We start from the raw sequence: 57,671 nt of genomic DNA on the forward strand, positions 1-57,671 counted from the left end.
GCCTAAAAAAGCTTGTCGGTCGCGCATGCACCCCCATAAATATCATCGGTTGTCGGCAGCAAGGGCAAGGCCGTATGGCTTGAGTTTTAGTGGTGTTTTCGAGCGGCGCAAACACGGTGCCAGCTACGGCTAGCATCAAGCGTATTCGTTGCCGCAGCTTGGCTGCACCTCCTCTGAGTAATCCACTCTCATTGTTAAGAGTCTCTCACTCGCCGTAAGCCTTTCGGCAGCACATGTTGTAGTACCAACCATAGAAATTCGACAGTGGGTAAAGTACGTATTTCAGTGGCTTTGGTTTGGCTATTTTGCCCCTGGTTTTCAAGATAGGCAAAGCTCACTTGGCCATCGATATCACGGTGCTCCACGAATGTAAGGCAATCAAACTGGCAAATTAGCGCTTCAAATCATCGGTTGAAAGGTTATCAGGAAATGCATCGAAATAAGCACTAATGCGGCTGACAGCGCAGCTTCGTTCAACAAGATCATTAATGATAAATCACAATCAATACGAATTATCGTACAGCTTATAATCTGCATATTAGTTCTGAACTGTAATCTCATCACATTTTATATAGGTAATACCAATATAAAAACTGGTAATAACCAATTGCAAATTTAGGATACAACTGAGTCACTGACTGACTTTGTTCTGTTATTTGGTAATGTTCTGATATCCATTGGTAGTGAATATAAAAACCATTCAACAATAACAGCTCGATTTTTACATAAGTTATTGTTTATTCTATTTTTTTAATTATATAAAAATGTATAAAGCCAATGCGTTAGTCTTTTTTACATCCTTGTTACTACCAATTTTGGTTTTTTGGTAATGCTTGCGACACTATTTTCGGTTGACAATGATGTGTTGTGGTGGTTATATTTTGTTTAACACAGGGTTACAGGTGTGAGCAGGTTGTTAAATATGTAGGTGGGTTGTGTGTGATTCTGTGCGTAACAATTAATCATAGCTATTTGATCATATACAACAAAGAGTTCTGCTTCTTTTTACAACGAAATTAGATAATTTTTGGTGTTAATAGAAGCAAAGTCTTACCTATTTTTATTACGTTTTTCAGGGTTAGTTAAGTTCATGTGTAGGTGCGCCACTATATGCTGCGCATATAGGTATTTTAAGTAAGCTTTGAAAATAGTTAAGCCGAACAATACACGAACATATTCAACAAAGAGATCGTAAATTATAAAGGATTCCAATATCAACACATATAAATCTTACCGACATCTTCAAAAGAAAATCTGTTACGTTTTCGCTGTGCTAGTTTTTGCTTTAGCTGTTTTTAGCGCATCACTCAATGCTCAGGAAATTGAGGAGAATACGCTTATTCCTAAGTCACACGCTAGTCTTGCTGAAGGTGTTTTACTGGGGGATTTGTCAAAACTCGATCCGCTTAAAAAGCCAGGTGAAAATTTTGACTTACTCGATTGGTCGTTAACGTTGCCAACCGATCTCAACAAAGATAAAAAAGCTGATACCGTCTATGAGAAATCATTAAGTAAAGGCTTTGACTTAAAGCCATTTTTTTATACAGCAGATGATGGTGGCTTGGTATTCGCTTGCCCGAACGTAGGTGCCAAGACTTCAAAAAATACAAAATATGCGAGAACCGAACTACGCGAAATGCTCCGTAGAGGTAATGTTCGAATTAAAACTCGTGGCCTGACTAAAAACAACTGGGTTTTCAGCAATGCGCATGGTTCGGCGAAAGCTAAGTCTGGGGGTGTTGAAGGCAGTTTGGAAGGGACTTTGGCAATAAACCGAGTATCTACCACAGGTGATAAAAAAAAGGTTGGACGCGTGGTCATCGGGCAAATTCACGCGACGGATGACGAACCTATTCGTTTATATTACCGAAAATTACCAGCCAACTCGAAAGGGGCTATTTATTTTGCCCATGAAATAAATGATGGTGATGATATTTGGATAAATATGATTGGCTCACGTTCACATACTTTGTCAGACCCTGATGACGGAATCGCCTTAAACGAAAAATTCTCTTATAAAATTTCCGTCGAAGATGAAGTGTTGTTCGTCACTATAATCAGGGAAGGTAAGCCTAATATTACTAAGTACTACGATATGAAAGATAGTGGTTATAGTGCTAGTAACCAGTATATGTACTTTAAAGCGGGTGTTTATAATCAAAACAATGACGGCGCTGATGGTGATTATGTGCAAGCCACTTTCTATCATATCCATAACATGCATAAAGGGTATAAATTTTAGCGCAGCTAACACATTAATTTAAAATTCGTAACTCGTAACTCATAACTACAATTATTGGTTATATTTTATTTAAATTAATAGGTTAAAACTTTTGTTTGGGTTTCGTCTGTTGAAATTAATATAACTCTAATTTAAATATAAGAATTTAATGGCAGTAACCTGCTTGCAATAATAAAAATAAGAATTTAATGGCAGTAACCTGCTTGCAATAATCAATATATCAATAAATGGCATTCACAAGCTTATTAAAATACTAAGGGGAAGTAAGGTATGTCGACGAAAATAAGTAAAAAAACAAAACCCATCCATAAAATAGGGAAGTTCAAGCTTTCACCTATAGCAAAATTGATGAAGCTTGCTGTATTTACTTCTGTAACCAGTTCTTTTGCATTTTCGGCAATAGCACAAGAACCCGAAACTGAAAATCTAGATAAAGTTGAGAATGATATCGAGGTTGTTGCAATTGTTGGTACACGTAGAACAATTCAAGAACAAATTGCAATAAAGCGTGAATCTACCACGGTTGTTGACGGTTTATCTGCTTCAGATATTGGTGATTTACCTGCACTTTCAATTGGTGAGGCGCTAGAAACATTAACGGGTGCATCATCTCACCGTGAAAATGGTGGTGCTACTGAAATCAGTATTCGTGGTTTAGGCCCATTCTTAAGTGCCACTAACATCAATGGCCGTGAAGCGACTAATGGTAGTGGTGACCGTTCAGTTAACTTTTCTCAGTTCCCATCAGAGTTGATGCAGAAAGTAGCTATTTATAAAACACAAGACGCTTCCATGATTGAAGGTGGGGTTGCCGGTGTTATTACCCTGGAGACACTTAAGCCTTTAGATTTTGGTAATCAACGTTTTCAGGCTGAAGTAAAAGGTAACTACAACCCAGACCAAGCAAACGTTGACAATTCACTTCAAGGTGATTTGGGCTACCGTGGAACACTAAGTTATGTTGATCAATTTGAGTTTAGTAACGATCAAGCTATAGGTGTGAGCGTAGGTTTTCAACGTCAAGATATTAGCCAGCCAGAAGCTGAATATAGAAGCTCAAGCCCAACGGATTCATCTTTGTGGGCATGTTTGAATGATCCAACCGATACCAATACCGGTTTTTTCCGAAGCTCAGCGGGCGATTGTGAAGATGGCGTGAATGGTTCGAGTAACGCGGGTTATAATAATAAGATTGATCCAAAAACAGGTCTTGCAGTAGATGATGGCAGAGAATACGCATGGACTGGCTCAAGCCGAAGCTTCCGTCAAAATGAAACATCTGATGAAAGAGACGCTTTATTCTTTGCTCTACAATACCAACCCTCAAGTAAATGGGATATCAATTTTGACGCGCAAATTTCAGATCGTACCCAAGCAGAAGCGCGTCACGATTTAATTTTCTTACAAAAGCGCGTTACACCGGGTGTAACGGGACAAAATCTGATCACAAACGATGTTGGCGGTATTCTACATTGGGAAGGTGAAGAATACATCGAATCTGCTGGCGAGCAATATTCGCGTGAAGAAAACTATCGTGGATATGGCTTGAACGTTGAACATTTTTTCTCTGATGATCTAAAGATTAGTGTTGACCTTGGCTATTCTAAAACCAGCCGTGAAGAACTACAAATAACAAACCGAGGAAGAACGAGCTCTCGTCCTTTCTTATCTTGGGATTTAGGTGAATATATTCCTCATTTCACAGTTACTGATTTTGATGTGACTGATATTTCCAATTTTACTGATAGCCTTCGTACTCGTATCGACAGAGAAAATGTCCGCGACAACGAAACTATGGGTGCACGCGTTGATATTGATTATATTCTAGACAGTGAAATTTTTAGTAGCGTTCAAGCTGGCGTTCGCGTTTCTGAGCTAACGTTTGTTCAATATGGCGGCACTAACGGTAATGGCTCAAGAACTGAATTTAATTTAGATGGGTCAGTAACATCAGCTATCGACGTACTGGAAGGTTGTCAAATTGCCTTCCCTGAAACTGATTTTTTATCTAGTGTTTCTGACGGTAATATTATCACCAATGTTGACAGTTCAGGCAATGTGATAGAAAGCGGTACAGGCGCTTCGTGGGCAACTTACAATAACGAGTGTTTCTCTCAAGCAGTAGTAGCATCACAAGGCGGCGAATTCGCATACCCAGAGGTTACATACGAGAATGCGGGTACTATTGACGTAACAGAACAAACTACCTCTGCTTACGCCATGCTTAATTACGACACTGAAATGTTTGGTAAATTTATTCGTGGTAACTTTGGTGTTCGTGTAGTGAATTCTGACGTTACCTCTATTGGCTTTAGAGAAGGTTTCGACGTTGTCACTGATCCGGCGACAGGTATCGTCGAATTAGTAGGAAACGGTAATATTGAAAAGATTGTTGGTGGTGGTGATTACACTGAAGTACTACCAAGCTTTAACTTAGTCGTTGATTATGATGACGATATTCTCCTAAGGGCCGGTATTTACCGTGGTATGTCACGTGCTAATCCATCTGATATGGGTTATAGCCGCACATTCGTAACCGATGACTCGGATGACCCACAATCAGTTGAAGACTTGTTGGTTGGTGTTAATGGTTCAGGTAATCCTGATCTTCAACCATTAATGTCATGGAACTATGATGCGGCTGTTGAATGGTATCCAAGCGATGACTCTATGGTAGCGTTAGGTGTTTACTACAAGCAATTCAATGGCGGTTTCCAACAGCAAACACAGTTAGAGAATTTTATCATTGACGGTGTGGAAGTTTCTTTACCTATTACTAATTCAGTCACTACTGACGAAAGTAGTGACCTTTATGGTTTTGAAGCGTCATTCTCGTATCGTTGGGATTTGGGTATTGGTGTGAAGTTTGGTTATAACTATGCTGATACAAGCTATGAGTTTGAAGATAGTAACTACGGTAACACCTTTACTACTGGTTTAGATGGTGTTGCTACTCAGGAGACCGTAGGTATTGTACCTCCTGCCTCAGTTCCTGGATTTTCTGAGCATGTATTCAATGGACAGCTTTACTACCAAATAGGTGATTTTGATGCTGCTCTTATCTACAAGTATCGTAGTGAATACTTCCAACCATACACTACTAACCCCACAAGACTGCGTTATGTTGATGAGGCTGGTATTTGGGAAGCTCGTGCTGCTTACAAAATCAATCAATACATTCGTATTAAAGTTGAAGCAATTAACTTGTTCAGTGAGCCTCGCAGTGATGACTTCTATACTCAAGGTAACTTGGGTCAAGTAAGTGATTACGGTCCTCGCCTGTTCGCAGGTGTCAGCTTTAAGTACTAGCCAAGCCTAGTACTTAAATAAAACAAGCTAAATTTGGAAAAAGAATCTTTTTGGAGTCCTAAAAATGAATAATAAATCCCTTATACCGCTCATCATTGCGACAGGCCTATTCGGTTGTGGCGGTGATGACGGTGCTGAACTAGATGGTAATACTCGCGGGAGCATAGCAATAAACGGAAGCGAATTTATCGCTGGTGCTACTCTTTCAGCAACGGCTACTGATGCTGACGGAATTATAGCTGACACACTGACTTACGTATGGTCAACAGGTGCTATTGGTACATCATACACAATTACTGAAGCTGATGAAGGTTCAGTCATTTCTGTTTCTGCTAATTATACTGATGAGGCAGGTTTTACCGAAGGTGTTGGTGCATCTACACCTGTTATCAACCCAACCTTAAATGTTTCTGCTAGCATTATTAAGGGCCCAATTGATGGTGCAACTTGTGACATATTTGAAGTTGATGATACTGGTGCTGCGGTTCTTCCTGCGCAAGGCACTGCAACCTCTAACACTTCAGGTGGCGTTACATTTAGCAATGTACATTTCGAAGGTGCGGGTTTAATTGCATGTACTGGCGGTACTTATACGGACGAATCAACAGGTTTAACCTTAGATGCTCCTCAACTAAGATCGGTAGTGAATGTAGTTGAAAATATTGTTCAGACTGATGAAGATGGGAATCCCGTTTTAGATGACATGGGTGAGGTAATATTACTACCGCCACCTACCTATGTTGTTTCTCCCTTAACCGAAATGGCCGTTCAAAACGCAGGTAGTGATTTAAACCAGTTTGCTGACGAAGCTGAAATAATTAATGCTCGTTTTGGTATTCGTTTTGATACAACAGAAGTGCTTCCTACTTTAGTTGGTACTGTTGCTCTTGGTGCTGATGGTGCTGAAGATGCTGATAGATATGGTTCTGTGCTAGCGCTACTTTCACAAGTTGATGCAGACAACGCAGACGCAGATTTATCTACCGTTATGCAAGATCTTGCTAGTGACGTCGCTGATGGTTCTTTTTCTGAAGAGTCTTTAGTTATACTTGAGACAGCACAAATTAATTTGCAAACTACTTCACAAGTTGCTGATTCAGTTGATGAAGCGTTACTTGACGTCATTGGTGCGGCTGTGGGTTATAACAATGACCCTGTTGCTGCAATCATCGAAGGAGAATTGGGTGGTACTGTTCAACATACTGCTACGGTTCCATTAACTGGTTCATTAACCATTATTGATCCAAACTTTGAAGAAGATGCTTTTGTTGCGCAAACTGATGTAGCACTTGATTATGGTACATTTAGTATCAGCGCTAATGGTAGCTGGTCGTATACAGTTAATACTGCAAACGAAACTCTGGCTAGCCTTGAATTAGGTAACTCTGTAAGTGATTCAATCACTATCGCTTCTATTGATGGTACCACTGCTAAAATTAATATTCGTGTTGCTTCGCTTACACAGGTTGTAAAAATAAGCGATACAGGCGGCGATACGGGTGAGATTAGATTTACCGTTGATAACCTTCGTCAAGGTAAACTAAGTGCCTCTTTATCTAAAGAAGTTACTCTTGGTAGTGATGGAAATATTAAAGATGCTTATATTACGCTTTATGGTTCTTCTGGTAGTTCTAGTGAATCGTTAATAGATTTACGTATTCAAGGCGAGCAATCTACACTTAACGAAGACGGTTCTGAAACTACAATAGCCCCTCGTTTCTTTGTTCGAAATACTGACAGTGACGCTTACCCTGGCAATATAATCACTGCACCATTTGTTGAAGACCAGTTTTATGATGTAGAAATCACATGGGACTTAGACGCAACAGAACAAATTACCGTGACTATTGATGGTGAAGTGATTGGTGGCGGTTCTTTCTCTACTGCAGCGGTTGTTGACTCTGATTATACAGGCTTAGACCAGTGGTTTGCTGATGGTGTGAAAGCTATCCAATTTAGACTCGGTGATAATGATAGAACGATTCCTTTTGGTTCTTTTTATGTTGATAACATTGAGGTGTTTTCTGATACCGCTGGCACTACAAGTGTATTTTCAGATGACTTTGAAAGTTATGCTGCAGGCGAAACTTTAGATGGTATAGGCAGCAAGTATGGCTTAGCTATTTACGCTGAAGTGTCTGTATTTGATGCTGGCGATGGCACAGTAGAACCTACGCCAGCTGTATTCTTTGATTTAACTGGAAGAATTGCAAGTGATGAGGCAACGGCAACAGGTGCTGTAAGTGTACTTGACCCAGATGATGGCGAAGCTTTTATTGTTCAGAAAACCTTAATGGGTACATACGGTACATTAGTAATTTTAAATGATGGCTCATGGACTTATACCCTTAATACTACTGATCCAACTATTGCTGCACTTGTTGTGGGTGAAAGTGAAATCGATACATTTACTATTGAATCTTTTGATGGCACTACTGCTGAATTAGCAATCACAATCACTGGTACAGTTGTTGTTGCTACTGGAGATAATAATGTTGCCAGAATTGTAGATACAACAACAGACGCTGATGGTGAATTACGTTTAACAACGGACCCACTTGCTGAAGGCTCTATTTCTACAACCCTTAAGCTACAAGCAATTGCTGGCTTTACTGCTACAGATGGTGTTTCTGAAGATAATACTGCTTATATTAGTGTTTACGGAGGCTCCGCTTCTTCAGGTAACTTAACGGGCGAAATTGTCTTTACTAATGATGGTACTGTTAAATACCGTGATGCAAATAAAGATCAGCAAATCATTGATGGCTTAACGTATACAGATGATACTGATATTGATGTAGTGCTTGAATGGACTGCAACAGGTTATTCTGTGTCAATTGATGGTGGCACAACGTTCTACGGCCCTTATGTTGCCATTAATACGGGTACAGCAACACAAACCTATCAAATCCGTATTGGTAGCTCTTCGAAAGTATCAGCAAAAGAATTATTAGCTGATGACATCGTCATTGCTGATGATACAGGTTCGGCAGTTCTGTCTGAAGACTTCGAGATATTTGCTGATGGTGAAGATTTAAGCACGACTTACTCAAGCTCTGCTGAAGCAACCGTTAAGACCATAGCGGGAAGTAGTGTAAATAAAGTTGCCAGAATGGCTGATACAACAATAGACGCTGATGCTGAATTACGCTTAACAACGGACCCACTTGCTGAAGGTTCTATTTCTGCAACCATTAAGCGACAAGCAATTTCTGGCTTCACTGCTACAGAAGGTGTTAGTGAAGATAATGATACTTATATTAGTGTTTACGGAGGCTCTGCTTCTTCAGGTAACTTAACGGGTGAAATTATCATTAAAAATGATGGTGCTGTTAAGTATCGTGATGCCGACAAACAGCAACAAACCATTGATGGCTTAACCTATACAGATGATACTGATATTGATGTAGTGCTTGAATGGACTGCAACAGGTTATTCTGTGTCAATTGATGGTGGCACAACGTTCTACGGCCCTTATGTTGCCATTAATACGGGTACAGCAACACAAACCTATCAAATTCGTATTGGTAGCTCTTCGAAAGAGTCAGCAAAAGAGTTATTAGCTGATGACATCGTGATTGATGATGCAACAGATACGGCGGTTCTATCTGAGGACTTCGAAAGTTATGCTGTGGGTGACGATCTAAGTACGACTTACTCAGGTTCTGCCGAAGCAACAGTGCAATAAGGCTAATCAACTTGAAGTTGTAAATTAATGTTTTAAACAATGTGTGAAAAATGCCGCTTATTGATAGCGGCATTTTTGTTCTTATTTTGTAGACCAAAGTGTGCTATTTGAATGCGACTTTCGCTCTTTTAAAAGGGGTGGCTTAATCTTATGGGCTACAACGGGGAAAGTTACAAACAAATACATGGATAAATTTGAATCCAAAGTAAAAACATAGTCAATCAACAAATTCATCTACTTCGTCTGTCAGTTAGCAGTCAATCATTGTGTTTTTATAAATAAAGAATGCGGCTTGCTAGGTCTCAAAGAGTCATGGAGTGAACATTGAAATTAGTAGTACCGTCAATTCGATATGAATATAGCTATAGACAATACATAGCGGAGCTTGGACATGAAGAGCTTTATCCCTTTCCTTTAGATTTTGAACACTCAAACTTCGAGGCGCTAATTAGCAGACTCAATGACTTTTCCTTGGGTCAGAACATACCTGAGGGCTATGTCCAGAGCTCGACATTGTGGCTAATAAAAGGGGAGGAGATAGTTGGTGTTACCAACATCCGCCACTGCCTAAATGATGCTATCGCATATTGCGGTGGGCATATTGGTTTGGGAATAAGGCCGTCGTCCCGAGGAAAAGGTTATGGGAAATTACTGATGAAGCTTTCAATTGATCTGCTTCAGGGAATGGCGGTCCAGCCGATTCATATTCATTGCCATAAGGGTAACCCTGCGTCCGCCAACACAATCAAGGCATGCGGCGGGGTGCTTGAGTCCGAAATCACAGTTGGGGATGAAGTAGTGCAACGGTATCTTGTATAGGGCAAGCGGGCTGGTTGCCGCGGTCACTTAATTATCTTGGATATTTTGTTAGTATAGCGGGCATTGAAACGATTTATCCTGATGAAACATTTGGGGTATCACAAATTGTTTGGTTTATATGGTTGGGTATATGCTTGCTAACTTAACAACATGCCAACGAATCAATCCAGTCGATCGCTAACGCGCAGGCTGATTGAGGCGTTAGTGCGTCATTCATAGAGATGAGATTTATTATGGCAATCAGTGAATTTGAAATAAAGCGTTGTGAGAAAGAGTTAGATAAGTTTATTGGTGAACATAGGCCACCTGCTCATGTAAGAGACCAGCTTGATATTGGTTATAGAATTGAGAATCAAAGTGTTGTGTTATTTGAAATTCGAGCAAGCTTTAGAAATCCTGCTGAAAAATTAGAAGTTCCAGTTGCGAAAGCGACTTATGTAAAAACGCAAAAAGTGTGGAAAGTATATTGGCAAAAATCGGATTTGAAATGGCATTCGTATGAACCTGTAGCAACAGTCAAATATCTTGAAGAGTTTTTGAATGTTGTCAGTGAAAACCAGTACCATTGCTTTTTCAGTTAAATGCATAATAAGGCGTAATGCCGAAAGAGTCTATCAGATGGCGGTGTCCATTATCGAGTCTCTTCAGGTTGTTTGTGTATAGGTTTTGGAGGGATTCATGCGTTACATTTTAGTGTTAGTTTTTCTTTTGCTAGGTTGTGGTAAAGCCCTTGCGGATGAGTCAGTCACAATTTTTGTCAAGGAAACCAGCTATTCAGTCAACAGTTCGGATGAAGAGCTGAGCTCAGCAGAATTAGAAAGCAAGCTGAAAAAGCTAAAGTTTTCTCTGGTAACGTTAGACGTTGATTATTGTGCGGGCCCAGTTATGGTTGCTGAGGTTTATGTAGCACTTGCAACTGCCAACCCTTCCGTTAAAGACGTGCACCTAAAAGCAAGTGGCAGTCATCAACAAAGTAAATGCAAAAATGTATGATAAATAGCTAAGTTTCGTATCGGCCACAAAATGTGTGGCCTCAACGGGACTGCCTACGCTTTGCTGCAGCAGTCCATTAGCAAAGCGTGTAATTGCACAAAGAGGGAATATCTGTGCCAAAGAAAGTTGTAGAAACAACAATAGCAAATACGCACATCAGGTTTGAAAATACTTGGTTAAGTGGCGCAAAGTTAATTGTAGATGGCAAAATATTAGTACAGGATGATTCATATTTGTCGCTGAATAAAAACTCGCCATTGGTAGCAAAAAAGATTGTAGTAGAAGGTGTTGAGCACCTTATTGAAGTGTTTGTTTATGCCATTTTTACCGTAAAAATCAAAATACATGTCGATGGTCAGTATGTTGCTGGTGATAAGTTCTAAAAATGAACAATAACGTCTGGTGCCAATCTGTAAGTCATTGGTTTTATTCAATTCACCACTCATATTGGCTTAGGCATCAGTTGACATCGCTGAACAACGAAGTCGCTTTCAATGGTTTCAATTTTGTAGAGGTTTTATGTACAAAAAACAACTTAGCTTGCTGATAGAAGAGGGGCACCCTGCATATGAGTGGGCTAAAAAACAGTCGGACTCGGTAAGTGCTTTTGGTCATATAGGAACACATATTGATTGTTATGAGTCTGAGCCAGAACAGGCAAAATATGAAGTGGCCGCGCAAGTTATCGACTGTACGGATAGAATGCCTTTATTGAGTGATTTTGAACACTTAGATATTTCTGGAAAAGCACTGGTAATCTTTACTGGGAATGTTGAGATAAATGGTTATGGCACCCCCGACTATGGCGCAATGGATACCTCACTAAAAACTGAAGTTGTTGATTGTATTCTAGCAAAAGCGCCTGCATTTATCGTGATAGATAGCTATGGAATTGGCTCTCACGGTGACGAACATATTAGGTTTGATAAAAGGTGTGAGTCAAATGGCTGCTTTGTCATCGAGAATGTAAATTTATCTAGGGCCGTTGTGGGTAAAATTAACAAATTGCAAGTTGAGTTTGATAGATCATCACAGTCAACGGGTAAAAGGTGTGAAGTAACCGCATTTTGTATTTGAAGGCTGGGTATCGATGAAGTATGGGATCCGTTATGCGAATAAAAGTGATTGGACTTTAGTAATAGTTGGAAAAGTAAGGCGTTATAAAAGACATTTTCTAAGCCAATTTTTGTTGATAAGAGTGTTTAAAACAGTATTTTAAAAAATTAAGCTTTATCATTGTCCTGTCTAAAACACGCTTGGGAAAACAGCATTAAGCGATAACGATTGAGTTTTGGTATCGAACATGAATTGAAGCAAAAAAGCATATTGTCACGTTTAATCGATGCAATATGCTTTTATATTTGTGCTTTGACACCAGTCATTAACAAGCATTAAAACGGATACTATTAATTGACTTAAGTGAGTGTGTCACCTTAACAATAAACTGACGGTTGAGCTCAAACTACGCGTTTAATGCATCATCAGTTAACATTTTAGGGTTTGGACCATATTCATTGTCTTCTTTACTATCAAAACAGAATACGACTAGTAAGAACAAGGCGCCCAGTAAAGGGATTAAACCAATTAACAACCACCAGCCAGAATGATTGGTGTCGTGTAAGCGTCTCACTGCAACCGCAATACTTGGGATCAGCACTAATAAGGTATAAATACCACTCAGTGCACCCAAACCTGTGACTTCATCAAAACTGCCTATGCCCATATCAACGAGTGATAATACAAAGCTCACAATAAAATTGAATAAAGTGAACATCCAATATTCTTTACGACGTGCTCGTCCACTGAATACAAAATATTGTTTTAATACTTTTACATACCATTCCATTGTTAAATATCCTATTTTTGAGATTTTATTAAGCTAACATTTGGTTCTTTACGACCAAAGTTGCACTACTAGTAGTATCAATTTCATTACTAATTAACAAGCAAAGTCGATAAAAAAATACCGCTAATCTGGATAAATTAACGGTATTGGTGTTTGTTATCATCTATTGCGGGTCTAGGGTTGACCCCTTTAGGATTTGGCTATGGTTTATGCCAATACTAAGGTTGTAGTTTTTGCTCAACAATGGGGTAGTGGTCCCAAACCTGTTCGTCGGTCATGGAGCGAACCAATTTTACATATTCAGCATGGGTCCAGGCCAACGGTGTGGCTGAGTTGGTTCCTTGCCCTAGGGTGTATTGGTAACGTGTTGTGTTACCCACACCATCCCAAGACTGTTCTGGTAACATTAAGCCTTGATTGGCAAAAGTTTCCATACCTTGTACATAGGTATTGATCAGTTGGCTTTTAGTGGCTGGAGTAAGATTGCCTGAGGCTTTAGCCAGTGCTAATTCATAATGCCCCCGCTCACCAGTAAAAAATGGCCACACGCGTCCACGTTGTTGCTCTGTATTGCCTTTTTCGGCATAACTTAAGCCTGTAACAATATCTTCGCCATATCCATCGTTACCATAACGGCGATAACCCGGAATTTTACTGCCATCTTTAGCGGTAAATTCATACTTGATCCTTAAATTATCCTCCAATTCAGTGTTATCCACTAACATGACACTGTTTTGAATAATAGGATCTTGGGCATTTTTAACCCCGTAGCGAACTAATTCTAAAAATCCAGCATCTAAAATTAAACGTTGGTCTATGCCCGTTTTGCCATTGTTGTCGAGTAATTTGTCGGCGGTATTTGGGGTGCCGTTTGGACTAATTCGCAGGTAAAATGGCTTGGTTTCACCGTTATCATTTTTTGCAAATTCGCCAGTATTAGTCACCATAGTGGTAGATAGTTCTGACTCAAGTTTACGGGCTGCGTTTAAGTACACTGCGCTGTTGGGATCTTTTGCAAGGGTAGCGAGTTCACTAGCCGCAACTAAGCCTGCTATTACAGCTGCTGTGGTTGAGGGTGAATATCCTGCTTGCTCTTCCCAGCGTTCTTGCTGAGTACTAGGAGGATTGATTTGAGTTTCATTCCAATCCAGTTTTACCTTACCACCTGTGATTAAAAAATCTGCCGCAGGTTTAAGCATCTGCTGATACCACTTGGTTGCTTCTGCATCGGTCAGTACGCCAGCTTGCCATAATTTCCAGCCAAGCATGATAGGCATTGCGGTTTGATCAAGCTGTACACCCACCCATTCAATTTCACCATCTACATGGGTTTTTTGTAAAAACCATCCAGGGGTGCCTTGATATCCTGGAGTTTGCTCTGTCACTTGCACTTTTTTCAGGTATTCAAATGCCACTTTAGGCGTTTGGGTATCACCCATGGCTAAAAATGCCATCGCGCATTGGTAAAAATCGCGCGGCCAAACGGCTTTATAACCCGTGCTACCCACCTTGGCAGAAACCGAGTCCCCCCAAGGATTAGACAGTGACGCAATTAAGGCGCCGGCATGGGTTTTATCTTCCTGAGCTTTTAACACTAACGCACTGGCGTAAAGTAATTTTCCTCCATCTGTGGTGTTGTTAGCCATAGAGGTAAGCGGAGCAAGTGAGGATAAATAGTCTTTCCAACCAACATGCTTATCATCACCAAGGTATGCGCTTAATACCGCGTCATAGCCCGATGCTAAGGTGGTATTGGCATTGTCTAAACTGGTTTGTTTATCCGCACCAAAACCCAAGGTGAAGTTCACCGTATAGCTGTTGCTATTAAGGGGAGGGTATTGCGCGGTCAACGCGACATTCCCTACAGTGGCTTTATCGGCGGCAGTGGTTTGATAGGTATTGTCTAATTGACCGTTGTCAGCCAAATCAATTAAGCCATCAGATGTGCCAACAAAACCCGCGCTAGCTTTTACAAAATCAACATCTGAGCGGATGGTTAACACCGATGAATCGTCGGCATTGGTGTGGGCAAATAGTGCATTACCTTCTACCTGAGCAATGTCATTGGCGCCACTGTTATCAATATGTGGGTTAGCATAAAGGTAGGGAGTTATCCCATCTTCAAAAGCGGTAAATACCACTTTCATCATTAAACTGTCACGGTTGGGATCGGTAAAAATATGCTTTTCGATCTGGTACTTTCCGTCCTTGTCTTGATTCACTATTTTATAAGCTAAAGACAGTGGTCGGCCTTGCGCATCGGTATGTAAATATTCAATAGTGCTGTTGGTATGGTCTTTTTCAGTGTCAATAAATCCATTACCCACAATCACAAATTGCAACTCTTTTAACTGTGCATTGTGGATCATGCCATACATGGTTTCAGTTAAAATGCCTTGTGCGACAGAAAACCATACTTTGCTGATTGGGTTAGCTTGTGTGCCTTGATATTGTCCATCAGTGTAGGGCTCATACGAGGTGCCGATACCGGTTTTACCAGAAAATGCCCACACAGGGTCAACTCCAGGTGCACCAGGGGCGACAGAATTTACCGCTGTTGTAGCAAGCGTAACGTCGTTAGCCGATTGAATATCTGAGCAGGCGGATAATCCAAGTAACCCAATGGTGATGGCACTGGTTAATGCCGATTTTTTGATAACAGAAGACGCCTTTAACATGAAAAACCCCAAATTTTTATTGTTTATGTTATTAAAATATCAATTGAAAATGTGTTATTGGGTGTGTTTGTTTTGATCAACAAATAACACCGCGATACCTGAAACCATCATAAATATGCCGCCTAATACCACGGCGTAAATCGGCTGACCATCAAAGAATAACTTCAATAACAGTCCAAGAATGCTGGCGGCCAGTAGTTGAGGGATCACGATGAAAAAGTTAAATATTCCCATGTAAACGCCCATTTTTTGCGGTGGTAACACCCCAGATAACATGGCGTAAGGCACTGACAAAATAGATGCCCAGGCAAAACCAACGCCAATCATTGGGATCCATAACTGTGTTGGGTCTTGAATAAAGTAGAAACTGATCAAGCCGATACCACCAAGAAACATGTTGATGGTATGGGTAAGCTTAATGCCAACCGCTTTGGCTAAAAATGGGATAATGATTGCTGCAATTGCTGCAAAGCCATTATATGAGGCGAATAACATACCCACCCAATCGGCACCATCATTGTATGCTTGGCTGACCACATCGGTCGTACCATAATGGTGAGCCGTTACCGCAGCTGTGGTATATATCCACATGGCAAATAATGCAAACCAAGCAAAAAATTGCACCACAGCTAATTGACGCATGGCTTTAGGCATGTGAAATAAATCATCTACCACATTGAACACCAAACCAAGGCTACTGCGGGGTTGTTGCAGCTTATTAGCAAGCTTAATTGAGCAAATTAGTTGTAATGGACCAAAGGAAAAAATGCCTAAGCTTAAAATATACAGTTGTTTATCTAAGTCGTTAACGATAATTGCTGCTGTAAATATTGCACCGATAGCCATCCACACAAATGCGCCATTGCGGTATTGATTGACAGTACGTGTGTTAGCAGGTTGTAAGTGTTGTTGTGCTGACTCCTGTTGATGAAAATGTGCCAGCTCTTGAGGTGAATACTCCTTGGTTGAAATCACGGTCCAGCCAACGGACAAAAACAGTACCGCCCCACCAAAATAAAATGCATAACGGACTGAATCGGCGATTTCGCCAGCTGGCGCTGTGTTAGTCACATCAAAGTAGTTGGTGAGTATATAAGGTAACGCTGAGGCGATGACCGCACCTATACCAATGAAAAAGCTTTGCATGGCATAGCCTTGGGTGCGTTGATTTTGCGGCAAATTATCGCCAACAAAGGCACGAAAAGGTTCCATTGCAATGTTGATTGACGCATCCATAATCCACAGCATACCCGCGGCTATCCAAAGGGTAGGCGAGTGCGGCATTACAAATAAAGACAGGGTAGTTAACACTGCGCCAATGAGAAAGTAGGGACGGCGACGACCTAACACGTTCCAGGTGTTATCACTTAAATAGCCAATGATAGGCTGTACTATTAACCCCGTTAGCGGCGCCGCTATCCATAAAATAGGGATCGCTTCAATATCAGCGCCCAGCGTTTGAAATATTCGGCTGACATTGGCATTTTGCAGGGCGAAACCGAACTGGATCCCTAAGAATCCAAAACACATATTAAATATTTGCCAAAAATTAAGTTGTGGTTGGGTATTAGGTATGGGGCTCAGCGTTTGATTGTTTTGATTATTTGCCGACATGCTTCTTCCTTTATATGGGTAAATTTATGGCTTACCCTTGCTAACTCGTAAGGTAAAAAAATGGCGAATACACATCTCCCTAAGACGGGTATTCGCCAAAGACCTAATATCTTTATTCGGTAAACAAAACACCCAATAAAGTTAATCGAGGTACTCCAAAGCTGATACTTCCCATGGCCTGTTCGGTATCAGAAACGACCTAGCCTTCTTCATCTGCACAAGCACAGGGTGAAATAAGCTGGTTTTATAGTAGCCTCGAGCTCTTGTTTTGCACAACTGAATACATACGTATTCATCTATCTTAAACAACTTATTCGATACATTTTGGTTACACTTTTTTGTGCTAGAACAAAATGCATTTTAAATATAACAAATTGTTATTTAATGATTTTAAATCTAATTGCTGTGCCGCCACTGCTGGCCATTGTTAAGGTTAGTTTATCATTTGCAGTAACTGTTTTTTGCTCAATAACATAATCATAGGGATGAGTTAACCAATTTGCTTGGTCACCATCACGGTATATTTGTGCCAAGTATTTTGTCTTAGGGGCAAGAAAATCTAGGCTAATATTGATACTTCGTGGTTTTTCATCGGTTAACCCGCCTAAAAACCAATCATCGTTTTTACGTGATTTACGTGCAAACACGACATATTCGCCCACTTCACCCGCAAGTGCTTTTGATTCACTCCAGTCTGTTGGCACATCTAAAATGAATTGAAATGCATCTAAACGCTCGACATAGTTACGGGGTAAATCAGCGGCCATTTGGATAGGGCTATATAACACTACATACAAGGCTAATTGCTTCATCAGTGTCGTTTGGACACGATTAACTGCATTTAGTCCCTCAGGGGCTAAATTGAATATCCCCGGGGTAAAGTCCATAGGGCCTGATAACATGCGGGTGTAAGGTAAAATTGCAGTGTGTTCAGGATTATTAGGTGGGGTGCCCCAGGCGTTGAACTCTTGGCCTCTGGCACCTTCGCGGGCGATCCAGTTTGGGTAAGTACGGCGCAGACCAGTATCTTTGATGGGTTCATGGGTATTAATACTGATCCCGCGTTTAGCGGCTTCGGTAACGCTATGTAGATATTCATTAACCATAAACTGTCCATCATGCCATTCATGGCGAGTGATGCCATCATTGTCGACACGTTTGATGTCACCGCCATCAGCCACATAACCGGTTTTGATCTGGGTGACGCCATGTTGTTGATACAAATCGTAAGCGGCAGACATTTGTTTGCGGTAATTTGTCACCGAACCTGAGGTTTCATGATGACCTATCAAACGCACATTTTTAGCTAAACCGTATTGGCTAATAGCCTGAAGATCAAAGTCATCATATGGCTGGGTGAAACTGAACACATCGCCGTTATGAAACCAACTGCCATCCCAGCCTTCATTCCAACCTTCAACCAGTACACCATCAAAACCATATTGGGCGGCAAAGTCCATATAGCGTTTGGTTTCTTCTGTGGTGGCTCCGTGTTTAGCTCCGCTGCCCCATGTTTTTTCATTTACATGCATTGCCCACCAAATACCTATGTATTTGCCAGGTTGAACCCAGGAAACATCACCAAGTTTGTTCGGCTCATTGAGGTTTAAAATTAAATCTGAATTTAATAAACCGATGGCATTGTCACTGATTTGTATTGTGCGCCAGGGGGTATTAAACCCTGGTTGAGTTTTAACACGAATACCATCAGACCAGGGCGTAAGATCAGCGCGTAAAATACCATCACGGCGTTGATCTAAAACCATGGCGGCATAGTCGGTGAGGGCAGCTTCATGGATGCTTAAATGCACGCCATCGACCGTTTTAAATGTCATTGGCGTATGAGCTCGGTCAATGTTATTTAGCGATGTGGTTTGATACAGGTATTCGTAACGGTTCCAACCGCGACCGGGGATCCACCATGCGGTAGTCTGTTGAGGGTTTGGTATGGCAAATTCGGTTAGTTCGTCAGTAATATCCAGTTTGGGTGTGTTTGCTAATCCAGCTTGCTTGGGTACTGTGTAGCGAAAACCGATACCGTCGTTAAATGCTTTAAATTCGATATCAAAGTCGACTTTTCCATTACTGAATGTGGCGATAATACGGTTGTAATGGTCGCGTACATTTTCACGCTCTCCCCAAGGTTGCTGCCAGGTTTGATCAACGCTGTTACTTTTAACGTCTTTAATGGTGAAGTCGACACCAAACTCACCCAACTGCTGGAATACCAGACCCAGTTTACTCGGATTAACCACGACTTTACCGTTAAAATGGACTTGGTATTCAGGGCGGCCATTATCATCAGTCAAACTGACGACAATGTGTTTGTCAGGGGAAACTACATTGATCGTTTCAGCTTGCACAATGTTGGGTATGGTCAAGCTGAACAATGCCAGTGTGCAAGATAAGCTCATAATGCTACGGATAAGGTGTTTATCATTTGCTATCTCAGCAGGTGGCATAGTTACCGCTGAGCGCATTGAACCCATTGAATGAACTGAGCGGCTACATTTCGTTGAGCCGGATAAAAAAGCGAGCGCCATACAAAATCCTTGTTGTTTATTCTTTTTTCAACAAGCAATATATGACGCTTTGTGATTTTACCGCAAAGAATTACATACGTATTCAACGCTGATTGCTAATATCAAATGTAGCCTTAGCTTCACGATGAGCAGCTTAAGTGTGACAAACCGCCGATGTCAAAAAACTCTGATGCCTTGAGTCGATAAAACTGATTGTCAACTTGGGTAGATTGTTCTTCATAAGGGTGTGTCATCACAGCCTGAAGTTCTCGTACCAGCGCATAATTACCCTCACTGGCTTGGGTGTATGCTGGGACTAATAACCATTCACGCAAACTGTATTTGGGGTTGACGAGTTTCATTTGCTGAGATATTTGCTCACGGGTGCGTGACGGGTGTGGTTTGACTAGGGTGTTTGCATCAGCGCGTTTATCTGTACTCACATCAGTATCAAGGTGAACTGAACAATCTAGTAATGAATGCCAAAGGGCTAACCAAGCGGTCCATCGTTGCTCAAGCCCTTGGGGAGCGTGCTCTAGGTCTTGATAGAAACTTTTTTTCAGTGGGTTAATATCCACAGGCAGCGCTGAAAGCTCGCGGAAGAACAGGGTGTAATCAACGGGCGTTTGTATCATCAGAGTTTCAAGCTCATTAAATAACGCCTTATGGAATGTATCTAGCCCCAGTTTTGCAGCCCACATCTGCTCCATTTTTGTTTGCATCTCGGTTGAAAAGCCATTAACTAACTGTTGAAGTTGGTTCAGTTCATCCGCTTTAGTCGCGATCAATGGGCTTAATGCGGTGCAAAACATCAAAAAATTACGCTCTGCTGCTGCACCTTGATTGAAAAATGCAAAGTGCTGACCTCCACCTGTCCAGGGTTGAAATTGGGGATCAAATACATCGCAAAATCCAAACGGACCGTAGTCGAGAGTGAAACCTCCTGCGGCGCAATTGTCGCTATTAAAGTTGCCTTGGCAATAACCCACGCGGATCCAGTTTGCCACCAATGAGGTCAGTCGGTTGCGAAACTCGCGCGCCAGTAATAGTACTTTATCGCTGATGCTCAGTTGCGAGTCGATTACATCAGGGTATTCTCGACTGATTAAGTGAAATACCAGCTGTTCAAGCTCAGCCATTGCGTGTGGATGTTCTTGTTTACGCGCGCGGCGTCCGAAAAGTTCGAGTTGACCGACCCGAATAAAAGATGATGCAACACGCGTTGAAATCGCCACCGCCTCGGTGATCATTCGGTCAGGGTCTTGCGAGCGCGATCCTTCAGAGTACCAAGGACGCATGACAGTCTCGGTTTTGGACACATACAAGCTTAGCGAACGGGATGTTGGCACACCAAGCGCATGCATGTGCTCCTGGGCTAAAAACTCACGTACGCTGGAACGCAACACAGCACGACCGTCTGCTCCGCGACAATAAGGCGTACGACCGCCACCTTTAAGTTGCATTTCCAAGCGTTGACCATTGATGACAGCTTCAAATACTGCCATAGCGCGACCATCACCGTAGCCGTTGCCGGTTTTGAATGGGCATTGTTGGATGTATTCAGTGCCAAAAATAGACAGCGCATAGCCACATGCCCACCCCAGCTTACTCATTGGCGCAGGAACATTAGACAGATCGCCGGAAAATATATTTATAAAGTCTGGGGCTTGCGCCATGCTGTCAGCAAACCCCAAATCGGCAAATAACATGCTGCTATGCGTAACGTATTCGGGGTTTTCGATAGGCGTTGGTTTGACGGTAACATAGTGCCCGGAAAATACTTGGCGCGGAGCATAGTCTATGCCATTTTCTTTGGCGTCAGGATCGCGGTTTAGCGTGTCCATAAATGAGTAGTTTGCTTGTTTAGCCAGATCATCTACAGAATTGATTGTGTCTATTGTCGCCGCGGTGTCTTGGGACATTTTATGTTTCATAGATAGCCTAAGTAATTGAGTTGTAATGCCTTAACCCTAGGGGATAGTACCAAAAATCGTGCTGCCCAATAGACGCTTTCGCAAGCCATAAAGTGACGCTATAAGAATATGTAGGCGCCACAGTGACTCAACATTGGTCCCACAACTATAGCTACTGTCTCATGTCTAACTCGTTGTGAATGAGTACAATGCATTGTGAAGCAAACAGCATTTTAGGGCCTAAATTAATATGTTGGGTACCAAGACGTTTTAAGCTATTAAAGCTCTTTTTGGGCATGGGAATATGATCTGTTAGCAAAAAACATGCATTGTGGGCAAATTCGACTTCTCTTACTGGTGTGCCTTTTTTCTCTAACATATACAATTGGTAATCTTCAGCTAATTCTTGGACTAACTTTTCAAAGCTCACTGTACGCACGTTGATACCAGGTTCAACATCACGAGATTGCTCTTTACTCATGCCTTTTGATACATCAAGTGCTTTGGCTATTTTCGCGGTGAGGTTTTGCTCATGAAATCCGCCAATATTGCGTAATTCATTTGATGTAAAACAAATTGTCCGTGAAAAGTCATTGGTACTTTCAAGCACTAAATAAACGACTACATCATCCCGATAAGATTGGGCCACAAAAATGGTGTTCATTAACACATGAGCGAGAATTTCTGTGTGTGCTTCTTGACCTATTCCTGCAAGAAAAAGTTTACTGTCGACGGGGGCCGCTCTGGCTCGTAAAACAAAGGCGCGCATGAAGTGTCCTGTAGAAATAAAAAACGCAATCTAATTTATCTTAAGACCTGTTGGCATAAGAGACTTTAGGATATACGGATATTTTTTGTCACTGAAAGATAATCAATCAACGAATACGTGTGAGTTATTATCTCAGCTTTAGTTAAACCTGTAACGCTAATAATCGACATTATCCATCGTTATGTCTATATCGTGATAGTAAAAAGCAATATTGCCAAAGAGGTTAATCATCCACTGATTTGTGTGTGTTGTTTGGGTTTATTGGATACTGTTTATGTTTTTAACCATTATGATGAAGGGTGTGCAGGTACTTAAAATTACTGTTGATACAACACCACACAATTACGACCGCTTGCTTTGGCCTGATACAGAGCCTTATCGGCACAGTCAACTTCTTGCTCTAAGCAGTGTGATGTTGTTGCATGATAAACACCAATACTCACAGTGCAAATTATTGTTTGATTATTACATTCAAACGACAGTTGTTGAATATGGCGTCTTAGTGCATTGGCTATATCCTCAGCTTCTTCAGCGGTGACATCCGCCAAATAGAACAGGAATTCTTCGCCGCCCCAACGAGCTAATATGTCATATTGTCTCGTTTGTGATTTTAAAGCTTTTGCCGTGGAAGCAAGCACATGATCGCCGCATGCGTGACCGTAATTGTCATTAATCGCTTTGAAGTGATCAATATCTAATAATAAGAATGCTCGGCCTTCATCTTCTTTAGCGCGATGTGAACCTTGAATATGCTGAATAAAAGCCCGCCGATTCAATAAGCCGGTTAATTGATCCGTTTCAGCTTTTATTTTTAACTCACTGATCAATTCGGTATGTAAATTCATCCATCGGTGGATCCCCAAACTTAATAGAATAAAACCAAGGGTTTTTAGAAAATCATCAAGATTACTTTCACTGACGGCACTTTCTACAAAAAACTCTTCTGTTAAATCCATAAAAGCAGACACACTGTAAAAGGCAATACCAATTAACATCAGCCAATATACTTTTGGGAATGACTGCAATGGCTGAATGTAAAATAAAACGGCAAAACAAGCGATAAGCATTAAAGATTCAGCAACTAACTCGACCATATCAACCGGCCAAGAGAAATCGAAAATGGTCAGGTTGTAGATAAAGCTTAAAAAAAACAGAAATAAAATAGTGTATTGTGTTTTATATTTCATACGCGCCTTATTTAACTTTCATCTCGATAAATAAAGTAACTCCAAAATCCTTGTGCTATTAACGTCCTAGTATTTAATCTTCATACACAATTAGGATGGAATTCTTGTTGCACGCCTCAACAATTTGTCAGCGCTATTTCGACATTACGATTTAAACAGATAACAGAAATGGCTAAATCACCATCAAGACTGAATGCTGTTGTCGATATCACTAAAATCAATCACTAATGTGCTCGAATTAAGCATAGCAATGATTTTAAAAGTTGCACTTGTATTAAGTCAGGTTCGTGGTTTTAAGCCACGATTAGCTAACAATGAAAATCAACCAAGGTGAACCATTGATGGCGGATATTGATTACGGATATTAGTGTGTTGACCTTGGCAAAACTATCCAGCAATGATCAACGGGTGATAATCATGCTGTGATTGGCAAGACTGCGGCCAAGTATTGTTTGATATCAGCAATGCCTTCCCTAATAACTGTTTAGGGAAGGCGGTTAGAACTAAACTGAACTGAACTAAACTGAACGGTGGCTAAAGGCTAGTCTGTACAGTTCTAATTTTGATTAATGTCATAGCCCAACAAAATAATGCTCTTAAGGTAACGCCAGTACGACAGATTGCAATGGCGCTAAGTTGATATTTACTTTGAAGCTATCTTGGTGTTTTTGCAGAGTGTATGGTGTTAAATGTGAGTCACTTAGCAAATCGGTTAAATTGATGTTTGCGCTTATTTGCCATCGTTGAGTAAGAGTTTGAGGTAATACTAGATCAAATCGACTGCTTGTCGTTGAGCTAAAATTGCTCACAATAATCAATTGCTGTTGTTGATCAAAACGGGTAAATGCAAACACTTTATCGGTATATCCGACCACATTGTTATTTCGTTGGTAACTATCTAACTCTTGATATTCACCTTTAAGCGCTGAAGCGGTATGACTTAAATTGAGTAAGCGTTGGTAATATTGGCGTAATGCTTTTTCTTGCTCGGTGGATTGTCCACCATCAAACTTGCCGTTATTCATCCAGCGTTGATGAGCGGGTACGCCAATATAATCAAAAATACTGGTACGTGTTGCTTGACCAAATCCAGCATTATCAGCCGCAGCTTCGCCAACATCTTGGCCAAAGTATAATAACGTAGGTGAACGGCTTAAGGTTGTTGACACCACCATAGCAGGTAATGCCGCTTCGGGAGTGGTTGCAAAGTCTTGGGTGTTTATCCGTTGTTCATCGTGATTTTCTAAAAAATGCAGCATGTGGGCTTCAATATCGGCCACTTTAGCCTGAACTGTGGCAATTTGAGCCGTACTGGCCTTATCTTGAATAATGGCTTTTAAGGTGTCGTACAGATCAACTTTGTCATACAGGTAATCCATTTTCCCTTGCTGAATATAGGCGCGATATAAACTGGGGTTGTATACCTCTGCCAATAAAAAAGCTTGTGGATTAGTGTGTTTAATCTGGCTATTGAGGTAACTCCAAAATTCCACAGGTACCATCTCTGCCATATCGTACCTAAACCCATCGACTCCTTTGGCTAACCAGTATTGAGTGATGTGAGCAAACTTTTTCCATGAGTCGGGTATGGAATCACCCTGTTGCGATTGCCAAAAAGTATAATGGACGTCTACAGGCTGAGTGTCAAAATGGTTTGGCAGAGCAGGGAAGTCATAGCTGCCATCGGGTTTTACGCCATAATTAATTTTAACGGTTTCATACCAATCATTGGCCGCGGGTTTGGCTAGGCGTGAGCCGTTACCTGTCCATTTGGCTGGCGATTCGCTAAACATACCATCACTGAGCGGATGGGGTTCACCGTTTAATGGTTGGACTCCATTATTTGCATCAGGTACTTGAAAATCTTCTCCAACCACATAGTAAAAATTATTATCTTTAGCGTAAACCTGTGTCTTGTCATCATTAGCACCAAAATTTTCAGCGCCATCAACAGTTGCTAATGTCTGATAATTACGCGCAACATGGTTAGGCACAATATCAATAATCACTTTCATACCATGCTGGTGGGTTCGGGCAATTAACGCTTCAAATTCCGCCAAGCGATTGGCCGGAACATCAGCCAAATCAGGATTAACGTTATAGTAATCTTTCACCGCGTACGGTGAGCCAGCACGGCCTTTAACCACATCTGGATCGTCATTGCTGATGTCTATATTCGTGTAATCATTAATCAATGCATGATGAGGTACGCCAGTATACCAAATGTGGGTGGTGCCTAATGATTTTATATCTTGTAAGGCGGCATCAGTAAAATCGCTAAATTTGCCCACGCCATTTTCAGCAAGGGTGCCCCAAGGTTTATTTAAGGTCTTGGTATTACCATATAGTCGGGTGAATACTTGATAAACCACGGCTTTGTGAGCCAAAGCCGGAGCGAGAGTATTTTGGGGTGCTTGGTTTACAGGATCTTGTTTCACCGACTCTTTTGTAACTGACACAAGTTGGCTTGTGTGTTGTTCATTCGCCCTTGGCTGTGTCGGCGTCTTTGCCGCTGGCGTTGATTCCGAACAAGCAGACAATATCAGTGAAGCAATTACCGCCAATAAAGCGCCATGGTTATGTTTAATTTTTTTCATCATATTAACCTTTGCTGCTTTACTGAGTAATTGACAAAATAGTGACACCTTTTTGTGTCAATTTAATTGTTGAATCTAGCCGTTTAACGTTTTGTGTCACTATATCTTTAGCCGTGGCAGATGGCGGTAAGATTTGATTAAAACGTTGTAAATCCAACTCAAGCGGCTGTTCATTTTTGTTGTAAATGATCATCAGGGTTTCAGCATCAGCTTGTCTAAATTGCACATAAACCCCATTTTGGGGGGCGTAGTGTGTTAATGTGCCAGAGGTAATGGCCACTGATTGCTGACGATATTGCAGTAACGCCTTAGTAAAGCTAAGTGCCTCTAATTGTTGAGATGATAAATTTTGTTGAGTAAACACATTGACGTCATCGCCTTGCCATCCACCAGGGAAATCCGCTCTGACTGCGCCATCATTTCTGTCTTTTGTTGGGCTGGTCATTAACACTTCGGTACCATAAAAAATCTGCGGGATACGATTACTGGTTAATACATAGGCCATGGCCATTTTGTATAGGGCGAGGTTTTGATTTAATAAACTAAATAATCGATTAGTGTCATGATTACCTTCAAACAACACTAGTGCTGTTGGATCGGCATAGACTACATCATTAGCTAACATTTCATACAGGTTAATTAACCCGCTACCCCAGTTTTCTTGTTCATTCAGGCTTGAGATGATTTTTTCATACAAGGGGAAGTCCATCATACTTGGCGAGTAAGATTGATAACCGTCTTTATTGTGTTTACCTGCTTGCCAATAACTGACAGTGATAGGGTTGGCAGACCATTCTTCTCCGACAATATTAAACTGTGGATATTCGGTCATAATGGCTTTTGACCATTTAGCTAAAAAAGTTTTATCTGCATAAGAATAAGTGTCTTCACGAATACCACTTAGGCCGGCATATTCTACCCACCAGATACTGTTTTGAATCAAATACGTGGCCAAATGTGGGTCGCGCTGATTGAGGTCTGGCATGGTGTCAGTAAACCAGCCATTCTCAAATTCCGCAGTATCAGCTACTACAGCGTAAGGGTCTTGAACTGTGGTACGTCGATGGCTGGTGTAGGTGATATTCTTATTATCCTGTAACCAGTTTGATTGACCATTAATCCAAGTTGAAGTTGGCAACCCTAGACTATTATTACCTGTCATCCAGTGATGACCCGATCCCATGTGGTTGACGATGACATCTTTAATGATCCCGATCCCAAAGCTGTTCGCTTCTTCTACAAGCGATTTATACTCTTCATTACTGCCAAAGCGCGGATCAATTTGATAATAATCAGTTGTCGAGTAACCATGATAAGAATACTTTGACTGATTATTCTCTAACAAAGGATTAATCCAAAGCTGAGTGACTCCTAAGTCTTTGAGATAGGGCAGTGCTTTACGGATCCCCATAATATCGCCGCCATGTCGGCCATCTTTGTCTTTACGGTTAGCCGATTCAAGCATATCAGGATGGTTATCATTGTCGGGATTGCCGTTAACAAAGCGGTCTGGGGTGATCAGGTAAATTACATCTTTATTGCTAAAACCTTGTCGATTTTTAGCATTGTTTCGGCGGGCTAAAATGGGATATTCAATTTGTTGTACCAACTGATCATTTTGATACAGACCAAAGATCAACGTTTGCGGTTTGGCCTGGGATAAATCTAGATCAATAAACAGGTGATGCTGGCTTTGACTATTATCAACCTTAATAAGCTTTACGCCATTTGCATCTATCAATTTAACCTCAAATTGATGAATATTTTCACCGTAAACAAGTAATTGTAATTGGCTGTTTTGCATACCCGCCCACCAAGATTCGGGTTCTACTTTAATGGCATTTATTTGGGCGAAAGAGGGTGAAGAGAATAATAAACCTGCAATGAGACTGTAACGCAGCTTAGGAGATAAGAATTTCATTGTGGTACCTTTTTTTTATAAAATTCGGCGTTTGTAACGTGAGATAAAAACAAATTAACGACGCAAAATACTGTTAAAGCCGCTGAATATACTGTTCATGATCGGGCATGTTATCAACCGCCCGATTTATAATGGCTTTTACGTTAGCTAAAAATTCACTGAGATCCTCTGGTTGAATACTGTTGGCAAGAGGGTTGTGATCCAAAGGCATAATGCCTTGTCCTAACATGACTTGAACCCATGCAGCCTCAGTAAACAATTCATCTTGATGGCGAGTCACTGTACCGGTTGCTTTAAACAAATCTATTTTATTTTTTAATGACTTCGGGATGTCCATTTCCCGGCACCGTTGCCATAAATCAGCCTGCTCAGCTGATTCGTTACTGCGTTGATTTAAGTGATAATGCAAAATAATAAAATCGCGAATTTGTTCGAACTCTAAGGCCGATTGACGGTTAAATTCATCGATATTGGCTTGCTGGATACCATGATGGGGAAATAATTTTGTTAAACGAATAATTGCCGACTGAACAAGATGCAAGCTGGTGGACTCAAGTGGTTCTAAAAATCCACTTGATAGTCCAATAGCGACGCAGTTTTTATGCCATTGCAGCTTACGACGACCCGTAGTGAACTGAATTTTGCGAGGTTCAGTTAATGGTTTTGCGTCTAAATTATCCAGCAAAAGCGCTTTTGCATCGTCATCTGAGATAAACTGGCTGCAATATACCAAGCCGTTACCGGTACGGTTTTGCAGGGGAATACGCCATTGCCAACCGGCATCATGGGCAATTGAGCGAGTGTAGGGAGTGAGGCTTTCAACTCGTTCGCATTGCACTGCGTATGCACTGTCACAAGGTAACCAATGTTGCCAGTTTTCATAACCTACGTGTAATTGTTGTTCAATGAGTAACGCCGTAAAACCTGAACAATCAATGAAAAAATCCCCCTTAATACATTGATTATCCGATAATGTAATTGATTCAATATGACCATCTTGGTTTAATTTACTTGCGGTGATCCGGCCTTCAATGCGTTTTACCGCAAGATTTTCGCTATAGTTTCTTAATAAGCTTGCATAAAGACCGGCATCAAAATGATAGGCGTGGGTAATGCCAGCAAGTGGCGAGCCTGCAATGCTATCTATAGCATCAAATTTATTGTGTTTAGCGGCTTGGTAATTAAGGGAGTATTGCCAAAAATCAGCAGCTTGCAGCGGATTAGATTTAAGCCAATAATGATGAAACTGGCTGAATCCAATGTCTTTGCCTATGTTACCAAAGGCATGCATGTAGGTTTGTTGCTGTTTTCCCCAATTTTCGAACTCAATCCCTAGTTTGTAGGTTGCTTGGGTTTGTTTAATAAAGTCTGCTTCATTAATCCCTAACACGCTATTAAATATTTGTAACGGTGGGATAGTGGCTTCACCGACACCGATAGTGCCAATATCTTCGGATTCTACTAAGGTAATATTTAGCTGACTTTTAAACAGACGAACTAACATGGCGGCTGTCATCCAGCCAGAAGTGCCGCCACCTACAATTACGATGTCTTTTATTTTGTTGTTATTCATAGTCATCGCCTTAATTATTCATTGTCAATATAAACTAAAAAAGCCCCTGTAACGGGTTACAGAGGCTTTATTTTAGCCGCTAGATTAGAACTTGTAGTTCGCACCTAACATAAAGTTACGGCCATAGTTTTGATAATCACGTACATGACGTGCATCATCACCTGTGTATGACGTAAATGGCTCATTGGTTAAGTTGTTGACTTGGAATAATACTGATAAACCGTATAAGGCATCAATACCACTTTCACTAAAGTCGTAACCTACTTGCGCATCAACAACGGTTTCAGCAGCAACGTTAACATTGACTCGACTAAGGCTGATCGCAGTGACTTCACCTAAGAACTCACTACGGTAGCGTGAACTAACACGAGCCTCAAAGCCTGAATTTTCATAGTAAACCGTGGCATTGAAGGTTTTTTCAGAAAGGCCTGGTAGCGTAGTTGGATCACTGTCTGAGGTTTCTTTGACTTCGGAATCATTATAAGACGCACTCATAACAGTACCAAATCCAGAAAGCACATCAGCAAATAGACCAAAATCTAAAGAGAAAGATGCTTCAACGCCTTGAACGTAGCCACCTTCACCATTTTGCGGTTGAGTAACTAAACCTATCGGGTTACCTCCTACTTCAGGGAAGATTTCACCAAAGTTGAATTCAGAACGTTGATCGTAAACATAGTTTTCTAAATCTTTGTAGAAAACAGCTACCGCAAAGTAACCTTGATCACTAAAGTAGTTTTCATAGCTTAAGTCGTATTGACGAGCTAACCATGGACGTAGTTCAGGATTACCCGCACCACCAGACCAGTTAACACCATCACTTGGGTTAGCATTATAGCTGAAGTTAGCATTGGCATTCATTTTATCCATGCGTGCGCGAGTCAAAGTGCGAGCAGCAGCAAAGCGTAACATTTGACCATCGGCAACTTCTAACCCTAGGTTAAGACTTGGTAACCACTCTGTGTAGCTATCACTTGCAGTTCGAGGGGTTTTAACGACAGTTCCTGAGTCGACAGAAGCAACTGTGCCATTTGAACTTTGATCTGTCATCACGGCTTGTAAACCAATATTACCTGATAGGGGTAAATCGAACAGTTCAGAGTCAACATTGGCTTTTACAAATGCAGTAGTCACATCTTCAGCAACTTGCCAAGAGTTAGTTGCACGACTTAAGTCAACGGTATCAGCGTTTGTTTCGGTGTAATTACCATCATTATAAAATGCTAAAGAATCATAACTTAGCATGTTACCCATACCGAAAAAATCCAGTGAGGTAGGTGCTAGGAGGTACGCATCTGGCACCGTTTGCATGTCAGGGTAGTCTTTTAATGTGAGGTAAAAGCCGTTATCTTGCTTAGTCTTTTCACGTTCAGTGTAATTAACACCAAACTCGACACTGCGAACAGCACCTTCATCAAAGATATATTCGGCAGCAAGTTTAACTGACTTTAAATCATCTTCAATTTCAGGCTTGTTGATAAAACCATCTTGGCTATCAGGTCCTACAGGGTTGCCCCAGCTAAACGGACCACCTAATTTGATTACATTAGGATCTGAATAATCTAAGTTGTGCGAAAAGTGGTAACTTCCATCACCATCATATTCAAAGCCCAGTTGATCGACTGCACCGTTACCATTACCACGACCTGTACCACTGTAACTTTCCATACCAAGGTCGGTTCTGTCAGATTTTGACATGGCAATATCAGCTTCGACAGCCCAATTATTATTCACTTGGAACTTGTTATTCCAGCCTACAGATAAGGACTCAGCATCACGGGTATTAACATCATTACGAACTACTACAGCAGCGTCATTGATGATACCTTTGGTCACTAATCCATCTTGGGTTTCTAATGCCGTAATTCCTGAGTTACCCCAACCAGCACCCCATTGACCAGGAATTTCAATGCCGCGTAAACGTTGATCGTCAAAGAACTTGGTATAAAAAATATCAACAGTCGATTTGAAAAAATCATTAGGTGCAAATTCAATGACCCCAAGGAAACCATCACGTTCTAGTTCAGAAGAACGCACGAATGGCTTGGCGCCACCTAACACAAAAGGATTATCTGAATTGTAATCCAATTCTGGATAGCCCCATGCTTGCCAACGCTCCTCTTGGTTTGGCGACACCATACGAGAATAACCAAGGGCAATACCAATAGTGTCATCGGCAAATTGGTCGATATAAGAAACACTGCCGCGGTAACCTTTATCATCAGATCCACTGTTAAGTGCACCTAGATCGTTCATTTCACCACGAAGACTAACAGCAAATGTTTGCTCGCCATGTGTTAGTGGGCTGATAGTTTGCATATCAACTGTGCCGCCGATAGCTTGCGCCATAACAGAGGCATCAGGTGTTTTGTATACCACAACGCGATTTAATAATTCAGAAGGGTATTGGTCAAATTCAACACCGCGGTTATCGTTAACAGAGGTTTGTTCACGTCCATTTAAAGTGGCAGTCGTAAAGTCAGGTCCTAAGCCTCGAATAGAAATAACGTTGGCTCGTCCATCTAGACGCTGCGCAGCAACACCTGGTAAACGAGCAAGTGACTCTGCAATTGATACATCAGGTAATTTACCAATATCTTCAGCAGAAATAGCTTCTACGATAGAAGATGAAGACATCTTAAGCGATTGTGATTCTTGTAAACTACGGCGAATACCGGTGACTTTAACCACTTCGATGTTTTCATCAGCAGTGGCTGTATTTGTAACATCGTCAGCAGCATAAGCACTTATACTTGCACCTGCAGCAGCTAACGCTAATGTGAGTAGGCTCGGTTTAAAAAGCAACATTCATCTTTCCCCTTTTGTGAATGCTTAACCTTGATATGTCCAGATCAAGTTGTTAGCAATCATTATGATTTTGGTTACAGTCTTTATTGTGTTTTTTGTATCAGCCGTCTTAATTGACTGCATAAGCGCTGAAGTTATGACCAAATTGTTGCACAACAGTGACGATACTACTCCTAGGATTGTTTAGCCGACAATATTATGCATACGTATTCAAAAGTGTCACACACAAATATTGACTGTTTTTTTACATTTTATTAACTGGATTTGAATCATTTTTTGTTGTCATAAGTCTATGTATACAATAGCTATTAATTAAATTTCATTAAGATGATTTGATAACTAATTTAATGCATACGTATGCAGGTGTATTGAACCTGATTTCCAAATTCACGTATCCTCGTTGCAACAACAAAATAACAATGGCGTGTTAAAGCGTCGCAACATATGTTTAACAGTATAGGTGCTACTTGCTTGTGTTGAGCATCATTTAGAGGGAATGTAATGGGTCAAGTAACCTGGTGGCGCGGCGGTATTATTTACCAAGTATATCCACGCAGTTTGATGGATTCGAACGATGATGGAGTAGGTGACTTACAAGGGATCATTGCCAAACTTGACTACATATCAAGTCTAAATGTGGATGCGATTTGGATTTCCCCTTTCTTTAGATCACCGATGAAAGACTTTGGTTACGATATTAGTGACTATCGCGATATTGACCCAATGTTTGGCACCATGGCTGATTTTGACGAGCTAATTGCAAAAGCACATGGATTGAATATCAAGATCATTATCGACCAAGTACTTAGCCATACCTCAGATCAACATGACTGGTTTGAACAAAGCCGTCAAAACCGAACTAATCCTAAAGCTGACTGGTATGTGTGGGCCGATCCAAAAGAGGACGGTAGCGCACCGAATAACTGGCTTGCCATTTTTGGTGGCTGTGCATGGGAATGGGAGCCACGTCGTCAACAATATTATTTACACAACTTCTTAAAAAGCCAACCGGATCTTAATTTCCATTGCGATGAACTGCGCCAAGCGGTCCTAGATAATGTTGAGTTTTGGCTGAAAAAGGGTGTTGATGGCTTTAGATTAGATGCGATTACCTTTTGCTATCATGATGAGCAATTACGTGATAATCCCGCTAAACCGAAAGATCAACGTCAAGGTCGCGGTTTTAGCGAAGACAATCCTTATGCTTATCAATACCATTACTACAATAATACTCGCCCACAAACGGTAGGATTTATTGAAGAGTTACGGGCATTGATTAATCGCTATCCAGGGGCAGTCACTTTAGGTGAAGTGTCATCTGAAGATTCACTTGCCACTATGGCTGAGTACACCCAAGGTGATGATCGCCTGCATATGGCTTATAGCTTTGAGCTGTTAACCGATGATTTCAGTGCAGCGTATATTCGCCAAACCGTTGAAGAATTAGAAGCCAGTATTGGTGACGGTTGGCCGTGCTGGGCCATTGGTAATCATGATGTTCAACGTGTTGCAACGCGATGGGGCAAGGGCGAAACTAATCCCGATCTTGTTAAAATGCTTAACGGCATGTTGTTTTCCTTACGCGGCAGTATCTGCAGTTATCAGGGCGAAGAATTAGGGTTAACCGAAGCCCCGATCGAGTTTGACCAGCTTCAAGATCCCTTTGGGATTACATTTTGGCCGATGTTCAAAGGTCGAGATGGTTGCCGTACGCCCATGCCTTGGACAAAAGATACCGAGCAGGCGGGTTTTTCAAAAGTCACGCCATGGCTACCCATTCCGTTAGCTCATGCTGAAAAAGCAGTGGATACTCAAGAGACAGATCCAGAGTCTATTTTGAATAGTTATCGACATTTTTTAGCATGGCGAAAGCAACAACCTATACTGATTAGCGGTGATATTCGTTTCGTCAATGCAAATGAATCAATACTCGCTTTTGAACGCCATTTTGAAGAAAAGAAAATGTTAGTGCTGTTTAATCTTTCAAACCAAAATACAGTGTTTGCGGTCGATACTTATCAATTGAGTGCAGAGTTGAATGAACATGGCTTGTTAGCGGGTCAGCAAATCGGCACGGTTGTCGAGTTGCCACCATTTGGCAGTTATTTCGCTAACATAAAATAAAGTGAACACGCCGATAGCCAATTTATCGGCTTTTTTATCACCTTTTCAATAACAATAATGAATAAAGGAAACTATTTATGGCGCTTTCAGCCCCCTCAAATACAACTGCCGAATCATCGGCTGGTAACGACAATTACCGTTTTGCACTGGTTTCGCTTACCTCGCTATTTTTTATGTGGGGATTTATTACTTGTTTAAATGATATTTTAATTCCACATTTAAAATCGGTGTTCTCGCTGAGCTACACCGAAGCAATGTTGATTCAGTTTTGCTTTTTTGGTGCTTATTTTTTAGTGTCACTGCCAGCAGGTAACTTAGTTAAAAAGCTAGGGTATCAAAAGGGAATTGTCACTGGATTAGCCATTGCCAGTTTCGGTTGTGCTTTATTCTATCCTGCAGCTGATTTTGCCGTTTATGGATTATTTTTAGCCGCGCTATTTGTGCTTGCATCAGGTATCACCATATTACAAGTCGCTGCCAATCCTTACGTAAATGCCCTTGGTAGTGTTGAAACGGCATCAAGTCGTCTTAATTTAACTCAGGCTTTTAATGCCCTCGGCACCACGGTGGCACCTTTTTTTGGGGCGGTGTTGATTTTATCAGTTGCATCAGGCGCGACGGCAGAATTATCTCATGCGCAAGCAGAAGCTGATGTCGTGAAACTACCATATTTACTATTATCAGGCATGTTGGCGTTATTAGCGGTGATTTTTTCAAGGTTATCATTGCCACAAATCGTTGAACATGCCGAACCAGCAGATGTCTCTGGCAATATTACTCATAATGGCAAAACCAGTGCGATGCAGTCGATACACCTTGTATTGGGCGCTGTCGGTATTTTTGTTTATGTGGGTGCAGAAGTCTCTATTGGCAGCTTTTTAGTCAGTTTTTTGGGGGAAGAAAGCATCGCAGGCCTTAAAGAAGCCGATGCCGCCAATTATATTGCGTATTATTGGGGCGGGGCGATGATAGGACGGTTTATTGGTTCAGTGGTTATGCAAAAAATTCCAGCCGGTACAGTATTAGCTTTTAATGCTTTGATGGCGTCAATACTGGTGTTGGTGGCGATGAATACCCAAGGTGCGATCGCTATGTGGGCGATTTTGGCGGTGGGGCTTTTTAACTCGATAATGTTCCCTACCATTTTCAGTTTAGCACTGCGTGATTTAGGCCCACACACCTCGCAAGGATCTGGCATTTTATGTTTGGCTATTGTTGGTGGCGCAATAGTGCCATTATTACAGGGTGTTATGGCTGACAACATGGGCTTACAACCTGCGTTTATTTTGCCGGTAATATGCTATGCCTTTATATTATTCTATGGTGCGAAAGGCGCGAAAATGTAGGTGATATTAGCGTGTTAATTGAATAAGCTAAGTTAAAGCGACCTTCTGGGTCGCTTTTTTATTGCTATCATTGCGGTTAATACCTATGATCGGCGCAAATATTCTATTGGTTCTCATTATTTAGTAAGTTTTAGCTAACGTAAGTTATCCATGTTTAAAAAAGCTGGTTCTCTAGTCATAATTAACTGGTTAATACTTTCGTGATGTGAAAAATGAATCGAACCTAATTAATGGTTCAAATAGTGAGTTGCTGTGGTTTGACGTTGTTTTTATCTTGTTGCTAAATTGAGAGTGTTATGCTGACTTTTCCTTTATCTGGTAGTTCTTCTGAGCTGGTGTTAAATGTGTTAACTATGGTGTTAAACCAGGGAAAACCTTTGGACCGCGCTTATTCGCATAACTTTTCGGGTTTAAAACTTGAGCCTTCTGAACAAGCCAGAATTACCCTTGTGGCGGGAGATATTCTGCGCCGCTTAAATCTGTATTGTTTTATTGTTGATATTGACCAGGATGAGTTTGACCGTTTAGGTTCAAAGCTACTTAATGGCTGGCATTTATTCCATGGGCTTGAGTTACCTAAAATGCAATATTCATTACAAGTCGATGAAAAACTACTGAAACAAAAAATTGAAACCGCTAAATCAATACCAACCTTATGGGATGGCTGCCCAGAATGGCTAGACACGCTTGGTCAAGCTCAGTTAGGCGATAAATGGCCTGCAGAGCGCGCGGCGTTAACGCAAGTCCCCGGTCGATTTATACGCGTCAATGAGTTAAAGACAAACCGTGAAAAGCTGATGATAAGTCTTGCCAAAGAAGGTGTCGAAACTCAAATAGTAGATACTGTCGACAGCGCCCTTGAAGTGACGTCCAATTCTGCATTATTTAGAACAGATTGCTTTCAAAAAGGATTATTTGAGCAACAGGATGCAGGTTCGCAATTAGTTGCCGCAGCCGTTGATGCTAAGCCTGGAATGCGAGTAGTGGATGCCTGTGCTGGCGCAGGGGGTAAAACTTTACACATTGCAGCGCAGATGCAAGGTAAAGGCCGATTATTGGCAATGGATATCGAACAATGGAAACTGGATAATCTTAAAACGCGTGCCAAAAGAGCAGGGGCTCATAATGTTGAAACGCGTATTATTGCCAGTTCTAAAACGATCAAACGCTTGAAGCTAACGGCTGATCGTGTTTTGCTTGATGTGCCATGTTCAGGGTTAGGTGTTTTAAAGCGAAACCCAGATTCAAAATGGCGTGACACTGCAGAGCGTTTACCTGTGCTTATCGATTTACAAAAACAGATTATTGATAGTTATAGCCGCATGGTTAAAGTTGGCGGCATGCTGATTTACGCAACCTGTTCAATTATGCCTGATGAAAATCGTAATCAAGTAGATCGTTTTCTCAGCGAGAATCCACATTTTAGCTTAATTGAAGATGAAACTATTTTAGTTTCAGAACAGGGTTTTGACGGTTTTTATCTGGCAAAAATGATCAGAAATGCCGAATAAAGACTAACTTACATGGATCAATTGTTAAATAGGTTTTGTTGTAAATGGAATGTAAGCTTGTAGTAACTAATGTTTGATAAAATGCGCTATTAGACTTAATCTAAAAGTAGCTGATTTTTTTAACTTACTTTTTGTTATTCGTTTATGCGGAGCAGTATGGATTCTGGTCAAATAGATATCAAAACTGATTTAGGCATTGTGCATACGGATGAGCACAAGTCTAGTCTTGAGCGCTATAGCGCCATTTTAAATATGGTGCTTGAAGCGGTACCTTTAGGCGAAATGTTACACAGTCTAGTATTGTTGATCGAAGCCCAAAAAATAGGTACTCGCGCGTCGGTATTGTTATTAAGTGATGACGGTACCCGCTTGTTATCTGGCGCCGCACCTAATTTACCAAATGATTACAACGAAGCCATTAATGGTGTTTTGATTGGCCCTAATGTCGGCTCATGTGGCACGGCGGCTTACCTGCAACAACGTGTTATTGTCGAAGATATTGAAAATCATCCTAACTGGACTGATTACAAAGCACTGCCCCTAAAAGCAGGCCTGCGCGCATGCTGGTCTGAGCCTATTTTTGATAGTATGGGCAATGTACTTGGTACTTTTGCAATGTACTACGACACCATTAAATCGCCTACCTCTCAAGATTTAAACTTAATTCAAGAAGCCGCAAGATTAGCGAGTTTAGCAATTGAACGCAGCAGAGGATTACACTTACAGCGCTTAAGTAGCAAAATTTTTGATAGCTTGCCTATTGCACTGGTTATCACAAACGAGCAAAACGCAGTGTTGACCTGTAACCCCAGTTTTGCGCAGTCGACAACATTGTATGATGTTAAGAATAACTACTTCAACCTTAGAACCTACCTCAAACCTTCTAATTCAGAATTATTGCAAGAACTGTTCAATACAATCCGTTTAGGTCAATCATGGCAAGGCGAGCTAAAAGCGCGAAAAAATATTAACGATATCATAGATATTGAACTAGTTGTCACTGTTATTCGTGATTCTTTAACACAGCAAAATTGTTATGCATGGATGATAACCGATATCACTGCCCGTAAAACGACAGAAAAATTAATCGATTTTCAGAATCATTATGATCAACTTACCGGTCTTGCCAATCGTAAACATCTATTTAAGAGGATGGATAGCTTAATTAGTGAGTCTCATTGTTTAGACGGTGAACATGACCCTTTCAGTATGATGATTTTAGATTTAGATCATTTTAAGCGAATTAACGATACTTTAGGTTCAGATAATGGCGATGAAGTACTACAAACGGTAGCGAAAAGGTTACTAGAGGTGTTACCCGATAATAGCTTGCCGGCTCGCATTGCTGCTGACGAGTTTGCAATTGTGCTTCCAGGTTATCAAAGTACAGAAAAACTATCCGACTTTGCGGAAAAAATCAAAGCAGCCATCAGTAAAGAAATGTCAGTGGCTAATCAGACAGTGTCATTGGGTATGAGCAGTGGTATTGCTACATTTCCAAGCGATGCTACAACGGCTGAGTTGATGCTTAACTGCGCCAGTCAGGCAATGTACAACGCCAAAGCGAGCGGTCGAAATTGTCATCAATTTTTCAATCAGAAAATACAATTAGAAGCAGAGCGAATTGCGCAATTGCATTTTCATTTGAAAAAAGCTATTAGCCAAAATGAGTTAGAGTTATTTTACCAGCCAATCGTTAATCCATTAACCGGTGACATTGTTAAAGCAGAAGCTTTATTGCGTTGGTGCCATAAGGGCCAATATATATCACCAGCTGAATTTATTCCTATAGCAGAACAGTCAGGTTTAATTGTTGAAGTTGGCGAATGGGTAAAAACTCAAGCTGTTATTACCGCGATGGACCTTAAAAAACGAGGCTTACATATTCCCATCGCTGTCAATGTGTCCACATTAGAGTTTTGGTCGTTAGAGCTTCAAACACGATTTTTACAGTTTTTTGACAATGTTGTCGAAAAACTCAATATCGACGCCTTCCCTTATGAAATGATCACACTAGAAATCACTGAATCCTTAATGATGAAACAACAAAAAGAGGTATGCGAATTACTGTCTTTATTACGTCAAAGAGGTATCAAAATTTCAATCGATGACTTTGGTACAGGATATTCATCATTGTCTTATTTGGTTAGCTTTCCTGTTGATCAAATTAAAATTGATAAGTCATTTATTCACCAACTTGAAACTGATCCCAGACATAAAGCATTAGTCGAGGCTATTGTTAGTATGAGTCGTGCTTTAGATTTAACAGTAATTGCTGAAGGGGTCGAAACTCAAAGGCAGTTGGACTTTGTCAATCAACAACAAATTCAAGCTGTACAAGGGTATTTTTATTATAAACCCATGTCTAAGCAAGACTTCTTTAAGTTGATGTAAGATATTGATTAAAGTGGTATTTCGTCTTTCTGGCGAGCTTTTTATTTTTGTTGTTTAAAACAGCGCTTTATATTGCCTAATGAGTTAGATACAGAATAATGTTCTGTTTCTTGGGCTTGGCCATTATCCCATAAAAATTGAATAAAAAAATACCGCTGAATCAGCGGTATTCTATTGATTTCATTAACTTACTAATTTAATTATGCAAGTAAGCTTTTAGGATCAGTGAATGTCAAAGATAGCGCTTCAGCCACTTCTTTACATACAATCTTACCGTGCATCACGTTCAAGCCATTTAATAAGTGCTTGTCGCTTAATAATGCTTCTTTATAGCCTAGGTTTGCTAATCGGATGATATAAGGCAGTGTTGCATTGTTAAGTGCAAATGTTGAAGTACGTGCAACAGCACCAGGCATGTTGGCTACACAGTAATGCACTACGTCATCCACAATATAAGTTGGATCTTGGTGAGTAGTAGCATGTGATGTTTCAACACATCCGCCTTGGTCAATCGCAACGTCGACAATTGCACTACCAGGCTTCATACGCTTAATCATATCTTTAGTGACAAGTTTAGGTGCAGCTGCACCAGGAACAAGTACACCACCAATTACTAAGTCAGCTTCTAATACATGACGTTCAATGGCGTCTGCAGTTGAGTAAACCGCTTTAACAGCTGAACCAAACTGAACATTTAAACGACGTAAAGCATCAATGCTACGGTCTAAAACAACTACATCAGCACCCATACCCACAGCCATTTGCGCGGCATTTGTACCAACCATGCCACCGCCAATAATCACAACTTTAGCAGGCTCAACACCAGGAACTCCGCCCAATAACATGCCACGGCCGCCTAATGATTTCTCTAAAGCACGAGCACCCGCTTGAATAGACATACGACCAGCAACTTCAGACATCGGAGCAAGTAGTGGTAAGCCGCCACGGTCATCAGTTACGGTTTCATAAGCGATACAAACGGCTCCGCTTTTCACGAGATCTTCGGTTTGTGGTAAATCTGGTGCTAAGTGTAAATAAGTAAATAAAATCTGGTCGTGACGTAGCATCGCACGCTCAACAGCTTGTGGCTCTTTTACTTTTACAATCATTTCTGCTTTTGTGAAGACTTCCGCTGCAGTCGCTAAAATTGAAGCGCCGGCATCAATATAGTCTTGATCAGTAAAACCAATACCAACACCAGCATCAGCTTGAACAAAGACTTCATGACCTTTAATAGTCAATTCGCGAACACTTGAAGGAACCATACCAACACGATATTCGTGGTTTTTGATTTCTGTTGGAACACCAATAATCATTTTTGAGCCTCGATTTGTATAGTACTCGTAGGGGAGACGAGTAATTTTATTATTAATTATTTACCCTGAACGTGCTTATTTCAGGAGGCTCTAGTATAGTACCGCTCCAGCAGTTTATGCTGCTGAAGTTTGATAATAAAAAGATAATAATGTTGTTAAAGTGGTGCAATAGAGTTAAAAATATGGCAAATAATAAGAATTATTCAATTAAAGATTTAGACCGTATTGATAGAAACATTTTGAATGAACTGCAAATGGATGGCAGAATTTCAAATGTTGAATTATCAAAGCGTGTCGGTCTTAGTCCAACCCCTTGTCTTGAAAGGGTTAAACGTCTTGAGAAACAAGGTTTTATTAACGGATATACAGCATTAGTGAATCCGCATTATTTAGGCGCTTCATTGTTAGTATTTGTGGAGATCACGTTAAACCGTGATACCCCTGATATTTTTGATCGTTTCAATCGTGCTGTTCAGTTACTCGATGATATTCAAGAGTGTCATTTGGTCTCTGGTGATTTTGACTATTTATTAAAAACCCGTGTGTCCGATATGTCAGCTTATCGTCGTTTGTTGGGGGAAACCCTGTTAAAGCTTCCTTCAGTTTCTGATACTCGTACCTACGTTGTGATGGAAGAAGTTAAGCAAACAAATAAAGTCGCGCTTAATTTAATTGCCGAGTTGTAATATTTGTCGAGTTAGCTGTAAATCGCAGCAGTTAACCCTTCAAGTCTCCTTAAGCAGAAATAGGCTATTACTCAGCTATTTCTGCTTATTATTTACCCAGCCTGTCTTATTCGCGATTTAAGCGATGAAATCCTCTTCACATTCGATTGAGCTTATGGCTTCCACAGTGCATAATCACTGAAAACACAGATTATTCTGTGATAATCTATTTAATTACTGTCTTTAATTTCATGTATGGATGATACCGTTGACTCAGGGAAATAGTTTAAAAACGCTCAGTGGTCTACAGCGACTACTTGAAGGCGGCTTAATTTTTTGTTGCATGGTAGCAACATACATATTATTAGCATTATCTAGCTTCAGCCCAAATGACCCAGGCTGGAGCCAATCGCATTTTCAAGGTGAAATTCATAATTGGACAGGTGCCGTTGGCGCCTGGACTGCAGATGTATTGTTGTATTTCTTTGGTTTCATTGCCTACTGTATTCCCGTCATAATAGCCACCACCGGGTGGTTCTTCTTTAATCGTGCGCACAAGTTATTAGAAATTGATTATTTCTCAGTTGGTTTACGTATTATTGGCTTCATGCTAATGGTATTAGCCTTGGCCGCCTTAGTCAGTATGAATGTCGATGATGTCTATGTGTTTTCTGCCGGAGGAGTGGCGGGGGATGTGATTAGCCAGGCTATGTTGCCGTACTTTAATGTAATGGGGACTGTTCTGCTTTTACTGTGTTTTATTGGCGCTGGGTTCACTTTAGCTACAGGGATCAGTTGGCTAACCATTATCGAGTTACTTGGGAACGGTGTTATCTGGTTAGCGAAAAAAGTATGGTCTTTACCACAATCACTCAAACGCGATCGTGAAACCGAAGACACTCGCGGATTTATGTCAGTGGTTGATAAGTTTAAGCAACGCCGTGAAAGTGGTTTTGACGATGAGTTATCCCAACCACTTGTTGCCGATGATGACAACGTAACTAACATTAAGATCAATCCAGTTGATGATGAAATTAATCATGTTACAGATATTAACACTACAGTTAAGCCGACGATAAAACCATTTTCTATACCTGAACCTAAGGCAGACAAGAAGCGAAGTATTTTCAGCCGTAAAGTGAAAGACGCGCCAGTTGAGCCTAAAATTGAAGCAGATTATGGTGATGACGTCGATCGACTTGAGCCTAAAATGTTTCAACAGGATATTAATGATTTAGAACCTTCATTTGATTCTTGGTCGGCAGAAGATGAAGATAAAATCCCCAGCTTTTCTGCTATTGATGATCTTAATGATCTTGATGATAACCATGACATAATTGATGAACCTGAATTTGAACAGGTGCATTCAACTGGGGCGTTAGTTGCACAGCAACAACCTAAAAAAGAAGCTAAAATTGTTGATGGCATTGTCATGATTGATGGTCAGGCACCTGAAACACCAAGAGCGCCTATGGCACCGTTGCCAGACCTAAGTTTACTTGATATCCCCGATAGAAAGAAGAATCCCATTAGTGAGGAAGAACTTGAGCAGGTCGCTCGTTTAGTTGAAATTAAGTTGGCCGATTTCAATATTGTCGCCAATGTTGTCGGAGTCTATCCTGGCCCAGTCGTAACCCGTTTTGAATTAGAACTTGCTCCAGGTGTTAAAGCCTCAAAAATCACTAATTTATCAAAAGATTTAGCGCGTTCTTTATTATCAGAAAACGTGCGGGTTGTTGAAGTTATTCCCGGAAAAGCCTACGTAGGCCTAGAATTACCGAATAAATTCCGTGAAACCGTCTTTATGCGGGACGTGCTAGATAGTGATGCTTTCAGAGAGAGTAAATCGAAATTGTCTATGGTGTTAGGCCAAGATATTTCAGGCGAGCCAGTCATTGTTGATCTCGGTAAAATGCCGCATTTATTAGTCGCTGGTACAACGGGCTCGGGAAAATCTGTAGGCGTAAACGTGATGATCACCAGTTTGCTGTATAAGTCTGGTCCCGATGATGTTCGATTTATTATGATCGACCCTAAGATGCTTGAATTATCAGTGTATGAAGGCATCCCACATTTATTGTGTGAGGTTGTCACTGATATGAAAGAAGCTGCCAATGCTCTGCGTTGGTGTGTTGGCGAAATGGAGCGTCGTTATAAATTGATGTCAGCTTTAGGTGTTCGTAACTTAAAAGGTTATAACATCAAAATTAAAGAAGCGGCAGCAAGAGGTGAGTACATCCCTGATCCACTTTGGAAACAATCTGAAAGTATGCTTGATGAAGCGCCACCATTGGATAAATTACCCGCCATTGTAGTGGTGGTTGATGAATTTGCCGATATGATCATGATTGTAGGTAAAAAAGTGGAAGAGCTAATTGCTCGTATTGCCCAAAAAGCACGCGCGGCAGGTATTCATTTGATATTAGCGACACAGCGACCATCAGTTGATGTGATCACAGGCTTAATTAAAGCTAATATTCCAACTCGAATCGCTTTTCAGGTGTCATCACGCATTGATTCGCGCACGATTTTAGATCAACAGGGTGCTGAAACCCTACTAGGTATGGGTGACATGCTGTATTTACCCCCTGGTACAAGTGTTCCTAACCGAGTGCATGGTGCATTTATTGATGACCACGAAGTACATAAAGTCGTAGCCGATTGGTGTGCACGTGGTAAACCACAATATGTGCAAGAAATTTTGAATGGCGTGTCAGATGGTGAGCAAGTGTTGTTACCTGGCGAGTCAGCAGACTCTGATGATGAACTGGATGCTCTTTATGATGAAGCGGTCGCATTTGTTACCGAAACGCGCAGAGGTTCTATTTCCAGTGTTCAAAGAAAGTTCAAAATTGGTTATAACCGTGCAGCAAGAATAATTGAGTCAATGGAAGCACAAGGTATTGTTAGCTCCCAAGGCCATAATGGCAATCGTGAAGTATTGGCGCCACCGCCACCAAGAAATTAGGAAAAGTTATGCGATTAAAGCAAATAGCCATTATTACAATTGCAGCAGTTAGCTTGATGGGCAGTAGTATTGTACTTGCCAACGATGCTGAGGCGTTGCGTGGCAAGCTGACAAATATTGATAATTTACATGCTAAATTTCAACAAAAAGTTACCGACGTGAACAACAAGCCTATTCAAACAGGTAATGGTATTTTTGCGTTGTCATATCCGAATAAATTTTATTGGCATTTGACCGAGCCTGATGAATCTTTAATTGTGGCTGATGGTTCAAGTTTGTGGATATATAACCCGTTTGCTGAAGAAGTAACGGTAATGGATGTCTCTCAAGCCGTAGATGCGTCACCAATCGCCTTATTAGTTCATCGCGATGAAGCCACATGGTCGCAGTACAATGTTAAACAATCAGCTAAAAAATCCGATTGCTTTGATATTGTCCCAAAAGAAGCCAAAGGCAGTGTGATTGCGGTGACTGTGTGTTTTAACAACAATCAGTTGTCGGCTTTCGATTTAACTGACGAGCAAGGCAATTTAAGCCAATTTAGCTTACTTGAACAGCGCAGTGTTACGCCAACTGAGCAATCTTTGTTTCACTTTGCCCTCCCTGAAAATGTTGATATTGATGATCAACGTTTAAAGCAGATCCAATAATTATTCGTGGCCAATCTAGATTTTAATTTCGCACCCGATTTTCGCCCATTAGCGGCGAGAATGCGGCCGCGTGATATCAACGAATATATTGGTCAAATGCATTTACTTGGAGCTGGGCAACCGTTACGTAAAGCGTTAGAGGCTAATCGAGCCCACTCGATGTTGTTATGGGGGCCGCCAGGTACAGGAAAAACCACTTTAGCCGAGTTAGTCGCGCATTATGCTAATGCCCATGTAGAACGTATTTCTGCAGTGACTTCAGGTGTCAAAGATATTCGCGCTGCGATTGACCAGGCAAAAGCTGTTGCTCAAAGCCGTGGCCAACGAACATTATTATTTGTTGATGAAGTTCATCGTTTTAACAAAAGCCAACAGGATGCCTTTTTACCGTTCATTGAAGATGGCACGGTTATTTTTGTTGGCGCAACAACTGAAAATCCCTCATTCGAAATAAACAATGCGCTTTTATCACGTGCCAGGGTTTATTTAATTAATCGATTAAGCAATGATGAAATTATTCAAATTGCCCAGCAGGCATTAATAGATGTTGAGCGAGGTTTGGGTAAAAGACAGCTGCTATTACCCGATAATGTGGCTAATTCATTAGCACAAATTTGTGATGGTGATGCCCGAAAAGCGCTTAACTTGATTGAGTTAATGGGAGATTTAGTTGCCGATAACGGTGAGTTTACTCTTGATATGCTGACCCAAGTAGCGGGTCATCAAGTGGCTGGCTACGATAAAAATGGCGACCAATTTTACGACTTAATTTCAGCGGTGCATAAATCGGTTCGCGGCTCTGCACCTGATGCGGCGCTTTATTGGTATTGTCGGATATTAGAAGGTGGCGGTGATCCGTTATATGTTGCTAGACGATTGTTAGCCATAGCCTCTGAAGATATCGGCAATGCCGATCCTATGGCAATGACAGTGGCAATCAATGCTTGGGACTGTTTTCATCGTTTAGGTCCAGCAGAAGGCGAGCGAGCCATCGCACAAGCTGTGCTTTATCTTGCCAGTGCCCCTAAAAGTAATGCTGTTTATACTGCATTTAAGCAAGCTAGAGACTTGGCTAAGCAAACAGGGCATGAACCTGTGCCAAACCATTTACGAAATGCACCCACTCAGCTAATGAAAGATATTGGCTATGGCCAACAATATCGCTATGCCCATGATGAGCCTGATGCCTTTGCGGCAGGTGAGAATTATTTTCCTGAATCACTACAAGATGCACATTTTTATCAGCCAACAAATCGTGGTTTTGAAAAGCGCATTCAAGATAAATTGGCCAATTTAGCCCAACGAGATCAACATAGTGAGCTAAAACGCTATGACTAATATACTGTTTGTGGCATTGGGCGGTTCAATTGGCGCTGTTTTGCGCTATCTTATTTCAATTTTTATGATCCAAGTATTTGGAAGCAGTTTCCCTTTTGGTACACTGTTGGTCAACGTATTAGGATCGTTTTTAATGGGGATAGTTTATGCCTTAGGGCAACTTAGCCATTTAAGCCCTGAAGTAAAGTCACTTGTAGCTGTTGGCTTACTTGGAGCATTAACTACCTTTTCTACTTTTTCTAACGAAACCTTATTGCTGATGCAAGAGGGTTTATGGTTTAAAAGTATGCTTAATGTGTTGTTGAACGTGACCCTGTGTTTATTCATGGTGTACTTAGGTCAGCAACTAATTTTTTCTCGCGTTTAACTAAAAAGAACTGACAACATGCTAGATCCAAAATTTTTGCGTAACGAACTTGAAGACACAGCTAAACGTTTAGCTGCCCGTGGTTTTACCTTAGATGTAGAGCACATTTCGGCATTAGAAGACAAGCGTAAAACGCTACAGGTCGACACCGAAGAGCTGCAGGCTTCTCGCAATGCGATTTCTAAGTCCATTGGTCAAGCTAAAGCACGTGGTGAAGATACAAGTTCGATCATGGCACAAGTCGGTGATTTAGGTGCTCAGTTAGACGCTAAAAAGACCGAGTTAACCGCGTTATTGCAAGAATTAAATCTACTTGCAATGAGTCTGCCTAATTTACCAGACGATGCCGTGCCTCAAGGTGCTGATGAAAACGACAACGTCGAAGTGAGACGTTGGGGTACCCCTAAAGCGTTTGATTTTGAAGTTAAAGATCACCTTGATTTAGGCGAAGCTCTACAAGGTTTAGACTTTAAAAATGCCGTTAAAATTACTGGTTCGCGCTTTATTGTGATGAAAGGTCAAATCGCGCGTTTAAATCGCGCCCTTGGTCAATTCATGCTTGATACTCATACTAATAAACATGGTTATACTGAAGCCTATGTGCCGTTATTAGTGAATGAAGATAGCTTATTAGGTACAGGACAATTGCCTAAATTTGGCGAAGATTTATTCCACACCAAACCAGCAACTGAAGAAGCCCAAAGTCTATCTTTGATCCCAACAGCCGAAGTACCACTGACTAACTTGGTGCGTGATACGATTGTTGATGAAGCTGAATTACCGATAAAAATGACTGCCTTAACAGCATGTTTCAGAAGTGAAGCTGGCTCTTACGGCCGTGATACACGTGGCTTAATTCGTCAGCACCAATTTGATAAAGTTGAGTTAGTGCAAATCGTTCACCCAGATCATTCAATGGCGGCATTAGATGAGTTAACTAAACATGCTGAAAGCATTTTAGAAGCGCTGGAACTCCCTTACCGTACAGTTGTTTTGTGTACTGGTGACATGGGCTTTGGTGCAAGTAAAACATTTGATATTGAAGTGTGGTTACCGGCGCAAAATACTTACCGTGAAATCTCTTCTTGTTCAAACATGAAGGATTTTCAAGCGCGTCGTATGCAGGCTAGATACCGCAATAAAGTGGACAACAAACCCGCTTTATTACACACCTTAAATGGTTCGGGTTTAGCCGTAGGTCGTACTTTGGTGGCGGTTATTGAAAACTACCAGAATGCAGATGGTACTATTACGGTACCTGCAGTATTACGTCCTTATATGGGTGGTTTAGAAGTTATCGGATAAATCCGAAAGTTATTGACTTGGAACGACTTTTTCATTAAAAATAGCAGCATTAGATATTTTTGTTGAGAAAGTTAATTCATGGCTCGAAAGCCTAAAAATAACAGTGTGGTATATTCTGTTGTGATGTATTTTTTTGGTTTTGTGGTATTAGTTCAGCTGAGCCAGGCCTTATATATTTTACTTGAAAATACGTTACCGTAATTTGCCTGCAACACATAAAGCCTCGAAGAATTGCTCTTCGGGGCTTTATGTTTTTAGCTTGGCAGCTATGTTTGGATTGAATTGCTCACTAACTAACTAACCTCAACTCGGGTTAACAGATGGCTCAATAAGCTGAATTCAATATACTCTACTTAGAGGCACTTAGCGGGTTTTGGTAGGCCTGCAATCTTAGTTGCCTGCTTTGCAGGGCCAACGGGGAATAGGGTATAAAGATACTTTGAGTTGCCTTTATCTGGCCCTAAACTTTGCCCAATCGCTTTTACCAATACTCTAATAGCCGGACTGGTTTTGTATTCTAAGTAAAAATGACGTACAAAGTGGATCACTTCCCAATGTGCGTCTGACAATTCAATGTTTTCAGTCGCCGCAAGTATTGGCGCCATGTCTTGTTGCCAATCCTCGACGTTTTTTAAATAACCCTGTTTATCGGTCTCGATTGCTTGGCCGTTAAACTCAAACATAAATTCAAAAGTTGAACTTACCATGTAATCACCTTGTTGTGTCGCAGCGTTTGATAGACGAATTCATGTTCATCGATCAGATTAATTTCAATGTTGCGTATAGTCGTTAATTTAGATCGTAATCCACGCGCTTCGACATCATCTTTTAAAATATAAATAGGTATAGCTGCCAACAAGATAATCAAGTCTGGGTAAAGTAAAACATTGACCGCATCAGCTGTTAGAATAATGCTGTCGCCTGGGCTGATATACCGTAAACATAAACGTAATGCATTGTCATGGCTAGTGGATGTTTGAATGTGATGTAAAATCAAAATACCAATACCTCATCAGCGTCCGCGAGTGCAGCACTAATGGCAACAGCCTCTGCTATTTGCACATCAATGGCTAACTCATGTTGATTGATACCAAGCGTTTCAAGAGATTGCTTACAGGCCAATACCGTGTCTATTTCGTATAAGTCAAAGGCTTTAAAAACCGAGACATAATCTTTGCTACCCGCTAACGTTGCCTGTTGATTGGGTAATAGATGCAATACAGCTTCATCACAAAATACCAGCGACACTTGTTGCTCAAAACTGGCACTTAATAAAGCAAAATCAATCCCTTCACGGGTGGTTGTGGTGCCATAAGGGGAATGCCGAAATACAATACACACTTTTTTCATTATATTATTGTCCTAAAAACACACTAAACGATCGGCATGTTCGATACCACTGACCAATTCTCCCAAGCCGCCCATGGTGAATGTGCTATCACTGTTCCATTGTGACTTGTTATTTTCTTCGGCATCTTGCTCAGATAAAACCCCGCGCCTTAGCGCTGCAGATACACAATTGATAAGTGGCACTTGTTGTGAGTGAGAAAACTCAACCCATAGTTGATGCAGATTAATTTCATCAGAGGCCGGACAATGTAATGAATTGCTGTTTTGCACACCATCTTGGTAAAAAAATACTTTGATTACCTGATGGCCTGCAGAGGTAGCCGCTTGGCAGAACTTAAGGGCTCTGATGCTGGCAGTAGACCCATAAGCGGGACCGTTAACTTGGACGATGAATTTATTCATTATAAAAAAAATGACCCTAAAGTAGAGTCATTTTATCTTAATTTATCAGCAATGACGATTAATCGTCGTTACCCATGCCTAATAAATGAAGTAGGGCCATGAATAAGTTGATAAAGTTTAGGAATAATGAAATGGTGGCACGAATATAGTTTGTTTCACCACCGTTGACGATACGGCTTGTATCAAACAAGATTAAGCCCACCATTAACATGGCTACCGCAGCTTGAATAGCCATGAATGCGACACCGTTGCCAACAAACATGTTGATCAGCGACGCACCAATCACCACAAGTAATCCGGCAAACAGGAAACCACCCATAAAGCTGAAGTCTTTTTTGGTGGTTATAGCGTAAGCCGATAACGATACGAAAATAATCGATGTTAAACCGAAAGCTTGCATGATTAATTCAGGACCGTTTGCTAAGCCAACATAGTGATTTAAGATATAACCCAGTGATGCACCTTGCATACCAGTGAAAGCAAAAATCCATGCTAAACCAGAAGCGTTATCAGCTTTTTTCAATGTCACCATCATCACAACGATACTGCCTAAAGACAGACCGATTGACATAAAGGGACCAATATTCAATGCCATTGCAACACCAGCCATAACAGCAGCAAATGCTAACGTCATTGAAAGCAGCATATAGGTGTTTTTAATGAGTTTGTTTGTTTCCATCGTCGTAGCATGTTGGCTCGACAAAGTGTGTTGATTCATAAGCGTCTCCAAGACATTTAAATACGTGTTCTAGCGTGTTGAACCAGGCAGCTTTGTTATAAACTGACTGACAGTAATTCGTTAATGAACGGCCAGCTTAATATAAATTGCTGCGTCCATCATTATAATAAAGCCAACTTATCATTAAAGCGTGTTAATTTTTTATTCGCTTCATTGTCAACAAGCTAACTTAATTGAATCTTAAAAATTAGCGTTTGGCACAAATTTCATTGTAACAATTGAATAGCGACATTACATTTACATATGGGGCTATTTTATTAATATTCAAGTTATTAGGCTAAATTAAGCTAACCACTCACGATGAAGCTTCTCTGTGTCACCCAAATAATCAAGCACCCATTGAAGAGCAGGGGACATACGGTCTTGGTCCCACGCTAAACAACACGGACTTGATGGTTTAGGATTTTGTAATGTTTTTTCAATTAACATCCCACTGGTGATAAAAGGCTGTGCAAGATGGATTGGCATATAACCAATACCTAAACCAGAACGAAAACAGTTAATTGCACGGATCCAATCTGGTACGACTAAACGTCGCTGGTTGTCTAATAACCAGGTGGTACGTTTAGGGATTTCTCTAGAGGTATCTTCAAGACAAATTGCCGGATATTGACGAAGTTCATCATCAATTAACGGTCTATCAATTTCGGCTAGTGGATGATTTTTACTGACTAAAAAAGCCCATTCAATATCCTTCATATCACGATACTGATAAACACCACCCACAGGTATCGCAGTGGTCGCGCCAATTGCCACCATACTTCGCCCACTGGCCAATGATTCCCAAACCCCATTAAATACTTCGATTTGAATGATTAATTCCACATCATTAAAGTGTCGATAAAAGTCTGCAATTAAAGAGCTAATTTTATCCGCACGTACAATGTTATCTAGCGCAATCGACAAGGTCGGTTGCCAGCCATTAGCTACCCGTTGTGTTTCACGTTTAAGCTCATCCATTTGCCTGAGCAATTCTCGTGCGTGTTGCAAAAAGTGCTTACCTGGCTCAGTTAAGGTTACCGAGCGATGATGTCGCTCAAATAACACTACGCCAATATCTGTCTCTACCTGTTTGACGGCATAACTTACCGCAGAGGGCACTTTATGTAACTCATTTGCCGCTGCGGTAAAACTGCCTAATCTGGCAACGATGTCGATCATATGGAGTGTTTGCTCTGAAAGCATAGTAAAACCTTTGCTGTGATATTTTTTGATAGCTATGTTCGAATATAAACGTTTCACAGAATAATTTCTAATAATTACACTATGTCTAATGAAAAATAATTTGAGTATTAGATATGAGTAAACAACAAAAATCCCCAGGTGTTATTGAGAAAGCTGGTTTTTTTCTCTATTTAACTATTTTGAGTATGCTGTGTTTTATTGCCACAGATATGTATTTGCCTGCTTTTAAATCAATTGAAGGCTCACTTAACGCATCAACTGCAGATGTGGCAATGTCACTTACGACATTCTTAGCGGGTTTAGCTTTTGGTCAACTACTTTATGGCAAGTTAGTTGAAAAATGGGGCAAACGAAATTCATTACTTTTAGGCTTAATGTTATTTGTATTGGCAACCGGCTTGATCATTGTCAGCGATAATATTGTGATGATGAATATTGGCCGTTTCATCCAAGCCATTGGTGTGTGTAGTGCAAGTGTTATCTGGCAAGCTTTGGTTATCGAAAAGTATGACGCTGAAGAGTCACAGCATGTATTGTCGAACATTATGCCATTAGTTGCATTATCACCCGCAATAGCACCATTAATAGGTGCGTTCTTCTTATCATATTGGGGATGGCAAAGTATTTTTGTTTGCTTAGCTTTATTGGGTGCCATATTGATTCTAATGACCCAGTTTTTTGTCAAAGCCGATAAGCCAAGTGTTGAAGCCATCCATGCGGACAAAAATAAAGCCATCACCTTTAAACAGATGTTAGCAAATCCATTTTATGTGGGTAATGTGATGATATTTGCCGCTTGCTCAGGTGCCTTCTTTTCATATCTAACGTTATGGCCTGCGGTGATGGATAAGTTTGGCTTTGATGCAACAGCCATTGGGTTAAGTTTTATTCCGCAAACAATAATGTTCATTGTTGGTGGGTATGGCGGTAAAATTCTGATCAAACGTCTCGGTAGCCAAACCGCATTAAAAGTACAATTGGGTCTGTTTTTTACAACGACAATATTAATCTCAATCATAACGATCGTTTTTGAGATGACGACTATCTATCCACTATTAATTGTATTTGCTTTTATGGCTGCAGCGAATGGTGCGATTTACCCTATTGTTGTGAACAATGCATTGCAAACATTCAAAGATGATGCCGCTAAAGCTGCGGGTTTACAGAATTTTATTCAAATCAGTGTCGCATTTGGAGCATCAAGTATTGTGGCAGCATTCGCAGGAGCAGGTGAGCAGGCAATTGGTTTAGGTATATTAATTTGTTCAGTGATAGTGTTTGGCGCCTATTACACAAGTCGGCATGTAACATGGAAAAGCTTACAAAACTCTTTCACCATGCCAGATCCTGCACGTATAGCAATAAAGCAGTCTAAAGACTAACCACATTGGTTTTAAAGTAATCATATAGACAATTATTTTAAATTAGGGCTTTACAGCTTCAAGAGGTTGTCATATTATTCGCGGCGTTCGGAGGGATGGCAGAGTGGTCGAATGCACCGGTCTTGAAAACCGGCAACGGTTTACCCCGTTCTAGGGTTCAAATCCCTATCCCTCCGCCATATTAAATATGAAAAGGCCTTATCGAAAGATAAGGCCTTTTTGTTTGGTAAATGGTAAGGATTCAAACCTAGGGTTCCTGTTTATAACAAGCAGGCTATCCTTCCACCATATTTATCGAGAAAGCCCCATCAGAAATGATGGGGGCTTTTTTGTGTCAGTATCTATAGTGTTTGAGCCTAGGGAACCTGTATATTAGGATACAATTCCTTCGCCATAGTAAATACGGAAAAGCCTTTTATTATCAACGGTTTTTTTTAACGTTAGGGTGGTTTTTCAGGGGAATTGACTCAGACAATGTAGGCAGATTGTCTGAGACTACGCTTAAGCTTATTAGTATCCGTATGACTAAGGATGCTTGCCATCAATGATATTAAATGTTCTGAATGATTTCCCTGAAAATAAATTATCGCTCATAAAATCTATTGCCCAACATTCATTGGCCTTTGCAGGTAACGCGAGAGATTCTGGCTCTCGAGAGGGTAAGCGCTTTTTGCCTTTTCGTCGTAAGTTAAGCTTTAAACCACAATAAACGCGATACACAGGTTTATGATTCCATTTATGACCAAGTAAACGTAGCCGTTTAAATATCTTCCGAAACCTATAAGCTCTGTGCTTTTCTGCAATGTCTGATACTGCCTCAATAATATCCTCATCATCGATGCGTTTGCATTAATAATAAAATGTGCAACGACTGATAGTCATCGTATCACAAGCCAACACAACACCTAGGCCATATTCATGAATGGCATAGTGGGCTTATACCTTTCGCTCTGCTGGCTTTATAGCTTTTTTCAACAATCTCTTTTAACGCTATGTTTTACAAACTGACATCCGCAAACATCTTTTAAAAGGGGAGTAAAATAAGCCAAAAACACAGTTCATGCTTTATGGATGGTGTGTAACAGACACTATGTAACTGCAATTTAGCTAAGATGCTTCACTATTCTTGTCTATAAATCGTACTTCAAAATTCGCTCCCTATCAGTTATTTACCTATTTTCTATCTAATTTTTATCTTTTTTTGCCTGATGTTGTCTTTTTGTTATCAGGTTGTGTGATGTGCGTCTCAAATCATTTGTTCTACGATTAACTTATTTAATGATCCGACGATATAGTCTATGAGAATAAGATTTTTAAAAAATCAGAGAAAATACTCAAAAATGGTTCAAATTCAATGGGCAAGTTTCATTCTCTACATCTACAATTACTACTAGACCAAGCCTACCTTACATTAAAATGAAACTAGAAGATTAATAGGGACATATGAAATCAAATACGCCTATAACCAAAAAAGAAAGGACATTTTCTCCTAACACAAAGCTAATTTCCGTCACCGATACTCAGGGGAATATTCTTGATTGTAACGATGCCTTTGTTAGTGTTAGTGGGTTTCAAAAGAGCGAATTAGTTGGTCAGCCACATAATATTGTTCGTCATCCAGAGATGCCCGCAGCAGCATTTGGCATAATGTGGTCACATCTAAAAGCGGGTAAACCTTGGATGGGCTTAGTAAAGAATCGTTGTAAAAATGGTGATTTCTACTGGGTTGATGCCTATGTCACACCGATGACAGACAAAGGTAAAGTGATTGGTTATGAATCTGTTCGCTCGTGTCCTAAACGCGAAGATGTCGCAAGAGCGGAAATGTTATATGCCCAGATTAATAACGGCAAAAATACATCAAAATCTCTGCATATTGCATCCGAATATTTATTACTTCTTGTAACCCTTATAGCCTCCGGATTATTTTTTATGTCCGGTCAGCAAGGTGTTTCTGAAATTGTTCTTTTCATTGGGGTTATTATTTTTGCTGCGATGGTATATTTAAAAAGTAAATCAATAATAAATGCTTTGAATAATATGCTTAAAACGAGTTTTTCTCATGAGCTAGCAGCAAAAACCTATACAAAGTCACATGGTGAACTAGGCTTACTCGAAGTCGCTATTTTAAGTTCAAATGCACATTTAGGGACTATTCTTACTCGTATTGAAAATGCGGCAATGCATGTTAACAAAGGTGCTGAGCTGGGCTATAACTTGACCGTAAAAAATTGTGGTGAAATACAAAAACAGCAAGAAGAGACTTTTCAAGTTGCCACCGCAATGAATGAGATGACCACTGCGATTGCTGAAGTCTCACAACACGTGTCTGATACTGCTAACCATGCAGAAATAGCCCATAGTTTGTCGATTAAAGGAACTAAGGTTGCAGAAGTCACCCGCCAATCGATACAAAGGTTAAGAGATACGGTTTTAGATATTAGCGCCTCAGTGAGTGAGGTTTCAACTCAAACTACTTGTATTGCACAAGCAGCACAAATCATTGAACAAATAGCAGACCAAACAAATCTACTTGCTCTTAATGCGGCGATAGAGGCGGCTAGAGCAGGCGAACAAGGTAGAGGTTTTGCCGTTGTAGCAGATGAGGTTCGTACCTTAGCAAAGCGTACACAAGAATCAACACAAGATATTTATCAGATTGTGCGCGAATTGACCTCAAAAGCACAGAATGCGGTAGATACTGCCAACCTTGGGACAAAAGCTGCTGATGATGGGCTTGATAAGGTTGTTGAAAGTGCTCAAATGCTTGACGGAATATCTGAAGCGGTTGAGCAAATTGCTCAAATGTCAACACAGATGGCGACTGCTGTAGAGGAGCAAGCCCATGTGGCAGAGGATATTAATCGTCAAATTGTTAATATTTCTGATTTAGCAAATGATAGCGCTGCCAGTGCAAATCTCACATCTGACTCGATAACTCAACTTAAAAAGACAGCAGATGAGTTAGAAGAACTTGTTGTACGCTTTAAGCAATAAATACTTTAGCATTTATTTATCAGGTATAGGCATAATGTTTAAATATCAAAAAGTATTTAATGAAGTTTCATTTCGACACATTGTGGAGTCGCAAGAGACTGTTTTGGTTAAACATCTTCAAGAATTAAATATTGATTTAAACGCTGGTATTTTGTTTTTAGGGGTAAGGGATGGAAAAACAGCCTCAACTATCATTACGATAAGAGAACAAAAAAGGGTAAACAACTTAACCTATAACTTAGAGGGCTCTCCCTGTGAACAAGTGTTAAATGACGGAGTTTGTTGCTTCCCGAAAGACACGGCTAAGTTATTTCCTGATGATAAAACCCTGTTAGATTTGAAGGTTGAAGGCTATATTGGTTCATCGATAAAAAATGAAGCTGGCGATCCTATTGGGATTTTAGTTGCGTTATTCTTTAAGCCAAAATCTGAATTACCAATAAAATTAAAAATATTTGATATCTTTTCTAATTTTATATGCACTTACATTCAAAAATGCCATCTTGATTATCAAACTAACTCACATTTATCTTTATTTAAAGAAGTAGAAGTGATTTCAAAAACTGGTGCGTGGGAATATCATATTGAAACTAAACAAGTCTTTTGGACAGATGAGGTATATTCAATATGTCAATTTTCAAAAGATAGTAAATTAACGACAAAGCAAGTTAAATGTTTTTTCGCAGAACACGAACGTAAAAGAGTAAATGAAGTTGTAAAAAGCGTATTAACAAATGGTAAATGTTTCGAAGAAGATTTTGAGTTTGTTGATGCCAAAGGCATAGAAAAATGGCTAAAAGTTACTTGTAAACCCTTAATGAATGATAAAGGTCGTATTACGAGCGTCTATGGTGCTTTTGAAGATATTACTAAAGAAAAATCACTATTATTACAAGAAAGTGAGCGTTCACAAAAACTAGATAATATTTTAAATAATATCAATGAAGCAGTTATTACGATTTGTCGCTCCGGGGTTATCCAGCACGTCAACCAAGCTGCTCTGAGTATATTTCAATATTCAGCTAACGAGCTTATAGGTCAAGATATATCAAAATTAATGCCTGAACCTTATGCCTTCCAACATCATCATTATATGCAGTCATATGAAAATACTGGTGTGCCAAAAATCATTGGTGTTGGTCGTCAATTAACC

Annotated in this window: 41 protein-coding genes, 1 tRNA gene and 1 pseudogene (1 of these 43 running past the window's edge); 24 read left to right on the plus strand and 19 right to left on the minus strand. The window is 40.6% G+C overall.

The window, feature by feature from the left end; all coding sequences use genetic code 11:
* Positions 1 to 344: pseudogene (locus NE535_RS13785) on the minus strand (transposase); the annotation flags it as partial.
* 977 nt (positions 345 to 1,321) lie between these two features.
* Between NE535_RS13785 and NE535_RS13790 the strand changes: the two are divergent.
* The 8 genes from NE535_RS13790 (at position 1,322) to NE535_RS13825 (ending at position 12,128) form a co-directional block, all read left to right on the plus strand.
* Positions 1,322 to 2,242: a polysaccharide lyase family 7 protein gene (locus tag NE535_RS13790; protein WP_425347464.1), complete on the plus strand. Its 921-nt coding sequence runs from the start codon at positions 1,322 to 1,324 to the stop codon at positions 2,240 to 2,242.
* A 270-nt stretch (positions 2,243 to 2,512) separates the two neighbouring features.
* Positions 2,513 to 5,551 carry a TonB-dependent receptor gene (locus NE535_RS13795; RefSeq protein ID WP_261299203.1) on the plus strand — a complete coding sequence of 1,013 codons (3,039 nt, stop codon included), beginning with the start codon at positions 2,513 to 2,515 and terminating at the stop codon, positions 5,549 to 5,551.
* A gap of 64 nt (positions 5,552 to 5,615) precedes the next feature.
* Positions 5,616 to 9,239, plus strand: a complete 3,624-nt coding sequence (locus NE535_RS13800; RefSeq protein ID WP_261299204.1) for a VCBS domain-containing protein — start codon at positions 5,616 to 5,618, stop codon at positions 9,237 to 9,239.
* A 324-nt stretch (positions 9,240 to 9,563) separates the two neighbouring features.
* Positions 9,564 to 10,058 (plus strand): GNAT family N-acetyltransferase, encoded by a 495-nt coding sequence (locus tag NE535_RS13805; protein WP_425347463.1) that lies wholly within the window; start codon positions 9,564 to 9,566, stop codon positions 10,056 to 10,058.
* 233 nt (positions 10,059 to 10,291) lie between these two features.
* Positions 10,292 to 10,639: a DUF3024 domain-containing protein gene (locus tag NE535_RS13810; RefSeq protein WP_261299205.1), complete on the plus strand. Its 348-nt coding sequence runs from the start codon at positions 10,292 to 10,294 to the stop codon at positions 10,637 to 10,639.
* A gap of 97 nt (positions 10,640 to 10,736) precedes the next feature.
* On the plus strand, positions 10,737 to 11,051 hold the full coding sequence (locus NE535_RS13815; RefSeq protein WP_261299206.1) for a hypothetical protein: 315 nt from the start codon (positions 10,737 to 10,739) through the stop codon (positions 11,049 to 11,051).
* Positions 11,052 to 11,164: 113 nt separating this feature from the next.
* The gene (locus NE535_RS13820) at positions 11,165 to 11,434 is read left to right on the plus strand and encodes a hypothetical protein (RefSeq protein ID WP_261299207.1); all 270 of its coding nucleotides are present in this window, start codon (positions 11,165 to 11,167) and stop codon (positions 11,432 to 11,434) included.
* A 136-nt stretch (positions 11,435 to 11,570) separates the two neighbouring features.
* On the plus strand, positions 11,571 to 12,128 hold the full coding sequence (locus tag NE535_RS13825; protein ID WP_261299208.1) for a hypothetical protein: 558 nt from the start codon (positions 11,571 to 11,573) through the stop codon (positions 12,126 to 12,128).
* A 385-nt stretch (positions 12,129 to 12,513) separates the two neighbouring features.
* Here the strand turns inward: NE535_RS13825 and NE535_RS13830 are convergent, their stop codons facing one another.
* From NE535_RS13830 to NE535_RS13880, 11 genes are all read right to left on the minus strand, one after another.
* Positions 12,514 to 12,897, minus strand: a complete 384-nt coding sequence (locus tag NE535_RS13830) for a DUF805 domain-containing protein (RefSeq protein ID WP_261299209.1) — start codon at positions 12,895 to 12,897, stop codon at positions 12,514 to 12,516.
* A 218-nt stretch (positions 12,898 to 13,115) separates the two neighbouring features.
* The gene (locus tag NE535_RS13835) at positions 13,116 to 15,575 is read right to left on the minus strand and encodes a glucan 1,4-alpha-glucosidase (RefSeq protein ID WP_261299210.1); all 2,460 of its coding nucleotides are present in this window, start codon (positions 15,573 to 15,575) and stop codon (positions 13,116 to 13,118) included.
* A gap of 54 nt (positions 15,576 to 15,629) precedes the next feature.
* Positions 15,630 to 17,189, minus strand: a complete 1,560-nt coding sequence (locus NE535_RS13840) for an MFS transporter (RefSeq protein ID WP_261299211.1) — start codon at positions 17,187 to 17,189, stop codon at positions 15,630 to 15,632.
* A gap of 377 nt (positions 17,190 to 17,566) precedes the next feature.
* Positions 17,567 to 19,603: a glycoside hydrolase family 97 protein gene (locus NE535_RS13845; RefSeq protein ID WP_261299266.1), complete on the minus strand. Its 2,037-nt coding sequence runs from the start codon at positions 19,601 to 19,603 to the stop codon at positions 17,567 to 17,569.
* A gap of 248 nt (positions 19,604 to 19,851) precedes the next feature.
* Positions 19,852 to 21,645: a protein adenylyltransferase SelO gene (locus NE535_RS13850; protein ID WP_261299212.1), complete on the minus strand. Its 1,794-nt coding sequence runs from the start codon at positions 21,643 to 21,645 to the stop codon at positions 19,852 to 19,854.
* A 151-nt stretch (positions 21,646 to 21,796) separates the two neighbouring features.
* Positions 21,797 to 22,393, minus strand: a complete 597-nt coding sequence (trmY, locus tag NE535_RS13855; RefSeq protein ID WP_261299213.1) for a tRNA (pseudouridine(54)-N(1))-methyltransferase TrmY — start codon at positions 22,391 to 22,393, stop codon at positions 21,797 to 21,799.
* A gap of 317 nt (positions 22,394 to 22,710) precedes the next feature.
* Entirely contained in the window at positions 22,711 to 23,580 is an 870-nt protein-coding gene (locus NE535_RS13860; protein WP_261299214.1) for a GGDEF domain-containing protein, read from the minus strand.
* A gap of 596 nt (positions 23,581 to 24,176) precedes the next feature.
* Positions 24,177 to 26,180 (minus strand): alpha-amylase family protein, encoded by a 2,004-nt coding sequence (locus NE535_RS13865; RefSeq protein ID WP_261299215.1) that lies wholly within the window; start codon positions 26,178 to 26,180, stop codon positions 24,177 to 24,179.
* Positions 26,181 to 26,196: 16 nt separating this feature from the next.
* Positions 26,197 to 28,098 (minus strand): glycoside hydrolase family 13 protein, encoded by a 1,902-nt coding sequence (locus tag NE535_RS13870; protein WP_261299216.1) that lies wholly within the window; start codon positions 28,096 to 28,098, stop codon positions 26,197 to 26,199.
* A gap of 73 nt (positions 28,099 to 28,171) precedes the next feature.
* On the minus strand, positions 28,172 to 29,671 hold the full coding sequence (locus tag NE535_RS13875; RefSeq protein WP_261299217.1) for a tryptophan halogenase family protein: 1,500 nt from the start codon (positions 29,669 to 29,671) through the stop codon (positions 28,172 to 28,174).
* An 84-nt stretch (positions 29,672 to 29,755) separates the two neighbouring features.
* Complete coding sequence (locus NE535_RS13880; RefSeq protein WP_261299218.1) at positions 29,756 to 32,479, minus strand: TonB-dependent receptor; 2,724 nt, start codon at positions 32,477 to 32,479, stop codon at positions 29,756 to 29,758.
* A 501-nt stretch (positions 32,480 to 32,980) separates the two neighbouring features.
* Between NE535_RS13880 and NE535_RS13885 the strand changes: the two genes are divergently transcribed.
* The 4 genes from NE535_RS13885 (at position 32,981) to NE535_RS13900 (ending at position 39,854) form a co-directional block, all read left to right on the plus strand.
* Positions 32,981 to 34,603 (plus strand): alpha-glucosidase family protein, encoded by a 1,623-nt coding sequence (locus tag NE535_RS13885; protein WP_261299219.1) that lies wholly within the window; start codon positions 32,981 to 32,983, stop codon positions 34,601 to 34,603.
* Positions 34,604 to 34,680: 77 nt separating this feature from the next.
* The gene (locus tag NE535_RS13890; protein ID WP_261299220.1) at positions 34,681 to 35,949 is read left to right on the plus strand and encodes a sugar MFS transporter; all 1,269 of its coding nucleotides are present in this window, start codon (positions 34,681 to 34,683) and stop codon (positions 35,947 to 35,949) included.
* Positions 35,950 to 36,245: 296 nt separating this feature from the next.
* Positions 36,246 to 37,460 (plus strand): RsmB/NOP family class I SAM-dependent RNA methyltransferase, encoded by a 1,215-nt coding sequence (locus NE535_RS13895; RefSeq protein ID WP_261299221.1) that lies wholly within the window; start codon positions 36,246 to 36,248, stop codon positions 37,458 to 37,460.
* Positions 37,461 to 37,616: 156 nt separating this feature from the next.
* The gene (locus NE535_RS13900; RefSeq protein ID WP_261299222.1) at positions 37,617 to 39,854 is read left to right on the plus strand and encodes a sensor domain-containing phosphodiesterase; all 2,238 of its coding nucleotides are present in this window, start codon (positions 37,617 to 37,619) and stop codon (positions 39,852 to 39,854) included.
* Positions 39,855 to 40,054: 200 nt separating this feature from the next.
* Here the strand turns inward: NE535_RS13900 and ald are convergent, their stop codons facing one another.
* Positions 40,055 to 41,170 carry an alanine dehydrogenase gene (ald, locus tag NE535_RS13905; RefSeq protein ID WP_261299223.1) on the minus strand — a complete coding sequence of 372 codons (1,116 nt, stop codon included), beginning with the start codon at positions 41,168 to 41,170 and terminating at the stop codon, positions 40,055 to 40,057.
* Positions 41,171 to 41,352: 182 nt separating this feature from the next.
* On the opposite strand from ald, the gene lrp reads away from it, so the two are divergent.
* From lrp to NE535_RS13940, 7 genes are all read left to right on the plus strand, one after another.
* Positions 41,353 to 41,856, plus strand: coding sequence for a leucine-responsive transcriptional regulator Lrp (lrp, locus tag NE535_RS13910; protein ID WP_261299224.1), 504 nt, complete (start codon positions 41,353 to 41,355; stop codon positions 41,854 to 41,856).
* Between the two features lie 247 nt (positions 41,857 to 42,103).
* Positions 42,104 to 44,803, plus strand: a complete 2,700-nt coding sequence (locus NE535_RS13915; protein ID WP_261299225.1) for a DNA translocase FtsK — start codon at positions 42,104 to 42,106, stop codon at positions 44,801 to 44,803.
* Between the two features lie 8 nt (positions 44,804 to 44,811).
* Complete coding sequence (gene lolA / locus NE535_RS13920; protein WP_261299226.1) at positions 44,812 to 45,453, plus strand: outer membrane lipoprotein periplasmic chaperone LolA; 642 nt, start codon at positions 44,812 to 44,814, stop codon at positions 45,451 to 45,453.
* A gap of 6 nt (positions 45,454 to 45,459) precedes the next feature.
* Positions 45,460 to 46,791, plus strand: a complete 1,332-nt coding sequence (locus tag NE535_RS13925; protein ID WP_261299227.1) for a replication-associated recombination protein A — start codon at positions 45,460 to 45,462, stop codon at positions 46,789 to 46,791.
* The gene (gene crcB / locus NE535_RS13930; protein ID WP_261299228.1) at positions 46,784 to 47,158 is read left to right on the plus strand and encodes a fluoride efflux transporter CrcB; all 375 of its coding nucleotides are present in this window, start codon (positions 46,784 to 46,786) and stop codon (positions 47,156 to 47,158) included. Before NE535_RS13925 ends, crcB begins: the two co-directional genes overlap by 8 nt.
* Before the next feature lie 18 nt (positions 47,159 to 47,176).
* Positions 47,177 to 48,463, plus strand: a complete 1,287-nt coding sequence (serS, locus tag NE535_RS13935) for a serine--tRNA ligase (protein WP_261299229.1) — start codon at positions 47,177 to 47,179, stop codon at positions 48,461 to 48,463.
* Between the two features lie 78 nt (positions 48,464 to 48,541).
* A complete protein-coding gene (locus NE535_RS13940) occupies positions 48,542 to 48,664 on the plus strand; it encodes a hypothetical protein (RefSeq protein ID WP_261299230.1) in 123 nt (40 codons plus the stop codon).
* A gap of 152 nt (positions 48,665 to 48,816) precedes the next feature.
* On the opposite strand, the gene NE535_RS13945 is transcribed toward NE535_RS13940, so the two are convergent.
* The 6 genes from NE535_RS13945 to punR all read right to left on the minus strand — a co-directional run bounded on the left by NE535_RS13945 (position 48,817) and on the right by punR (position 52,139).
* The gene (locus tag NE535_RS13945; protein WP_261299267.1) at positions 48,817 to 49,146 is read right to left on the minus strand and encodes a TusE/DsrC/DsvC family sulfur relay protein; all 330 of its coding nucleotides are present in this window, start codon (positions 49,144 to 49,146) and stop codon (positions 48,817 to 48,819) included.
* Between the two features lie 17 nt (positions 49,147 to 49,163).
* Positions 49,164 to 49,460 carry a sulfurtransferase complex subunit TusB gene (tusB, locus tag NE535_RS13950; protein WP_261299231.1) on the minus strand — a complete coding sequence of 99 codons (297 nt, stop codon included), beginning with the start codon at positions 49,458 to 49,460 and terminating at the stop codon, positions 49,164 to 49,166.
* Positions 49,457 to 49,813 (minus strand): sulfurtransferase complex subunit TusC, encoded by a 357-nt coding sequence (tusC, locus tag NE535_RS13955; RefSeq protein WP_261299232.1) that lies wholly within the window; start codon positions 49,811 to 49,813, stop codon positions 49,457 to 49,459. Before tusC ends, tusB begins: the two co-directional genes overlap by 4 nt.
* 12 nt (positions 49,814 to 49,825) lie before the next feature.
* The gene (gene tusD / locus NE535_RS13960) at positions 49,826 to 50,215 is read right to left on the minus strand and encodes a sulfurtransferase complex subunit TusD (protein ID WP_261299233.1); all 390 of its coding nucleotides are present in this window, start codon (positions 50,213 to 50,215) and stop codon (positions 49,826 to 49,828) included.
* A gap of 58 nt (positions 50,216 to 50,273) precedes the next feature.
* Complete coding sequence (locus NE535_RS13965; RefSeq protein ID WP_188839627.1) at positions 50,274 to 50,933, minus strand: Bax inhibitor-1 family protein; 660 nt, start codon at positions 50,931 to 50,933, stop codon at positions 50,274 to 50,276.
* Between the two features lie 303 nt (positions 50,934 to 51,236).
* Positions 51,237 to 52,139 (minus strand): DNA-binding transcriptional activator PunR, encoded by a 903-nt coding sequence (punR, locus tag NE535_RS13970; protein WP_261299234.1) that lies wholly within the window; start codon positions 52,137 to 52,139, stop codon positions 51,237 to 51,239.
* 113 nt (positions 52,140 to 52,252) lie between these two features.
* Between punR and punC the strand changes: the two genes are divergently transcribed.
* From punC to NE535_RS13995, 5 genes are all read left to right on the plus strand, one after another.
* Entirely contained in the window at positions 52,253 to 53,521 is a 1,269-nt protein-coding gene (punC, locus tag NE535_RS13975) for a purine nucleoside transporter PunC (RefSeq protein ID WP_261299235.1), read from the plus strand.
* 89 nt (positions 53,522 to 53,610) lie between these two features.
* Positions 53,611 to 53,700 (plus strand) — tRNA-Ser (locus NE535_RS13980).
* Positions 53,701 to 54,065: 365 nt separating this feature from the next.
* Positions 54,066 to 54,230, plus strand: a complete 165-nt coding sequence (locus NE535_RS13985; RefSeq protein WP_261299236.1) for a hypothetical protein — start codon at positions 54,066 to 54,068, stop codon at positions 54,228 to 54,230.
* A 734-nt stretch (positions 54,231 to 54,964) separates the two neighbouring features.
* The gene (locus NE535_RS13990; RefSeq protein WP_261299237.1) at positions 54,965 to 56,518 is read left to right on the plus strand and encodes a methyl-accepting chemotaxis protein; all 1,554 of its coding nucleotides are present in this window, start codon (positions 54,965 to 54,967) and stop codon (positions 56,516 to 56,518) included.
* A gap of 34 nt (positions 56,519 to 56,552) precedes the next feature.
* Positions 56,553 to 57,671 carry the beginning of a bifunctional diguanylate cyclase/phosphodiesterase gene (locus NE535_RS13995; RefSeq protein ID WP_261299238.1) on the plus strand. 1,461 nt of this gene lie beyond the right edge of the window, so the window shows 1,119 of its 2,580 coding nt (coding positions 1-1,119); the start codon lies at positions 56,553 to 56,555; its stop codon lies off the right edge, out of view.

The organism is Shewanella holmiensis (assembly GCF_025370255.1).
In the GTDB taxonomy this organism is placed as follows: Bacteria; Pseudomonadota; Gammaproteobacteria; order Enterobacterales; family Shewanellaceae; genus Shewanella; species Shewanella holmiensis.

Coding starts and splice junctions, on each gene's coding strand:
- NE535_RS13795 (WP_261299203.1), top strand. CDS start 2,513: ATGTCGACGAAAATAAGTAAAAAAACAAAACCCATCCATAAAATAGGG.
- NE535_RS13800 (WP_261299204.1), top strand. CDS start 5,616: ATGAATAATAAATCCCTTATACCGCTCATCATTGCGACAGGCCTATTC.
- NE535_RS13810 (WP_261299205.1), top strand. CDS start 10,292: ATGGCAATCAGTGAATTTGAAATAAAGCGTTGTGAGAAAGAGTTAGAT.
- NE535_RS13815 (WP_261299206.1), top strand. CDS start 10,737: ATGCGTTACATTTTAGTGTTAGTTTTTCTTTTGCTAGGTTGTGGTAAA.
- NE535_RS13825 (WP_261299208.1), top strand. CDS start 11,571: ATGTACAAAAAACAACTTAGCTTGCTGATAGAAGAGGGGCACCCTGCA.
- NE535_RS13830 (WP_261299209.1), bottom strand. CDS start 12,897: ATGGAATGGTATGTAAAAGTATTAAAACAATATTTTGTATTCAGTGGA.
- NE535_RS13835 (WP_261299210.1), bottom strand. CDS start 15,575: ATGTTAAAGGCGTCTTCTGTTATCAAAAAATCGGCATTAACCAGTGCC.
- NE535_RS13840 (WP_261299211.1), bottom strand. CDS start 17,189: ATGTCGGCAAATAATCAAAACAATCAAACGCTGAGCCCCATACCTAAT.
- NE535_RS13845 (WP_261299266.1), bottom strand. CDS start 19,603: ATGAGCTTATCTTGCACACTGGCATTGTTCAGCTTGACCATACCCAAC.
- NE535_RS13850 (WP_261299212.1), bottom strand. CDS start 21,645: ATGAAACATAAAATGTCCCAAGACACCGCGGCGACAATAGACACAATC.
- trmY (WP_261299213.1), bottom strand. CDS start 22,393: ATGCGCGCCTTTGTTTTACGAGCCAGAGCGGCCCCCGTCGACAGTAAA.
- NE535_RS13860 (WP_261299214.1), bottom strand. CDS start 23,580: ATGAAATATAAAACACAATACACTATTTTATTTCTGTTTTTTTTAAGC.
- NE535_RS13865 (WP_261299215.1), bottom strand. CDS start 26,180: ATGATGAAAAAAATTAAACATAACCATGGCGCTTTATTGGCGGTAATT.
- NE535_RS13870 (WP_261299216.1), bottom strand. CDS start 28,098: ATGAAATTCTTATCTCCTAAGCTGCGTTACAGTCTCATTGCAGGTTTA.
- NE535_RS13875 (WP_261299217.1), bottom strand. CDS start 29,671: ATGAATAACAACAAAATAAAAGACATCGTAATTGTAGGTGGCGGCACT.
- NE535_RS13880 (WP_261299218.1), bottom strand. CDS start 32,479: ATGTTGCTTTTTAAACCGAGCCTACTCACATTAGCGTTAGCTGCTGCA.
- NE535_RS13885 (WP_261299219.1), top strand. CDS start 32,981: ATGGGTCAAGTAACCTGGTGGCGCGGCGGTATTATTTACCAAGTATAT.
- NE535_RS13890 (WP_261299220.1), top strand. CDS start 34,681: ATGGCGCTTTCAGCCCCCTCAAATACAACTGCCGAATCATCGGCTGGT.
- NE535_RS13895 (WP_261299221.1), top strand. CDS start 36,246: ATGCTGACTTTTCCTTTATCTGGTAGTTCTTCTGAGCTGGTGTTAAAT.
- NE535_RS13900 (WP_261299222.1), top strand. CDS start 37,617: ATGGATTCTGGTCAAATAGATATCAAAACTGATTTAGGCATTGTGCAT.
- ald (WP_261299223.1), bottom strand. CDS start 41,170: ATGATTATTGGTGTTCCAACAGAAATCAAAAACCACGAATATCGTGTT.
- lrp (WP_261299224.1), top strand. CDS start 41,353: ATGGCAAATAATAAGAATTATTCAATTAAAGATTTAGACCGTATTGAT.
- lolA (WP_261299226.1), top strand. CDS start 44,812: ATGCGATTAAAGCAAATAGCCATTATTACAATTGCAGCAGTTAGCTTG.
- crcB (WP_261299228.1), top strand. CDS start 46,784: ATGACTAATATACTGTTTGTGGCATTGGGCGGTTCAATTGGCGCTGTT.
- serS (WP_261299229.1), top strand. CDS start 47,177: ATGCTAGATCCAAAATTTTTGCGTAACGAACTTGAAGACACAGCTAAA.
- NE535_RS13940 (WP_261299230.1), top strand. CDS start 48,542: ATGGCTCGAAAGCCTAAAAATAACAGTGTGGTATATTCTGTTGTGATG.
- NE535_RS13945 (WP_261299267.1), bottom strand. CDS start 49,146: ATGTTTGAGTTTAACGGCCAAGCAATCGAGACCGATAAACAGGGTTAT.
- tusC (WP_261299232.1), bottom strand. CDS start 49,813: ATGAAAAAAGTGTGTATTGTATTTCGGCATTCCCCTTATGGCACCACA.
- tusD (WP_261299233.1), bottom strand. CDS start 50,215: ATGAATAAATTCATCGTCCAAGTTAACGGTCCCGCTTATGGGTCTACT.
- NE535_RS13965 (WP_188839627.1), bottom strand. CDS start 50,933: ATGAATCAACACACTTTGTCGAGCCAACATGCTACGACGATGGAAACA.
- punR (WP_261299234.1), bottom strand. CDS start 52,139: ATGCTTTCAGAGCAAACACTCCATATGATCGACATCGTTGCCAGATTA.
- punC (WP_261299235.1), top strand. CDS start 52,253: ATGAGTAAACAACAAAAATCCCCAGGTGTTATTGAGAAAGCTGGTTTT.
- NE535_RS13985 (WP_261299236.1), top strand. CDS start 54,066: ATGATATTAAATGTTCTGAATGATTTCCCTGAAAATAAATTATCGCTC.
- NE535_RS13990 (WP_261299237.1), top strand. CDS start 54,965: ATGAAATCAAATACGCCTATAACCAAAAAAGAAAGGACATTTTCTCCT.